This is a genomic window from Tamlana sp. I1 (genome assembly GCF_015355625.1).
Lineage (GTDB): Bacteria > Bacteroidota > Bacteroidia > Flavobacteriales > Flavobacteriaceae > Pseudotamlana.
In genome coordinates, this window is record NZ_JACLAF010000021.1 from 1 (window position 1) to 41527 (window position 41527).

Here is a 41527-nt window from a genome sequence, read left to right on the forward strand (position 1 = left end):
CTAAACTATTTTATTAATAGAAGTACAAATGCTTCTGCAGAATCCTTTAATGCCAAAATTAAAGCTTTTAGAACGCAGTTCAGAGGCGTGAGAAACGTAAAATTCTTCCTCTATAGATTAACTACTATTTTTGCTTAATTCTAAAATCCCACAACTTTTGCTCTTGATCCTTAACTTCTCCTATCTGAAAATATACCAAATTCAACAAAATAAAAAAGGAGCCTATAAACAGACTCCCTTTTCACTATATTCTTTTATGTTTTATCCACATTTTGAAGATCCGCAATCTTTACAAGTTAAACAGCCTTCTTGATAAATTAAATTTTCAGATTTACAATTATCACAGGTTTGTCCTTTAGCTTTAGTTCCGTCTTCCACATAACGCTTCAAAGCTCGAACCACCCCGTTTTTCCAAGTATTAATAGATTCGCTATCCAATTGTAAACTATTAATTAAATCTACAATTTTATCGATAGGCATCCCGTGACGTAAAGTACTAGAAATCAGCTTTGCATAGTTCCAGAATTCTGGATTAAATTTATGCGACAAACCTTCAATAGTCGTTTTATAACCTCTTGTATTGGTGTATTGAAAATCGTAACGTCTAGCCCCATCTTCATCGCGGTTTTTAATAATAAAACCTTTATTTACCCAACGCGGAATTAAAATACCATCTTCATCATCAGCAAGACCTGTAAAAACTTCATAAGGCTTATCGTCTATTAAACCTATAAAAGCAATCCATTTCTCTTTACTGTTTTGAAAACGAACCACATCAGCTTCTAAAATTTGCGGACGCTTGGTTGGAAAAACCGTAAATGCATCATCAGCTTTGTCGGTCTTTTTTTCATCATTAGAAATTAAAACTCCAGAACGGGAACCATCTCTATAAACGGTAACTCCTTTACAGCCAACTTCCCAAGCTTTTAAATATAAATCGCCAACTAAATCTTCACTAACATCGTTTGGAAGGTTAATAGTTACACTTATGGAATGATCGACCCATTTTTGAATGGCGCCTTGCATGCTCACTTTACTCAACCAATCTACATCATTAGAAGTCGCTCCATAATATGGTGATTTTTTAATGAGTTCGTTAATTTCATCCTGCGAATAATTCTTAGTCGTATCAACGCCATTAACTTCCATCCATTGTTTAAAACGGTGGTGAAAAACTACATATTCTTCCCAAGAATCTCCTACCTCATCAACAAAATCGACACGTACTTCTTTATCATTCGGGTTTACTTTTCTTCTACGTTTGTAAACCGGCATAAATACAGGCTCTATTCCAGAAGTGGTTTGCGTCATTAAACTTGTTGTTCCTGTTGGCGCTATGGTTAACAAAGCAATATTTCGTCTGCCATATTCCAACATTTCATAATACAACTGGCTGTCTGCTTCTTTTAAACGTTGAATAAACGGATTATTTTTTTCGCGTTCGGCATCAAAAATACCAAAAGCACCACGCTCTTTCGCCAAGTGAACCGATGCACGGTATGCTTCAATAGCAATGGTTTTATGTACTTCTAAAGAAAAGGCATTCCCTGCTTCGCTTCCGTATTGAATACCTAAGGCAGCCAACATATCTCCTTCAGCAGTTATACCAACACCAGTTCTACGGCCTTCTTCAGCTTTATGTTTTATATTTAGCCATAAGTTACGTTCGGTTCTTTTCACCTCATCGTTCTCTGGATCTTCATCAATTTTTAAAATAATATTATCGATTTTTTTAAGTTCTAAATCAATTATATCATCCATAATACGTTGCGCGGCAGCAACATGCTTTTTAAACAACTCGAAGTTAAATTTAGCTTTATCGGTAAACGGATTTTCTACATAAGAAAACAAGTTGATGGCTAATAAACGGCAAGAATCGTATGGACAAAGAGGGATTTCACCACATGGGTTTGTAGATACGGTTTTATACCCTAAATCGGCGTAGCAATCTGGCACAGACTCGTTAATAATAGTGTCCCAAAATAATATGCCTGGCTCTGCAGATTTCCAAGCGTTATGCACTATTTTTTTCCATAAAGCATTTGCATCAATAGCTTTTGAAAATTTCGGATTAGCACTAAAAATTGGATATTTCTGAGTATATTCTTTTCCGCTTTTAACGGCTTTCATGAATTCATCGTCAATTCTTACTGAAACATTAGCACCAGTAACTTTACCTTGCTCTAATTTAGCATTGATAAAATCTTCCGAATCTGGATGATTAATAGAAACCGACAACATAAGTGCACCACGTCTACCATCTTGCGCCACTTCTCTAGTTGAATTTGAATAACGCTCCATAAATGGCACAATTCCCGTAGAAGTTAATGCTGAGTTTTTTACTGCTGAACCTTTAGGACGTATATGCGATAAATCGTGACCAACACCTCCACGACGTTTCATAAGTTGTACTTGCTCCTGATCAATTTTCATGATGCCTCCGTAAGAATCAGAATCACCATCATTTCCAATCACAAAACAGTTTGACAAAGAAGCAATTTGAAAAGGATTACCAATTCCAGCCATAGGACTTCCTTGTGGCACGATGTATTTGAAGTTTTTAATTAAATCGAAAACATCCTCTTCCGTTAATGGATTTGGGTATTTAGATTCAACGCTTGCTATTTCTCTAGCAATACGTTTATGCATATCATTAGGAGTTAACTCGTAGATATTTCCGTCTGAATCTTTAAGAGCGTATTTATTTAACCAAACACGAGCAGCTAAATCGTCGTTGTTAAAATATTTTAAAGCAGCTTGAAATGCTTCGTCTTGAGTGTAAGTCTTTGTTGGTGTTTCTGTTAGTTTTCCGTTCATGGATAAATTGAAATTTTAGCAGGATTAAATAATATATTGTGATGCAAAACAAAGCACAAATATACAATTTAAAACATCACCAAAACTAAAAAGTTTACAAACAAAAACAGTTAACTTATTAAAAAACAGGATGTTAAAAATTTATCAACATAAAAAAGTTAACAAATTATTTAAATAAAAAAAAGAAGATTTAAAAGTCGAAAGCTACACCTACACCTAGAAACTGCTTCCATTGCACCTTGGCACCAGCCTCATCATACTCACCTTCAACGTCTGAGGGTTCTCTTGTTTTGATATCATCATCATAACGCAGATAGGTGCCAAAATTTGCGCGCACAAAACTATTTACTTTGAAGTCAAAATCCAATCGCCAATCCACATCAACATTTCCGAAATTATTAATATAATCTGTATACAGACTTATTTCATTTTTCGCATTGATGTTTTCGGCCAATTTCATTTCGTATTTATTAGTTAATAAAATCCCGAACTCTTTTCGAACATGTTGTCCTGGTACTAGTAAATTTCCTTGATCATCATAAACTGCCGGCGTAACACCAAAAGCCCCTGCATTGGCTAACATTTCATCTAAAACAAAGGTGGCTTTTAGAGTTAATGGCGAAAAGTATACGGATAGATTTTTTTTGTTTTGACCATATTCCATACCTCCACCAAAAAACAAATAACCAGGCGCCATAAATTTTGAGATCGGATCACTATCTGTATCCGAATCCTTATAACCGTTTGTTAATTGGGTTCTAAAAGTAAAACGCGCCATATAAAACCAATTAGACAATTCATCTGGCTTGTAACCTAAATTTGAATTCACCTCAAATATGTCGTCTGTTTTCCTTACTTTTTTTGATTGCTGCTTATTTATACCGTAGCGAAGATGCGCATTATTATCCCATACAAAATATTTATCGGTATAATTAGCCAAAGATTTTATATCAGTAAGACCTGAAATTGAATTGGTTCCCCCTTCACTCCAGTTTACAAAAACAGCTTCATTAAGATCAAACGATATTTTATTTTTCTGCGTCCAAACTGGCCCTACATAATCATCTTTATCTTCTTCAATATATAACCAATCTGGTTGCGCTGATAATATATTAATTCCTAATAAAGCTACTAGCAAAACAATGATTCTCATGGAACGGTAAAAAAATTAATTTAACAAACTGTCTACTTATCAACAACTATTCCATTTCGATAAAAACAACGAAATAATTAATAAGTAAACTCTCCGAACTCCGATTTTATGGTCAGCTTTTTAGTTTCTGAAGCTTCTACTCTACCAATAACTTTAGCATCCACATTAAACGATTTTGAAATAGCGATAATATCCTCGGCGATTTCAGGAGTTACATACAATTCCATTCTATGTCCGCAGTTAAAAACCTGATACATTTCTTTCCAATCGGTTTTAGATTGTTCTTGTATAAGTTTGAACAACGGTGGAATTGGGAACATATTATCTTTAACAATATGAAATTCATCAACAAAATGAAGAATTTTAGTTTGCGCACCACCAGAGCAATGCACCATACCGTGAATGGTTTCACTATTATATTCAGAAAGTATTTTTTTAATAATAGGCGCATACGTACGTGTTGGCGACAATACCAACTTACCCGCGTCTATTGGAGCATTTTCAACAGAATCGGTTAATTTAACTGCTCCAGAATACACTAAATCATCTGGTACTGAAGCATCAAAACTTTCAGGATATTTTTCGGCTAAATATTTATGAAATACATCGTGACGCGCAGAGGTTAAGCCATTACTACCCATACCGCCATTGTATTCCTTCTCGTAAGTGGCTTGGCCAAAACTTTCTAAACCAACAATAACATCGCCAGCTTTTATGTTTGCATTATCAATAACATCACTGCGTTTCATTCGTGCAGTTACAGTAGAATCGACAATAATTGTTCTCACTAAATCGCCAACATCGGCAGTTTCACCACCAGTTGAATGAATGGTTACACCAAAAGATTTTAAATCTTCAAGCAATTCTTCAGTTCCGTTAATAATTGCTGAAAGCACTTCACCAGGAATTAAATTTTTATTCCTTCCAATGGTTGAAGACAACATAATATGATCGGTCGCACCAATACACAATAAATCATCAATATTCATGATTAATGCATCTTGAGCAATGCCTTTCCAAACCGAAATATCACCAGTTTCTTTCCAATACATATAGGCTAAAGACGATTTTGTCCCTGCCCCATCGGCATGCATGACTAAACAATAATCGTCGTCATTTGTTAAGTAATCTGGAACTACTTTACAAAATGCTTTTGGAAATAATCCTTTGTCTATGTTTTTAATAGCATTGTGCACATCTTCTTTTGATGCAGAAACACCACGTTGCGCGTATCGTTTTGAAACTTCTTGACTCATAATATGAAATTGTGTTGCAAATTTACTTCTTTGAATTAAAAAATCCCGCTTTTTTGAAGCAGGATTTTAGAAGTTTTACATACTATCTTGTAAATAATAGTTCTCGATATTTAGTTAACGGCCAAATTTCATCATCAACCAAAAGTTCCAACTTGTCGCAATGGTAACGAATATCGTCGAATAGCGGCATGACTTTATAACTATAAGCTTTTGCTTTTTCTTCTAAAACTTCCAGCTTATTCGCACTTCTACGCTCGTCGATCATTTTTGTAACATTTGAGTTGATACCTTCAATATGACCTGAAATTTCTTCGATTAAGCTTATTTGCTCTTTAGAAACTGATAAAAATTTCTTTTCGAATATTTCTTTTAATCCTCTAACATTTTCAATTAGAATATTTTGATATTTAACAGCCGTAGGCACAATATGATTTCTAGCAATATCTGCCAACACACGACTTTCTATTTGAATGTGTAAAATATAAGCTTCAACTTCTATTTCGTAACGCGCTTTAGTTTCAATTTCGCTCATTACATTCATTTCTTTAAACAAGGCTATACTTTCTTTAGAAAGCAGCGCTTGCAAAGCTTCGGGTGTGGTTTTATTATTACTTAATCCACGTTTTTTAGCTTCAGCCTCCCAAGCTTCACCATAACTATTCCCTTCAAATAAAATATTTTTAGTCGATTTTATATATTCTCTTAAAACATTGAAAACTGCTTCATCCTTCTTTAAATCTTTTTTATCAATTAAGGCATCAACTTCCTTCTTAAAATCTTTTAACTGTTTTGCTACGATGGTATTTAAAACCGTCATAGGGTTTCCGCAATTCGCCATAGAACCTACGGCTCTAAACTCAAATTTATTTCCTGTAAAAGCAAAAGGCGATGTTCTGTTTCTGTCGGTATTATCTAATAAAACATCTGGAATTTTACCAACCACATTCAGTTTTAATTCTGTTTTTTCTTGGGGTGATAATTTCCCTTTGGTCACTCCTTCAAGTTCCTCTAATACTTTGGTTAATTGCTCACCTATAAATACCGAAATAATAGCAGGAGGCGCTTCATTTGCTCCTAACCTATGATCGTTACTTGCAGATGCGATTGCTGCTCGTAATAAAGCTTCGTGTTTATGAACCGCTTTAATGGTATTAATAAAAAAGGTTAAAAATTGCAGACTGCTCATTGGCGTTTTTCCTGGCGCTAATAAATTCACGCCTGTATCTGTAGAAAGTGACCAGTTGTTATGTTTTCCCGAACCATTTACGCCTGCAAACGGCTTTTCGTGAAGTAAAACTTTAAAATTGTGTCGCGATGCTACACGCCCCATAATATCCATTAACAAGGAATTATGATCGACAGCCAAATTAACTTCTTCATAAATTGGTGCGACTTCAAATTGGTTTGGCGCCACTTCATTGTGCCTTGTTTTTACAGGAATACCTAACAACATACATTCGGTTTCCAATTCTCGCATAAAGTTTAAAGCTCGGTTTGGAATCGATCCAAAATAATGATCGTCTAATTGTTGGCCTTTTGCTGATGAATGCCCTAATAACGTACGCCCTGTAAGCATGATATCTGGACGACTAGAAGCCAGCATTTTATCTACTAAAAAATACTCTTGTTCCCAACCTAAGGAAGAAGTTACTTTTTTTACATTTTTATCAAAATATTTACAAACCGCAGTTGCTGCATCATCAACAGCATTCAACGCTCTTAAAAGCGGTGTTTTATAATCTAAAGCCTCCCCTGTATAAGCCACAAATATGGTTGGAATACATAAGGTTGTTCCATAAATAAATGCAGGCGAGGTTGGATCCCATGCCGTATATCCTCTAGCTTCAAAAGTATTTCTAATACCTCCACTAGGAAAACTTGAAGCATCAGGTTCTTGTTGCACTAACTGCGAACCTCCAAACTTCTCAATAGCCAATCCTTCTTCAATCGTTTCAAAAAAGGCATCGTGTTTTTCAGCAGTTGCTCCGGTTAATGGCTGAAACCAGTGTGTGTAGTGTGTAACACCTTTAGATAACGCCCAATCTTTCATGGATGAGGCAACTTGATCGGCAATATTTCGATCTATTTTTTTTCCAAATTGTACAGCATTCAAAACCCCTACAAAAGCATCTTTTGTGAGGTATTGGCGCATGGTTTTTAAATTGAATACGTTTTTACCAAATAATTCCGACCTACGTTCTAACTCTTCAATTTTAATCGGTTTATATGCTAGAGATTCTTTTATCGCATGAAATCTTAATGTTGCCATTCTTTAAACAATTTAAATGAAATATAAAACAAAAATACTTCGCATTTATTAATTTATCGTTGCATCCTGAAAATTTATTGTTAACATTTTTTCAGTATTTACATAAATATTTCCGCTTTTTTCTAAATATCCCTTAAAAAAATAGGGGATAAATAAAAATATGTTCCCACTTTGTTAAAAGCACCCCTATAATTTTAAGTACGTATATAAAAATATATATTTGTGATATTAATATAAATATTTCAATTATTATATAACTATTATGGCAAAAATTAAATTAGAATACATTTGGTTAGATGGTTACTTCCCAACTCAAAATTTAAGAAGTAAAACCAAGGTAGAAGAGCATGAAAACTTCCAAGGTACATTAGAAGAATTAGGAAACTGGTCTTTTGATGGATCTTCAACAAAACAAGCTGAAGGTGGATCGTCTGACTGTTTATTAGTACCAGTTGCTATTTACCCTGATCCTGATAGAATCAACGGATATTTAGTAATGACTGAAGTTATGAATGCTGATGGAACTCCTCACGTATCTAACGGAAGAGCTACGATTGATGATGAAGATGACGATTTCTGGTTTGGTTTTGAGCAAGAATACTTTATCATGGATACTGCAACACAATTACCATTAGGATTCCCTGTTGGTGGTTACCCTGCACCACAAGGTATGTACTACTGCTCTGTTGGTGGTAAAAACACACACGGTAGAGATTTAGTAGAGGAGCATGCTGATTTATGTATTGATGCTGGATTAAACTTTGAAGGAATTAACCAAGAGGTTGCTTCTGGACAATGGGAATTCCAATTATTCGCTAAAGGTGCTAAGAAAGCTGGAGACGAAATTTGGATTGCTAGATATTTACTAGACCGTTTAACTGAAAAGTATGGTTACTATATTGAGTACCACCCAAAACCACTAGGTAAAGATATGGATTGGAATGGTTCTGGTATGCACGCTAACTTCTCTAACAGCGTATTAAGAACTTGTGGAGATAAAGAAACTTACGCAAAAATTTGTGAAGCTTTCCGTCCTGTAGTAAAAGAACATATTGCTGTTTACGGTGAGTTTAACGACCAACGTTTAACTGGATTACACGAAACTGCTGCTATTACAGATTTCTCTTGGGGAGTTTCAGATAGAGGTGCTTCAATCCGTATTCCATTAATCGCTGTAGAAAAAGGATACAAAGGATGGTTAGAAGATAGAAGACCAGCTTCAAACGGAGATCCATACAAAATTGCTGCAAGAATTATTAAAACAGTTAAATCTGCTAAAGTTTAATAATTAAACATATCATTTTGTTCATAATAAAAGGCTAACATTTACATGTTAGCCTTTTATTATTTATTACACTTTGGTTTTATATGCTTATTTGGTAAAGATTAAAAACATAAATACCCCATAGGCGGCTACTAATGCAAAACCCTTAAGTCGTGTTATTTTTAATCGTGATGGTAAAAACACAAGCGGCACCAATACGGCTGCAAAACCTAACATCCAAAAAATATCGGTAGAAAGGATTTCTGGAGCAGTTACAGGAATAGGTTTAATGATAGCCGTTAATCCCAAAACTGAACCGATATTAAAAATATTTGAGCCTATTAAATTTCCTAAAGAGATTGCTTTTTCTTGTTTTACAGCTGCAATTACCGATGCTGCCATTTCTGGAACACTTGTCCCAATAGCAATTAAAGACACCCCTATTACAGCTTCACTAACTCCCATTGATACGGCTATTTCTTTAGAGCCTTCAACCAACCATTCGCTACCAAAATAAAGTGCCGATGCCCCTATAAGTAACCAAATGAAAATTTTAAAATTAGAGACAACCGCTAACGAGTCATCTACTTCATCAACTTCAATTTCTTTTTTAGTACTTTTTACAAGCACAACTAAAAATAAAATAAGTCCCCCAAATAAAACAATACCTTCTAAAGCTGATAACTGATAATCATTCTTTAAAAAATAAAATAACAGCATGGAAAACAGCATCATTACAGGCCAATTGAGCTTGTAAAAAGATTTGTCAACATCAATAACCGTTACCAAAGACGTAATTCCTAGCACCAAACCAATATTAGCAATATTAGAACCTATTACATTATTAATAGCTATTGCAGGAGATCCTGAAAGCGCTGCTTGTAAGCTAACTAATAATTCTGGCGCTGACGTTGCGAAGGACACTACCGTCATACCAATAACCATTTTAGAAATATTAAATTTAAAAGATAAGGCTACAGAAGATCGTACCAAAAATTCGCCTCCAACAACTAACAAAATAAAACCAAGGGCAACCCAAAGTATACTCATAAAACTAATTTTTAATGCTAAGATATAAGAAAGTTAAAAGTTAGAAGTTAAAAGTTGGAAGTTTTCTGAAAACTACCGAATTATTAGCTATTTATTCTTCTTAAATAAGCTGTATTTAGGAAGAAGCAAATTTTTCTAAAACAATCTTCAAAAAAGACGAAATAGCTAAAAACGTCCCCTTTTATACTAAAAATCACCTTGAATTTTGAAAAACCATTCAAAAACAGCCTTGAATTGTTACAATTCATATCATTACACCTATAAATTATTTCAATTTAAAACATTTTTCAAGACACACTATTAACAATTATAACTTATTCTGTTTTTAAAGCTATAATTCCATATGCAATTTCATCAATTTATCTCTAAAAATTTGGAACACATATTCCAAAATACATATCTTAAAAAAACATTGATGTAAAAACGTATTATTAACCTTTTAAAACCAAAAAATTATGCTCACACTTGTTAAACTTGCAGTTGATTTTATTTTAAGAATTATCGCTACCATTTAAACTTTAAAAACAAAATACAAAACTTAGTCTAGAATAAGTTTTAGTATTTTTGTTAAATGAAAAAGCAAGTTTTCAAGATTTTAGCAAAGATTAATAAAGCGGTTTTGCCCAGCTACTCAAAAAAACAATTGGATTTAGCGAAAGCAAGCAAATTACAACTAGCCATTATTGGATGGCGTTGGTTTGTTACCAAAAACGCTTTAGATTAATTAAAAGGTTTCGTAAAAAACAGCCTTTATCTAACTAAACTAAAATGCCCTTTAAAAACCTTTGTAGATCCCATTCCATCTACTAATTCTGCAACAAACCAATAGTCTGAATTTGGCAATAATTGGCCATTAAAAGAACCATCCCAAAAGCCATTTTTAGCGCTTAAAAACTTTATTAATTTCCCGTATCGGTTATAAATAGTTACTTTAGAAGCACTAGCATAATCATCACTTAAGCCATTAACACCCCAAGTATCATTAATTCCATCTCCATTTGGCGTAAAATATTTTGGAAAACCAAGGATAAAAATATCTAGTTGTGCGATTCCGCATTGGTATTTATCTTTCACAAATATGGTATGTGTTCCTGCCGCAACGTGATTAAAATATGGTTGATCATGATAAGGTCCATTAATATCATCTAAAGCAAATTCGTAATCTCCAATTCCTAAATTGTTATTACTATTATTTATTTCAATACTATTATTATCGCTTAATTCTACAATAGTGACATCATCCAGACTAATATCTGCGATTTCAGATTCTAAAACTTGATATGCTATAGGAAGCGATTCATTACCTAAATTAGTTGTTGCCGTTGCTGTGTAAACCCCTCCAGAATTAACCGTTGCAGTAGGTTGTGTGCTCACAACAGTACCATTCTCATCTTCCCAAACATAAGTGTATGTCCCATTAGCATTGTAAATAAAAAGTGTAATGGGAGTATTATCCGAGCAATAGGTTGCACTTTGGTCTATTTCAAATTCTGGAAAATCGTGAACCGTTAATAATAAATGTGGTCCTAAGCCAAAACAATCTCCATTATCACCACTTTCAACACGCACATATAATTGTTGGGAATAGGCGGTTTCATTAACATATTGACTCGTGTTTAAGATTTCATTTTCTTCCAATTCGGCATCATTCAAAGTTCTATAATAATGAACAACCAAATTTTGACCGGCAGGAAATTGAGCAATAAAATCGGGCGACATCGCATTTAAATCGAATTCATGAAAACCATCGTTAACACCATCATCGTCGGAAGTAGAAGACTCCAATAAAAAGCCAGGAGGAAAAGATGTTGTAGAAACCTCTAGGTTTACAGTACATATTCTAAAACAACCATAAACACTCTCAACCCGAGCATATACCGTGTTCGCTATCAAATTATTAAAAGCCGAATTGTTAACTGGATGTATATTTTGGTTTGCATCGGAAACCGTTAAATGATAGGATACAACTACATTGTCGCTATTATTATTGGTAACAGCATCATTAGCTTCATTTAAATTAAAATCGGTATAACCATCTGAAACACCATCTTCATCACAATTTTTATATACTATATTATTTTCAATCACAGGTAATGGATTTACTCGAATATTAAATGAAGTATCTGTAAAACAAGTGGCATTTATATTATTTACAACACGAACATAAATTATTTGTTCGTTCTGAACCGTATTTACAAAAGCATTTTCAGGAGTTGAAATGGGCGTGGCATACATCGCATCTGTGTAATATTGAAAAGTAAAATCTGCTGCCGGTTTTCCGTTTAAAATAGTTGATTCATTCTGCGTTAAATTGAAAGTTGAAAAACCATTAGTATCATCACCATCTAAACTGTCATCGCAAACATCAATTAAAGGTATATCTGAAGCAATTGGAGGTACAACCGTTTCATCCACAGTAACATTTACAAGAAAACGATTGACACTTTCACAACTATTAACCGTTTGTGAAGCATAATAATCGCCTGAAATTAATTGTTCGGAAGGATCTATCGGCATGGTATCAACATCAGAAAGATACCAAAGTACATGGCTTCCAGAAACTATTAAATCTGAAACCTTCGCTTTTTCAATATCACAAAAACGCTGATTTGCATTGCCTGTAGGCGCTACTGTTTTTTGAACTGTTAAAGTTACAGGCGTTCGGTTTGAAGACACACAGCCATTAAAAACAGATTCTACATAATATGTGGTAGTAGTATTTAAAACAGGCGTGGTAAATGCCCATCCTGTATATAAAGACACACCTCCTGATGGCACATCATACCAATTTATATCCCCTTGTGATGTTGTAGCCGATAAGGTTCCAGAGCCAGATTCGCAAACCAAATCATCAGTAACCGAAAGTATTTCTGGCAATGGCTTTACCGTAGCAACAACAGGAGTTCTGGGGCCTTCAAGGCATCCGTTTATTGAAGCTAAAGCATAATATGTGGTGCTGGTATTTAATATAGGGGTTGTGAAAGTTAAACCACTATCTAATGGAGTGCCACCGGTTTGAGCATCAAACCATAAAACATCTGCACTTTGTGATGCTGTAGCTTCTAAAATAACAGAACCACTCTCACAAACTGAACCTGGGGTACTACTCGTAATTGTTGTTGTATAAATGGTTGTGCTCGTCGAAATATTTAACGTAGGATCACCTGGCATACCACCGTATTCTACAATATAACCTTTTGGGTGGTAAACTCCTGGCGGATCCCCTTCTGCTCTTAAATCATTCCAAGCCCCTCTAATACCTATCGAAGGATCTGTAATATGCGCATAATCTTCTCCTCCATTTACATTATTGGGCTCATTATAATTCCAATTGGCATAATTAGGGGTTGAGCCATTAACAACACCATTCCAAAAAACTGTTCCTGGATTTGGCCCTGTAACCCATTTCCAAACACCCTCTGTTTCTACGTCTGTACCTCCAATCCAACCTGCCCCAGAAGCTTGTTCTCCTGCGATTTGAGATTCTTCCGCCGATTCTAAAGTCGCTAAATACCCTTGCAGTCCAAAATAGTTTCTGTTTTCTGCTGCAATTTTTGCTTCATCCCAAGTAATTCCGTAATCAGCTACATATTCATAATAGTGTCCTGTTTGTGGGAGATAATTAGCATCGCCTATGGTAATTGAAAAACCTTTATCTGTTGGTTGATTGCTTGTGCTTTCAAAAACAACATCTTTTATTGCCGCAATAAAGTCAGAATAAAGTACTGCTGCCCCAGAAAAACCTTGTAAAGTTAATTTTCCTTCAATGGCACTCCAAGACGTATTTATAGCAGGATGACTCCCTGTTAGTAACAACACATCTTCACCTTGAATATAACCTGTAGATATTTGAACAAAAAGCGCGTCTATTTCAGTATCGTCAGGATCAATAATATCAAAATCTGTAACAATTTTTATTTGACTCTTTGGACAATACGCTTGGTTACCTGTAGCTGTTAATTCTGGGGCTACATTTTGAGTCTGACCAAAGACAGAAATAAATAGACATAAAATAGTAACAGGAATACAAAATTTTAATTTAAAATACATTTAGAAAAAATTACAATTCTATAAATAAACTGAAATTTTCCCGTAAAACTAAATCCCTTTACATATTTAAGACGAAATACAAATTTTCAATCGTTAAATGGTTTTAGCTTCTTCCCAAAACACGTCCATTTCGGCTAAAGTCATCTCTTTTAATGGCTTATTTAAACTTTTCGCTTTTTCTTCAAGATATTGAAAACGTTTTGTGAATTTTTTATTGGTACGTTCTAAGGCATTTTCTGGGTTAATTTTTAAAAACCGTGCATAATTAATCATTGAAAACAAGACATCTCCAAATTCACTTTCCATAGCATCTTGATTTTCTGATGCAACTTCAGCTTTGAATTCGTTGATTTCTTCTTCAACTTTTTCCCAAACCTGGTTAGGTTTTTCCCAGTCGAAACCTACGCCCGCTACCTTTTCTTGAATTCGATTAGCTTTCACTAGAGCTGGCAAACTTTTAGGAACCCCCTCTAAAACACTGTTTTTTCCTTCTTTAAGCTTTAAGTTTTCCCAGTTACGTTTAACATCTTCTTCATTCTCCACTTTTACATCAGAATAAATATGAGGGTGCCTATGAATGAGTTTTTCACAAATGTTATTACAAACATCGGCGATATCAAAATCTTTGGTTTCGCTTCCTATTTTAGAATAAAACACGATATGTAAAAGCACATCGCCCAATTCTTTTTTAACTTCTTCCAAATCGTTATCTAAAATCGCATCACCAAGCTCGTAAGTTTCTTCAATGGTTAAATAACGTAGGGTTTCCATGGTTTGCTTTTTATCCCAAGGGCATTGTTCGCGCAATTCATCCATGATGGTTAATAAGCGATCGAAAGCTTTAAGTTGATTTTCTCTAGAATTCATTTTTGAAGTTTTTGTAAAAATACAATTTTGAAGTTTTGAAGCAGAACTATTAGTTTCAAATATTATATTGATAAGTTTCCCTCTTTCGAAAAGCCGTTCTCAGGCAAAAATTCTTCAATGGAATTCACAAACTCCAAAGCCCTACTTTCATTATAAGAGATATTCTTTTTTGAAATAAAGCCCACATGACCACCATATTTTGGCATTTCTAAATACAAATACGGATTGTTTTTTGCTTCTTTCACAGGGTAACATTCATGAGACAGAAACGAATCGTTTAACGCATTTATAATAAGTGTTGGTGTTTTAATTTTAGGAAGAAATTGCAAACTACTAGCTTGCTCATAATAATCTAATCCGTTTTTAAAACCATGGGCGTTTGAGGTGTATACATCATCAAAATCGAATAGGGTTTTTATGCTTTCAATCTGCTCTAAACTTAAGTCTTCTTGGAAGCGTTTTTGTTTATTTTTTAAGGCTTTTGAAAGGTGTTTTAAAAACCTATCGTGATATAATTTATTCTTTATGGTATGCAATTCTTTAGCAGAGCCATACAAATAACATGGCGCTGAAACTGCAATAGCTGCTTTAATTTCTTGAGGAATCTGCTCACGTTCACCCAAATATTTAAGAATCATATTCGCCCCTAAACTGATGCCCTTTAAATAGATGTCGGTATACTTTTTTTCATTTAAAACATGTGTGATGACATCTTCCAAATCTTCAGTCGCTCCCGAATGATAGCTTCTAAATTTTAAATTGGTTTCACCGCTACAACCTCTAAAATTAACGCAAACGGCATCGATGCCATTTTCATTAAAAAGTTTTGCGGCCCCAGTCATATAAGGTCGTTGTCCATTACCTTCCAATCCGTGAAGTAAAATAATAAGTCGATTTGATTGTTGTTTGGAATGACTCCAATCTAAATCCAAAAAATCACCATCACTAAGCGTAATCCGTTCACGTTCTTGTTCCAATGACACACGACGCACTAACCCAGAGTATACTGTAGAAACAAATCCGTTTTTGAATAAAAAGAAGGGTTTATATGTGGAATTTAATACTGGCATTTGGTTATTGGTTATTGGTTATTGGTTGTTGGTTGTTGGTTGTTGGTTGTTGGTTGTTGGTTGTTGGTTGTTGGTTGTTGGTTTGAAAAAATATAAATAGAATTTATATTTTTTATAACCTTCATTTAGCTTTGTAGCTCTGTAACTTTGTAACTCAAATATCGGCTAATTTAAAGATTCCTCCTTACGTCGGAATGACAGCACATTTGCAATCAACTTTTAACTGTTGACTATAAAACTATCTATCTTTGAAGCTTTGAAGCTTTTTAACATTATACCCTTTTAACCTTCTACTTCTAAATCCGTAAACTTAAAATGTGTTCCATCAAAAAGGCCTTTATCGCTTAGTTTTAACGACGGAATTACCAATAAAGCCATAAACGACAGCGTCATATACGGTGCATTTAAAGTGCTTCCTAATTGTTTAGCCATTTTGTCGAGTTCGGCATAAGCTTTACCAACGGTTTCACCATCTTGATCGCTTATAATCCCAGCCACTGGGAGCGGTAGTATTTTAGAATCTGAACTTGAAACAGCGCAAACACCGCCTTTATTTTCGATAATTAAATTTACTACTTTACAAATGGCTTCATCGCTAACCCCAACTGCTACAATATTATGCGAATCATGCCCCACTGAAGCAGCAATTGCTCCTTCCTTCAAGTTGAAATTCTTAATAAACGCTAAAGCTGGTTTCTGATTTTGATAACGGTTTACCACCGTCATTTTTAAAATATCATTTTCAGTATTTGAAACTAAGTTACCGTTTTCTATGGTCGCTTTTTCTATAAGTTCGTTGGTGATTAACTGACCTTCCAAAGCTTCAATAACACGGATTTCTTTAGCTGAAGATGCTATTTTAAAATCAGATTCAACTTTAAAATCACAGTTGAAATTATTTAAATTTTCAAATGCTACGGGTTTGATCAACGACTCCTCATTATTAAAAACTAAATCGCCGTTGATGTAGGTTTGCAAGGTTTTAAAATTCTTTAAATCTTCAACCACAATGCAATCGGCAGCATCACCCACATTAAGTAAACCAACGTTTAAATTATAATGTTTGACTGGGTTTATACAAGCCATTTTCAAGACTTTAAAAACATCTACGCCTTTTTGAATGGCGCGTACACATAGCTGATTGATATGACCTAAAAGTAAATCGTCGGGATGTTTATCATCACTACAAAACATCATCTTTTCGAAATGTTCTGAAGCCAAACCAATTAAAGCTTCAAAATTTTTTGCAGCACTCCCCTCTCGAATTAGAATTTTCATGCCTTTTTGAAGCTTTTCTAAAGCCTCATCATAAGAAAAACATTCATGATCGGTAGAAATTCCAGCGTCTATATATTTGCTAAGGTTTTCTCCTCGCAAACCAGGAGCATGGCCATCAACTGGTTTATTAAAATGTTTTGCCCAGGCAATTTTTTTAAGCACTTCTTCATCATCGAAAATCACCCCAGGGTAATTCATCATTTCAGCTAAATACTTTATATCGTCACGCTCTAAAAGTTTTTTGATGTCTTCAGAATCAATTTCAGCGCCCGCCGATTCAAAACTCGTAGCAGGCACACAAGATGGTGCACCAAAATTAAATTTAAATGGTACTTTCTTACCGTTTTCAATCATGAATTCCACACCCCTAACCCCTAAAACATTAGCGATTTCATGTGGGTCTGAAACCGTAGCCACGGTACCATGTTTTACAGCAATTCTAGCAAATTCGCTAGGCACTAACATGGAGCTTTCAATGTGGATATGCGCATCGACAAAACCAGGCAAAATATAATGTTCTACATCATGATTTTTTTTAACAATAGAAACTATTTTTCCGTTATTTATCGTGATTTCACCTTTAAAAATGCGTTCTTGATGAATATCTACTATTTGTCCTTGTATTTTCAAAATAACTTAGTTTTTAATTTCTATTTTTAAAATATTTTTGGTCTGTTTACTCACTTTAAAACGATTGTCGGCACGCTTATTAAGCACCCAAACAATATCGTTTCCAGAACATAACAACCAAGTATTTTCTTTATCTAACAACGAAAACTTCTCGTCTTTAAAATATTTACTCAACTTCTTTTTCCCAGTCATGCCTAGAGGATAAAAAACATCGCCAAGCTCCTTTTTACGTAGCGTTAACGGAAATTGCAGTAAATCTTCATCTACATAAATAATATTTGAAGCAGTTTCAGAAATGGCATCAACTTCTTCAAAAACAATAATTCCTAAAGGCGCTTTTACTAATTTTTCTTCTTCTGAAATTAAAATCGATTCATCAATATTGGTATCAATTTCACTCAGTAATAAATGTTCGCGATTTTTAATTAAACGGTAAGTTTTCGACCGTACTTGTTTACCTGTTTCAGCATCTAATAAATTTAAAACGTCCTGCCATTCTGTAAATCCGAACTCCTTAAAAACCTCATACAAATAGGCTTTTGGCTGAGCTACTTTTTTAAATTCTGATATTTTAAAAGTCATTACATCATCATTTACAGCTTCAATCGAATCATTTAAAAAACCATCTATGCGATCGTTAACTATAGCAGAAGCATCTTGTAAATTCTCTAGGGTATTTCCAAAACTTTGCAACAAACTCGGATTGATTTCCTTAAGAATAGGAATCACTTCATGGCGCAGTTTATTTCGTAAATATTTTACTGAAGCATTGCTGCTATCGTCACGCCAAGAAATATTATTTTCTTTTGCAAAAGCAGCAATATCATCACTTGAAAACGGCAATAACGGACGCACAAATTTTTCGTTAACCACAGGGATTCCGGTTAAACCTTCCAATCCTGTGCCACGCGTAAAATTGATTAAAAAAGTTTCTAAATTATCATCGGCATGGTGGGCGGTTAGAATATAATCGAATTCCAGTTGTGCTGCTAATTCCTCGAACCAATTGTAACGCAGTTCGCGAGCTGCCATTTGGATGGAACATTTATGGTCTTTGGCGTATTTTTCGGTATCGAAATTCTGAACAAAAACTTCCAGTTCTAAAGCTTCCGCCAGGCTCACCACGAAATCTTCATCGGCATCACTTTCTTTGCCTCTTAAATTAAAATTACAATGCGCTAAAGCTGCATTTAGCTTTAATTTGGCGCATAAATGGGTTAAAACAACACTATCGATACCGCCAGAAATGGCGATTAGAAGTTTGGCTTCATTTAAAAAACTAAAGCGCTTTTCAATATGATTTTTTAGTGAATTTAGCATGCTTTCAAAGATACAATTTTACACGACATGCAAGTGCTTCACAACATCAACACAGATAAATTTAAGATTTTTCTTTAGGCTGATACATCACGATAATCTGAACTAGAATGGCTAAGAAAACCAATATGTAAATCTCAATTTGAGTATATAATTCAACGGTATTAAGTGCGCGTTTACTAATAGACATTTGTCTGCTCCCTTCATTTAACTGAATTTTAGACAAGGCATCAAGGTTAGCCTTCAAACTTTCAATATCACTAATAACATTTGAGTCATCATTAAAATGTGACTTTAAAAACTGATTTTCAGAAGCTTTAACCTTTCTAATATTGGACTTTAAATCATTAAACACTTTTCCTTCTTCCGTAGTTAATTTTGTTTGCTCAAACCTGCGAACTAAAGTTTCTAAATTAGTGTTGACTTTTAAATTTTCAGCCTTAAAAAAAGTAGAATCTGCTAATAACACCGCTAACTCCTTTTGTTGAACAGATTTTAGCATTTCAAAAATTAAATCATTAGCAATCAATCGATCCTCATAAATGGTTACTACAGAATCGCGAACTCTAACAAAATTATGTTTGTCGATTAAATTTGTAGCGATGATTAAAACAAAAATCATTAAAATTCCGAGAATCCATTTTAACTTATTGTAAAAAGCCATATTTACCGATTTAGGGATTAAAACTGAAAACAAAGTTATAAATTTTCTATCAGTGAATAAATTTGCTCACATTTAAACTTAACCCCTTATTAAACAAAACGTTAGGTAATATTTGCAGAAAACAACCTGAAGTCATACCTTTGACGTTAGTAACGCAAAAGGTTATTATGATAATATCGTTTGGCACGAGAGAAACAGAAAAAATTTGGAACGGTATCCGAGTCAAAAAAATACCGCTTGAAATACAAAATGTTGGACGCAGGAAGTTAAGAATGCTAAACAACTCGCAAGATATTGCAGATTTAAGAATTCCTCCTTCAAACCGATTGGAAAAACTAACAGGAAAACTAAACGATTTTTATAGCATTAGAATTAATAAACAATGGCGGATAATATTTCAATGGGATCATGGAAACGCAAGAGCAGTTGATATAATTGACTATCATTAAAAAACAAAAGAAATGGAAAAATTAGCAAATGTACACCCTGGAGAGGTATTAAATTTTGAGTTTCTAGTGCCGCTTGAAATTTCGGCGTATCGTCTTTCAAAAGATTTAAAAATACCGCAAACTAGAATTTCAGAAATACTAAAAGGTAGACGAAGAATAACAGCAGATACAGCGCTTCGTTTGAGCAAATATTTCGGAAATTCTGCTAAATTTTGGCTTGGTCTTCAAGATGATTATGACATTGAAGAGCAACGAAACGAAAAAAAAGCAGAATTGGACGAAATCAAAAAACACGAAAATAAAAATGTGGCCTAATAATAGAATTAAGTAATAACTACAAAAAAATTAATTCCTTTTTTCCAACACTGTACGCATGGCTTTTGCCTTCACTAAACATTCTTCATATTCTTGAAGCGGGTTACTTTTCGCTGTAATGGCGCCGCCTACAGAATAGGACACATAGCGTTTAGTTTGATTGTATAAAATACTACGAATAACCACATTAAAGTCGAAATCGCCTGTTGGAGAAAAATAACCAATTGCCCCAGAATATACGCCACGTTTGGTTTCTTCCAATTTTTCAATGATTTTCATGGCCGAAATTTTTGGAGCGCCCGTCATGCTTCCCATTGGAAATGTACTTTTAATAATATCTACAGGATGTGTTGTAGATTCCACTTTTGAAGTGACTGTTGAAATCATTTGATGCACCTGGTCAAACGTATAAATTTTGCACAATTCCTCAACTTGTACACTGCCTTTTATCGCGGTTTTAGATAAATCGTTACGCACCAAATCGACAATCATAATATTCTCGCTGCGTTCTTTTTTATCTTCCGATAAATCGATTTTTAACTGCGCGTCTTTTTCTTCATTTTTAGAACGCTTTGCAGTGCCTTTTATCGGTTGCGAAATAATGTGTGTGCCTTCCTTTTTTAAATAGCGTTCGGGCGATGCGCACAATACGTATTTATCGGTCATTTTTATAAATGAAGCGAAGGGTGGTTTTGAAATCGCATTCAATCTCCTATAGGTTTCTAAAGGATTGATTGCCGTGTTTTCGGCGTAAAATTCCTGACAAAAATTGGCTTCGTAAATATCACCTCGATGAATAAAATCGAGCATGGTATTTACTTTTTCAAAATAATCGTCTTTATGAATGCGAAGCTTTATTTTAACGTCTTCCGTAAGGTTTTCGATTGATTTTTCTTCGGAAGTATGTATCGCTTTTAAATCGGCTTCAAGCTCGTCATCAACACAATTTAAATATTGAATTTCAACCTGATTATCTTTAAAAAAGAAGAGTTTTTTGGGCTGAAAAAAATACAAATCTGGAAACCCTAAGCCATCATAATTTTTAGATTTTAAAGCTTCTACATCGTTTTTTAAATCGTAGGTTAAATAACCAAAAATCCAATCGTTAGCACGGGATTGGTAGTCCTTTAATTTTTCAAAGCTATCCTGAAAATCGGTTTGAATGCTTGTAAAGGCATCCACAGCCAAAACGGCATCGTAATTTGAATAATTCTGAGCATAATTGCTAGAATCCAACCAAACTACATCATCAAATTGCTGACTCCAAATCAGCGCTTTTTCCTTAAACTGCTGATTATTTTCTAGATTATGAATTTGTTTTGTTCTCAACCTTACATTTTATGCTGTAAAGTTAGTTAGAATACTTAAAAAATTGCAAGTTTTGTATCTTAGATTAAATTTTCATTTCATGTTTACATTAGAAAACGACTTACTTAAAATTGCAGTTAAGCAAACGGGCGCCGAATTATGCCAAATAACATCAACAAAACAGAAAACCGAATTTATGTGGGACGCCAACCCTGAAATCTGGGGCAGTTTTGCACCAAACTTATTTCCCATAATTGGTGCTTTAAAAAACGACACTTACCATTTTGAAAACCAAGCATACAGCTTGCCCAAACACGGTTTAGTTAGAAATAATCCTGATGTAGAACTGCACGAACAAACCACAAACAGCTTAACTTTTAAGTTAATTTATAACGAAAGATCCTTAAAAATTTATCCGTTTAAGTTTGAGTTTTATATCACTTATACACTAGAAAATTCAACGCTAACAGTGAAGCATACGGTAAAAAACAGTGATTCTAAAACCATGTATTTTTCTGTTGGTGGTCACCCAGCCTTCAAATGTCCTGTTTATTCTGATGAAAATTACGAAGATTATATTTTAGAATTCGAAAAGCCAGAAACCTCGAAAACCCATCTAATTAACATGAAAAACGGTATGATTTCATCTGAAACAGAAACCGTTTTCAACAACAATAACACTTTAGCGCTAACTCACGAGTTATTTGATAAAGACGCGTTAATTTTCAAAGATTTAAAATCTAAAAAAGTCACGCTTAAAAGCAAAAATCACGGCAATATTCTATCGGTTTCATATATCGATTTCCCATATTTAGGCATTTGGGCGAAACCAACAGGCGATTATGTTTGTATTGAGCCTTGGTTAGGCATTGCAGACCATGAAAACACCAACCAGGATTTTAAAACCAAGGAAGGTATTTTACAATTAGAGCCTAACAAGACCTTTTCGGCGTGTTATTCTATTGAAATACACCAGAGTCGTTTATAGTAAATAGAATAATAAGCGTAACTTTGCCTGCAAAATAGCAGTATTTAGACTGCTAAAATACCAAGGCAGGACCTTACTATTATTCAAGAAACTACATTTTATGGCAAATTTTCAAGATTTAAATTTAAACACACCTTTATATAATGCCTTAGATGATTTAGGTTTTACAACCCCTACACCTATTCAAGAGCAAGCTTTTAACGTGGTGAGCTCGGGAAAAGATGTGGTTGGTATTGCACAAACAGGAACAGGAAAAACCTTTGCATACATGCTACCTATTCTAAAAAACTTACCGTTTTCTAAGCAAGAAAATCCTAGAGTTTTGGTTTTAGTCCCTACGCGTGAATTGGTTGTACAGGTGGTTGATGAAATTGAAAAACTATCCAAATACATAAATAATCGTGTTCTTGGTGTTTACGGGGGCACAAATATTAACACGCAAAAACAAGCTATTGCACAGGGTCTTGATATTTTAGTGGCAACTCCAGGCCGTTTATACGATTTGGCTTTAAGCCGTGTGTTACAACTTAAATCCATTCAGAAATTAGTGATTGATGAAGTTGATGTCATGTTAGATTTAGGATTTAGACACCAATTAATTAATATTTTTGATATCCTTCCGGAACGCCGACAAAACATCATGTTTTCGGCAACGATGACTCAGGATGTGGATTTATTAATTAATGATTTCTTTAAAACTCCAGAACGTGTTTCTATTGCTGTTTCTGGTACACCGCTAGAAAACATACATCAAGTGCGTTATAATGTGCCTAACTTTTACACGAAGGTGAATTTGTTAGCTCATTTACTACAAGATACCGAACAGTATAACAAAGTGCTCATTTTTGTGGCTTTTAAACGTATGGCAGATCGTTTGTTTGAGCAATTGGACGAGTTTTTCAAAGAGGAATTATGCGTGATTCACTCTAACAAAACACAAAATTACCGTTTACGAAGCATCGAACAGTTTAGAGAAGGTCACAACCGTATTTTAATTGCTACCGATGTAATGGCACGCGGATTGGATATTGATAATGTTTCGCATGTTATTAATTTTGACACCCCAGAATATCCTGAAAACTATATGCACCGTATTGGTAGAACGGGACGTGCTGAACGTTTGGGTGAAGCCTTAGTTTTTTCAACTGAAAAAGAAAAGGATGCGATTGAAGGGATTGAAAGCTTAATGAAAATGCAAATTCCTGTATTGGAAATCCCTGAGGAAGTTCAAATTTCAACAGAACTTATTGAAGAAGAACGACCGCAAATAAAAGAGCGTAACAACCCTACAAAACGTAAAGACGAGGATGCCCCAGGACCTGCTTTCCATGAAAAATCGGAGAAAAACTCTAAAGAAAACTTAGGAGGTTCTTATAAGTTTAAAATTGCTGCAAAATATAAAAAGCCAAAAACTAGAGGCGATAAAAATTATAATAAGCGGAATAAAAAGAAGTAATAGAATATTTAGTAGGCAATACTAGTTATTGTAATTACAAAAAAAACAGATCCTTCAGGTTTTAAAAACACTATTGTTCGGAAGTTGTAGCACATTTTGACCCGTCCTGAATATGAAAAAAATAAAATTGACACGTGAAAGTGTTGCAATGGGAGATGACGTTGATGCTCCTCATTTTTTGGAAATTGAAATAGGCCCAACTTGGACAATCATAGAAATTCTAAAAAACATTATTAAAATTAATTATCTACCAAAAATAAGTGGAGGAAAAGCTACTTGGAGTGTTGCTATTAATTAACCAATAGCTGTTTTAACTCAAACGGATTTAAATAAGCCATTATTAATTTGTCTTCCTGATTATCCATATTACGGAACAAAAGGTTTTGTAAAATTTGACCATATTCACTTCAATTATCATTCTCAGAAAAAAGCTAGTGAAGTATTTGAAGTTTTATCAAAGTTTAAGTTAAAGTAAAAACATGATTAATTTAAAGTATGTAATAATAATTCTGTTCCCATTATTTTCTTTTGGACAAGATATATTGGATTCAAATTCAGATAAGAACAATTCCATTTCTGTTTACGTATATAGTAAATCAAAAATCCTCCTTAATGGAAATAAAACCAGTATTCCTAAACTTGACAAATATCTTCGGAACAATCGAGTAAATCAAGCCAAAATCGGAACTTTAAAACCGACTCCTCAGAAGGTATTTCCAATATTTGAGAAAGTTGTGAATTTGATGAAGAAATACAATATCAAAACGGAATGGTATAGTGACTCTGATTTTCAGAAACCATTTTTTGATGAAGAAAAAAAGAATTAATAACGTGCTACAACACAGTGTATAATTAATGGCTAGGCCGAGCTTACTTACGAATATTCCTACGAATTATTCTATTCGGTTTTTATTTGTTAACTTCCATTCTTAATAACGCCACTAATTATATACGAAACCGTTGAAAGCTCTTATGTTTTTAACCCTCCTAATTTCGATGAAATCGAAATTTTCCTCCCTTCAAAACGAAAGGAGGAGCAAGTTTTATTAATGTTTTCTAAAACAAACTAAATCTAATTAATCTATTTTAATTAAAATTTTGTGTTCCGAACACTTATGTTTTAAAAACCTGAAGGGTCTAGGAACACTGCCAGTATAAATAACTAAACATTTTTAATTACTGGTTTTACTGAATAAGTATTCAAAACTAAATATCATAAAACAAAAACGGCTACTTAAACACATGTTTAAATAGCCGTTTTTTATGAATTATTTTTATATTAAATATGTAAAGCACGATCTTCAGTAGCCGCTAAAGCCGCTTCTTTAATCGCTTCAGTAAACGTAGGGTGCGCATGAGACATACGAGAGATGTCTTCCGCTGAAGCGCGATATTCCATAGCAACAACAGCTTCAGCAATCATATCGGCAGCACGAGCTCCAATCATGTGTACGCCTAAAATTTCATCTGTTGTTTTATCTGCTAAGATTTTCACAAAACCGTCTAAATCCATACTCGCTCTACTTCTACCTAAAGCACGCATTGGAAAAGATCCTGTTTTGTAGGCCACTCCAGCTTCCTTTAATTGCTCTTCAGTCTTACCAACTGTAGCAACTTCTGGCCATGTGTAAACCACACCTGGAATTAAGTTATAATCGATGTGAGGTTTTTGTCCTGCTAAAGTTTCGGCAACAAAAACGCCTTCTTCTTCAGCTTTATGCGCTAGCATCGCTCCTTTAACAACATCACCAATAGCATAGATATTAGAAGCACTTGTTTGTAAGTGATCATTTACTTCAACACGACCTCTATCGTCTAATTTCACACCAGCAGCTTCAGCGTTAAGTCCGTCTGTATAAGGACGACGACCTACAGAAACTAAACAGTAATCTCCTTTAATTTCAACTTCTTCGCCTTTTTTATTATCTGCTTTAATCACAACCTCGTTTCCTACAGTTTCAACAGATTTTACTTTATGAGACAAGTTCATAGTAAACTTCGCCTTTTTAAGTACTTTATTAAGTTCTTTAGATAAACCAGCATCCATAGTTGGGATAATACGGTCCATATACTCAACCACAGTAACCTCGGCACCTAAACGCTTGTAAACTTGACCTAATTCTAAGCCAATAACACCACCACCAATTACAACTAAATGTTTAGGGATTTCCTTTAATTTTAAAGCTTCAGTAGAGGTAATAACACGTTCTTTATCTAATTTGATAAACGGTAAACTAGAAGGCTTACTTCCTGTTGCAATAATTGTGTTTTTAGCTTTAATTTCGGTCGTTTCTTCACCTGCAATAGTAATATGAGTGGCATCTTTAAAACTTCCCAAACCTTGATAAACATCGATGTTGTTTTTCTTCATTAAGAAATCGATACCCCCTGTAGTTTGGTCGACAACCGCTTGTTTACGAGCGATCATTTTTTCCAAATTCACTTTAATGTCACCTGGAATTTCAATACCATGCTCTTCAAAATGTTTAACAGCATCTTCGTAGTGGTGTGAAGAATCTAAAAGCGCTTTACTTGGGATACATCCCACGTTTAAACAGGTACCGCCTAGTGTTGAATATTTTTCTATAATGGCAGTTTTCATGCCTAATTGTGCGCAACGAATAGCTGCAACATATCCTCCAGGACCCGAGCCAATAACGGCTACATCGTATGAATTCATAATATTATTTTGAAATTTGCTTAAATTAATGTCAGAATCCAAAAATACGAATGTTTTAGGCTTCAACAATAAAAAAAACGGCTTTCTGTCTTGAATTTATAATTTCTAAATTAATGCCCTTATTTTTCCTAAAATCATAAAAATCGTTGTAAAAACAGCAATTTCATTAGAAAACTACCTCATGAAGTATGTGCTAAAATTTAACATTACTTCTGAAGTATCGTTAATGTAAACCAGAACTTCCTTTAGTTATCATCAACTTTTTCGTACCTTTTATAGATTAATGTTTAACTAATTTATTTTATCATGGACGATCATATTTATAAAATTATCGAAATTGTAGGCACATCGAACACCTCTAGTGATGATGCGGTTTCTAATGCTTTAGCTAAAGCATCAAAAAGTATTAAAAACTTAAGATGGTTTGAGGTTACCAATACACGAGGTAATATTAAAGACGGGAAAGTAGACCGTTGGCAAGTCACCATTAAACTTGGTTTTACGATGAAGGAATAATGCTTTTCAATAAATCTTAAAAATTTATTTCATGAAAATGAGCAATATTTCAAGCACAAAACAAAAATTGATTAGTTTTGTGGCTCATGCAGAAAAAGATAAACATACAGAATAAAAAAGCACGGTTTCAATATGAAATTTTAGACAAGTACACGGCTGGCATTGTGCTAACGGGTACCGAAATAAAATCGATTAGAAACAGTCGCGCCTCTATAGCCGAAAGTTTTTGTGAATTTAATGACAAAGGCGAACTTTTTGTTATTAATATGACTATTGAAGAATACATTTATGGTACCTACTACAACCATAAACCAAAGGCCGAGCGTAAACTTTTATTAAACAAGAAGGAACTAAAAAAACTGAATAAGGAAGTTCAAAACACCGGACTTACTATTATTCCGTTACGTATGTTTATTAACGATAATGGTTATGCCAAACTTGATATTGCGCTTGCAAAAGGTAAAAAACTGTATGATAAACGCGAAACGATTAAAGATCGTGACAATAAACGAAATCTAGATCGCGTTAAAAAAATCTATAAGTAAGGTTTCAATTTTAACCTTATTTTTGTTTATTGTGCATAAATCCCAATTCGAATCGATATGTTAAAAGGACTTACCGCATTACTTATTTTTGCTATTAGCTTTAGTTTACAAGCCCAAGACACACTTAAAGTTGAAGCCCCTGTAAAAAAGGTTGGTTTTACGGTAGATAGCACCGCGGTTTTAACTTTAAACAGCACAATAAAAACCTTATATACTGTCCTCTCAGCTAAAAAGGACACGCTACGTAACTGGAAACAATTTAAAGCTTTATTTAAAAAAGATGCCAAATTAATTCCAACAGGAAAAGATAAAATGGGCGTTTATCAAGTGAAATATTTATCGCCAGATGACTATATGAAAAAAACCAACGAATGGTTTAAGTCTAACGGCTATATTATAAAAGAAGTACACAGAAAAACAAATGTTTTTGGAAACATCGCACAAGTTTTTAGCACTTTTGAAGCTTATCATAAAAAAAGCGATAATAAGCCTTTTTTAAGAGGTATTAATAGTATTCAGTTATTATACGATGAAGAACGCTGGTGGATTATTAATGTGTTCTGGACTCAGGAATCGCATAACAATTTAATTCCTAAAGCTTATCTTCCTAATTAAAATTTACTAGTTTTTATCCTCTAATAAGGGCACAAATCTAAATTCGCCAAATTCTTCTTGTTCGAATTCTTTTGGTCCTTTTCTGGTAAACATCGTCATAACCTGTACATCATCACCAACTGGAATCACTAATCTAGCCCCAACTTTTAATTGTTTCAATAAAGGTTTTGGTACAAAAGGGGCGCCAGCGGTTACAATAATGCCATCAAAAGGCGCTTCTTCTTGAAGGCCTTTATAACCATCGCCAAAAATAAGTTTCTTAGCACGATACCCTAATTTTGGTAAAAATCGACTCGTAATTTTAAACAATTCATTTTGGCGCTCAATACTATAAACACGAGCGCCTAATTCGCATAAAACCGCGGTTTGGTAGCCACTACCCGTGCCTATTTCTAATATTTTATCGCCACGTTTTATTTGTAATAATTCCGACTGAAAAGCCACAGTGTAAGGTTGTGAAATGGTTTGATCGGCAGCTATAGGAAACGCCTTATCTTGATAAGCATGGTCTAAAAAACTAGAGTCCATAAACAAATGCCTAGGAATATTACCAATCGCCTTAAGTACCGATTCGTCTTTTATTCCTTTATCAATTAACACATTAACAAGTTGTTTTCGTAATCCTTTATGCTTTAAAGTATCTATCAAAATGGTGGTGGTTTAGCTCGATAAAATTAGGTAACATTTTTAAAACGGAACAAATAAAACACGATTTATTTTTCAATTTATTAAACCAAAAAATTAGCATGAAATACTCAACTTGATGTCTTAAATATCTTATTTTTGTTGAAAACCTAAAAATTATGCTAAAAGCTGGAGTACTAGGTGCGGGACACTTAGGGAAAATTCATTTAAGACTTCTAAATCAATCTGAAAAATTTACCCTTGTTGGTTTTTATGATGCCGATGAAGAAAATGGTAAAAAGGTTGAAGCAGAATTTGGCTATAAATTTTTCAGCACCATTGAATCTCTTATAGATGCGGTTGATGTTGTTGATATTGTAACACCAACACTTTCACATTACGATTGCGCCAAACAAGCCATTGCAAAAGGCAAACATATATTTATTGAAAAACCAATTACCAATACGGTTGAAGAAGCCGAGCATATTCGTGAACTATTAGCCGAAAACAATTTACGTGGCCAAGTGGGTCATGTCGAGCGCTTTAACCCTGCGTTTATTGCCATAAAAGATGATATTAAGTCGCCCATGTTTATTGAAACACACCGTTTGGCAGAATTTAATCCCAGAGGTACCGATGTGCCTGTGGTTTTAGATTTAATGATTCATGATATCGACATTATATTAAGTATTGTAAAATCGAAAGTAAAACACGTTTCTGCTAGTGGCGTTGCCGTTATTAGCGAAACCCCAGATATTGCAAACGCACGTTTAGAATTTGAAAATGGCTGTGTTGCCAACTTAACAGCGAGTCGTATTTCACTTAAAAAAATGCGTAAAGCACGTTTCTTTCAAAAGGACGCTTACATTTCAGTTGATTTTTTAACTAAAAAATGTGAGGTTGTAAAAATGAAAGATGCTCCAGAAAACCCTGGCGATTTCGATATGATACTTCAAAATGCAGAAGGCGTTAAAAAGCAAATTTATTTTGATAATCCGGAGGTGCCAGACAACAATTCTATTTTAGATGAATTGGAAACTTTTGCCGATGCTGTAAACAACAACCAAACACCTATCGTTTCTTTACACGACGGTACCGAAGCATTACGTGTAGCCACTCAAATTATAAATTGTTTCTAGATGAAAAACGTTGCAGTTATAGGCGCAGGAACTATGGGCAACGGCATCGCTCATACTTTTGCGCAAAGCGGATTTAATGTTCAGTTGATTGATGTTAGCGAGCATGCTTTAAAAAAAGGCATCCAAACCATTGCAACAAATCTAGATCGCATGGTGGCTAAAGAAAAAATTACTGAAGCTGATAAAACAACCACTTTAAACCATATTGAATCGTTTACCGATTTAAAAAAAGGCGTTGCCAAAGCCGATTTAATTGTTGAAGCGGCTACTGAAAATTTAGAACTCAAACTCAAAATTTTCAAAGAAATCGACCAATTTAGTTTGGAAAGCGCCATTTTAGCAACCAACACCTCATCCATTTCTATTACCCAAATTGCGGCGGTTACTGCAAAACCCGAACGTGTTATTGGCATGCATTTTATGAATCCCGTGCCCATCATGAAATTGGTAGAAATTATCCGTGGTTACAACACAAGTGATGACGTTACCAAAACCATCATGGCGCTTTCTAAAACCTTAGGAAAAGAACCTGTTGAAGTGAACGATTATCCGGGGTTTGTTGCCAACCGTATTTTAATGCCCATGCTAAACGAATCCATTGAAACCTTATACAACGGCGTTGCTGGCGTACATGAAATCGATACAGTAATGAAACTCGGCATGGCACACCCGATGGGACCTTTGCAATTAGCCGATTTTATAGGTTTAGACGTTTGTTTATCTATTTTAAATGTGATGTATGACGGCTTTAAAAACCCGAAATACGCTCCCTGCCCCCTATTAGTAAATATGGTTCGTGCGGGAAAATTAGGCGTTAAGTCTGGCGAAGGCTTTTACGATTACTCGGAAAACAAAAAAGCGGAGAAAATTTCAAAACAGTTTTTGAAATGATCTGAACCACATTATAAAAAATAACACATTTTAAGTTGTTTGTCATTTCGAAGAAAAGCAGAACGAAAGGCGAGAAATCTCGCCAGATAGAGATTCTTCCTCATGCTTCGTATAAATGACAGCATTACCATAAAGACTTGTCGGTTTTTTATCTTCAAGAAAAACATTAATTATTATGAGCATTTCAGAAAACCTGAAAAACATAAAATCCATCTTACCAAATCATGTTACACTTGTAGCGGTTTCTAAAACCAAACCTGTAAGCGATATAATGGAAGCTTACAACGCTGGGCAGCGCATTTTCGGTGAAAATAAAATCCAAGAAATGGCCGAAAAACACGAGCTTATGCCAAAAGAAATCCAATGGCATATGATTGGGCACGTGCAGCGCAATAAGGTGAAATATATGGCCGAATTTGTGTCCTTAATTCACGGGGTTGACAATTTTAAACTCCTTCAAGAAATTAACAAGCAAGCCAAAAAACACGATAGAATAATTGATTGTTTGCTTCAGATAAAAATAGCTTCAGAAGATTCTAAATTTGGAATGACACAAAGTGAAGCAGAAGCCATTTTACAATCGGAAGACTTTTCAGAATTAAAAAACATACGTGTAACTGGCGTTATGGGCATGGCCACTTTTACGGAAGATGAAAACCAAGTAAAAGCTGAATTCAGCACCTTAAAATCGGTGTTTGAATCTCTAAAAAACATAGAAAACGAAAATTGTAAACTGCAAACCATTTCCATGGGGATGAGTGGCGATTATCAATTGGCTATCGATTCTGGTAGCACCATGGTTCGTGTTGGAAGTAGTATATTTGGAGAAAGGAATTATAATTGATTATTTATTATTGATAATTAAGCTTACAGCCTAAAGCATGCAGCACATTCAACTTTTAACTTCCAACTTTTAACTTTTAACTTTTATTTTTTGTACGCAATATTAGACATAGAAACAACGGGAGGTAAATTTAATGAAGAAGGCATTACCGAAATAGCCATCTATAAATACGACGGTCATGAAGTGGTCGATCAATTTATAAGCTTGATTAATCCTGAACGTGAAATTCAACCCTTTGTGGTGAATCTTACGGGAATAAACAGTAACATGCTACGCAATGCACCTAAATTTTACGAAGTTGCCAAACGTATTGTAGAAATTACAGAGGATTGTATTCTAGTAGCTCACAATGCCCAATTCGATTACCGCATTTTGTGTACCGAATTTAGACGCTTAGGTTATGAGTACGAACGAAAAAGTTTATGCACGGTAGAACTTGCCAAAGATTTAATTCCAGGCCAAGCCTCTTACAGTTTAGGTAAATTAGTGCGAGCACTTGGTATTCCGGTTACCGACCGCCATCGCGCTTCGGGTGATGCTTTAGCGACTGTAAAGTTATTCCAATTATTATTAGATAAAGATAGCAGCAAAAGCATTATTAAAAAGGCTGTACGACTTAGTCCGAAACTTAAACTAAACCAAAAACACATCGATATTATTGCCGAAATGCCTTCGGTTACAGGCGTATACTACATGCATAAACAAGATGGCGAAATAATATATATTGGTAAAAGCAGTAATATAAAAAAACGCATTAATCAGCATTTTACGGGAACCAATTCAAAATCTAAAAAAATTCAAGCTAAAGTTACTTCTGTAACTTACGAGGCTACGGGCAGCGAATTGGTGGCTTTGTTAAAAGAAAGTGAAGAAGTTAAACGCCTAAAACCTATTTTTAATAGAGCTTTACGTCGTACCATATTCACACATGCCTTATACACTTCTATTGATGAAAATGGTTATATCAATTTAAAAATTGAAAAAGCCGACGGCCGTAAAAAAGCCATTACCACATTTAGCAATCTAGAAAGTGGTAAGAGTTTTATGGTTCGTGCGGTTGAAGAATTTCAGCTCTGCCAGAAACTCACCGGTATATATAAAACCAAATCAAGTTGTTTTAATTACGACTTAAAAACCTGCCACGGGGCCTGTATTCAAAAGGAATCAGCAGCATTATATAACGAACGTGTTCAAGCCTTAATCGCGAAATATAGCTACACCAATAAAAATATGGTAATTGTAGATCGTGGGCGCCAAATAGACGAGCGCAGTGCCATCCTTATTGAAAACGGCGTATTTAAAGGCATCGGATACTTCAATTTGAATTACCAAATAAACAACCTCGAGGTTTTAGAATCCATCATCACCCCCATGCAGAATAATCGTGATACGCAGCACATCATTCAAAGTTATCTGCGTAAAAACAAACGATTAAAAATTATTGTTTTTGATTAAAAGCCAACTACTAACCAAACCATGATTAAAAAACTATTCATTCTTTTTTTATTAACAAGCTTACAAACCTATTCTCAAGAACCTTACAATTCCGAATCTTTTAAAGTTACTTTAGATGATCTTAAAGCCAGTACGTTTCTTAAAGACTCTACTGCCAATGCGCTTGTTATTTACGAATACGGAAACAGCTATGTAGACAAATTAGACTATAAACTGAAAACCGAAAAAAAATTTAAGATTAAAATTTTAAATCAAGAGGGTTTTAGTAATGCTAATGTCCTCATCCATTTATATAACAAAAATAATCGTGCAGAAGAAGTAGACAACATCTTAGCAACTACCTATAACCAAGTAAATGGAAAAGTAGAGACTACTAAATTAAAAGAAGAACATATTTATAGAGAAGAATATGATAAAAACCATACACTAGTCAAATTTACACTGCCTAATATTAAAGCGGGTTCTGTAATTACTTATGGTTACACGATTACTTCGCCGTATATGTTTAAATACCACGGTTGGGACTTTCAAAGCGAGATTCCAAAATTATATAGCGAATACAACACAAGCATTCCTGCATATTGGAAATACCATATAAAACTTGTAGGTGGCAAAAATCTAGCAGTAAACGATGCCGATTTAAAAAGAAATTGCTTAGAAGTAGGTCGTGGTGGTTATGCCGACTGTGCCATAGGCAAATATGTTATGAAAGACGTTCCTGCCTTTATAGAAGAAGATTACACAACAACAAAACAAAACTACTTAGCACGTTTAGAATACGAGTTAGAAACATTTCAAGATGCAGAAGGCGTTAAAACACATTATACCAAAACTTGGGAAGATGTCGATAAAGAATTAAGAACAGATAAAGACATTGGCCGACAATTAAGAAAATCTGTAGATTTAGAGGATTTTTTATCTAACGAAACTATAACCGAAACAGATGCTTTAAAAAAAACCAAAGCCATTTATAATTATGTACAATCCAATTATACATGGAATGAAGAATATAATATTTTCAACGAAGTAGCCATAAAAGAACTTATTGAAAACAAATCAGGCAATGTATCTTCCATAAATATTCTACTTCATAACTTACTAAAGGAAGCAGGGATTGATGTTTATCCCGTATTGCTTTCAACAAGAAACAACGGATTTCCAACCTATTTGTACCCTGTCCTTTCAGAGTATAATTATTTAATCGTTCAGGCCACCATAAACGACCAAAACTATTTGCTAGATGCAACAGATCCATATCTAAATTTTGGACAATTGCCCTTTAGATGTTTAAATACTCAAGGACGCTTATTCGATTTTAAAAATGAAAGTAAATGGATAGACCTTACCCCTAATACAGCAACTAGTTCCTATTATATTTTAGAATTAAATTTCGATGAAAGTAACAACCTCAGTGGTAAAATTAATTCTAAAAAAACAGGATATCACGCCTTAAATTCTAAAAAAGACTATTTTAAAAATAAAGATGCCTACCTAAAAGCATTAGAAAACAGCATGGTAGAATGTGAAATTTCAGATTTTCAAACTCATACAGAAAACATCAACCATCCAGATTTCCAAGAATCCTATTATGTGAACCAGGAAATTGAAAACGTAGGAAACAAAATCTATTTAAACCCTCTTTTAATTCATTTTTTTAAAGAAAACCCTTTTAAGCTTCAAGAGAGAACCTACCCTATCGATTTTGGTTATAAAGACACTTACTTATACAACGTTACTCTTAAAGTAGCAGACAGCTACAGTATTACTGAAGTCCCTAAAACCGTAGCTTTACAGCTTCCAAACAGTACAGGAAACATCATTTTTTCTGCCAAAAAATATAATAACATTATAAACATGACACTTAAAATCAGCTTTAAAGAAGCGGTTTATCATCCCAATTTTTATCCCTATTTAAAAGAATTTATGGATAAAATTATCGATATTCAAAACAATTCAATCATCATACTCTCAAAAAACACCTAATCATTTCTTATTTTTGATGTTATGACGACGCCTAAAAAAAACTGGAAAAACAAGCTTTTTGTTATTATCTACGGTACAAATACGCCTGCAGGAAAACTGTTTGATGTCATTTTACTCTATACCATAATCGCTAGTATTTTGCTAGTTATGTTAGAGAGCGTAAAAAGCATCGACGAGCATTATCATACCTTTTTAAATATATCGGAGTGGATTATCACCATTCTCTTTACCGTCGAGTACATCCTTCGTGTAGCGACAGCCAAAAGGCCTTGGCAATATATTTTTAGTTTTTACGGACTCATCGATTTACTGTCTACCATTCCAAAATACATCTCGTTATTCTTGGGAGGAATTCATGCCCTAGCGGCTTTACGTGCCCTAAGATTACTTCGAATTTTCAGAATTTTAAAACTCGGCAGGTATTTAGGAGCTTCTAATAACCTATTAAATGCCTTAAAAGCCAGTCGTGCAAAAATCTCAGTCTTCTTGTTTGCCGTACTCATAATTGCCGTTATTCTAGGCACTATTATGTACATGGTTGAAGGCGAAGAAAATGGTTTTTCTAACATTCCTAAAAGTGTGTATTGGTGTATCGTAACCCTTACCACAGTAGGTTTTGGCGATATTGCACCGCAAACCCCACTAGGGCAATTTATAGCGGCCATGATTATGATTTTAGGTTATGGCATTATAGCTGTTCCAACAGGTATCGTATCTGTAGAATACAGTAACCAAGCATCGGGCTCCAAAAAAAGCGACGAAAAGACGCCAGAAATCCCTCAAAAAATTTGTCCAAACTGTTTGGCTGAAAACCATCTAGAAAGTGCAAAATTCTGCTATCAATGTAGCGAGAAACTTTAGTGTCCTTAGTGCGTTACCCCGCTCTGGCGGGGTCAGGCTTTCCGCTGCAATCTTTTTAAAAAAATATTTTAACATCATTATTTTCCACACCCAAGCCTCATTTTTTTTTGCATTTATAATTCATCTAACCAAGTTTAAAAAGGATTTCCACTTCAATCCTTAACGCGGGCCATCTGCCATGTTTAGGGCTTTCTTAAAATTAGTTTTAGTTTGTAAGATTCAGTACAATTAACTTACAAGGTTTCAATAAACCCCAGACAACATATTCTGTAATCAGCTTTAGTACTAAAATTAAATTTCTAGACATCAATTTAAATCAAAAATAGAAGTTCCCCAGTCACACTAGCCTGTCGAAGTCCTTTTTAAGTAAATTTTCATACCCTACATCACAAATTATCTCGAAACCTTTGTGCAATCCCTTTTTCAATATAACTTTACAAAATATTTAAACGCAAACGTCATCAATTCAAAAGCCAAATATTTAATTGCAGTTGTTGGACCTACGGCCATAGGAAAAACGGCGTTAAGCATTAAGCTCGCGCAACATTTTCAAACCGAAATCATTTCGGCCGATTCACGTCAGTTTTTCAAAGAAATGAGTATCGGAACCGCGGCTCCTACCCCAGACGAACTTGCCGCAGCACCGCATCATTTTATTCAACATAAATCCATTCAAGAAAACTACAATGTTGGTGCTTTCGAAAAAGAGGCTTTAGGTTGTCTAGATGATTTATTTCAAAAACACGATGTCGTGATTATGGTTGGAGGTTCAGGCTTATATGTCGATGCCGTTACTAAAGGCTTGGATTATTTTCCCGAAGTCGACCCCAGTATCCGAGAAAACCTCAATAAAACACTTGAAAAAGAAGGCTTAGAAGTTTTACAAAACAAACTCAAGGACTTAGATTTAAAAAGCTACAATACCATCGCGATTGACAATCCGCACCGTGTGATTAGAGCCTTAGAAATTTGTATTGGAACCAGTAAACCATATGCATCATTTTTAAATAAAGACAAAGAAAAAAGACACTTCAAAACCATAACTGTTGGCTTAACTGCCGATCGTGAGATTATCTACGACCGTATCAATAAACGTGTGGATATTATGATGGAACAAGGCTTACTAGAAGAAGTGAAAAGTTTGCAAGAACACCAAAACTTAAACGCTCTAAACACGGTAGGTTACAAGGAAGTATTCAATTATCTAAATGGAGAATGGACTTTAGATTTTGCAGTTTCAGAAATCAAAAAAAATTCACGCCGTTTTGCAAAACGCCAATTGACTTGGTTTAAACGAAATGAAGAAACTTTGTGGTTTGATTATTTGGATGATACCAATGTTGTTATCAACAACATAATTAAAAAGATGAATGACTTACAATAATATATTCTTCAAAAGAAATTATAATGAAATCTAACATTTATTTGATTGTTACAATAAATTATATAATCTTGTATTTCATTTCTTTCTTCTTAAAGAATAAACATGCCAACATAAAAAACTATACATTACCAAACCAATTAAATTACCATGCCAATCAAATTGAAAAAAGGATTTTCTTTTTTTTATAAAAATGAATTGTGGAAAGTAACCGACATTTATAAAATTAAATGGAATGATGGTTCTGTTAGCAATGAGTACAAAATTAAGAATAAGAAAGGCCTCATTAGATATTTAGAAATTGAGCTTTCAAAAAACAAAGCCAATTATTCTTTTTGGGAAAAAATCACAGATAAAAGCGTACTATCTTCTAGTCTAAACAACGTAGATGATGATTATATCGCTTTTGAGAAAGCAAAATTTCCAAAGCAAATAAAATATAAAGGTGTAAATTATTCTTTTAAAGAAAGAAATGATGGCATTTGTCAATATGCTTATGAAAAGGAAACCATTAATTCCATAGATTATTCTAATCAAGATGGTTCAAAATTACTTTCTATTGAAATATGGGACGATGAAGTTGAAATATCAACAGGAATCATAATTGAAGAATCCCAAATCTCTCGTATAGAAAAAGGATCTCCAAATTTTGATTCTTCTGCTATCATTGATAGTTTAGGTAAATATATTGGTGCCATTATAATTGTAGGCTTTATATTAATTAGCAGTCTATTAAGTAGATGTTCCAATGGTAACTCATGGAGTGATAACTCATCTAATTATAACGATTCTACAAAAGTTAACCGTTCAAACAATTTTTATAGAGGCAGAAGCTCGGGAGGGTTTGGTAAATAATTTTTTATGGAAGAAAACACATTAATCTGGATTGGAAACACCTTTTTTTACATTTTTTTATTTTTTATTTTATTTTTCATTTCGAAACAATTATTCTTAAATAGGTTTAAAAAAATCGATGTTAATAATGAACTAACCACAAAAGACAATGTTGCTTTTTCAATTTTAACTACAGGTTATTACGCAGGTATTCTTATTATTTTTTTGGGTGTAATTCAGGGTGATTCATACGGATACCTTATAGATACTTTTCTAGTCATTATTTATGGTATTATTGGAAATCTTTTGCTTTTGGTATCCTCTGTAATTAACGAAAAAATTGTTTTTACAAAGAAGTTTAGTTTATTTAAAGAAATTGTCCGTGATGAAAACAGAGGTGCGGGAGCTATAGAGTTTGCTAACTTTATAGGTTCTTCTTTAATAATTTATGGAGCTATAACAGGAAAGAGTACCAATTTTTTCCCTGAACTAAGCAACATTGGTTTATTCATATCTGGATTGATAAGTTTAATTGTATTTTGGAGCATTGGCCAATTTATTTTACTTGTTTTTTTTAAAATATACCCTTCCTTTTCTAAATACGAAATTTTTAAACAGATTGAAAAAGATAATAATGCAGTAGGCGTGGTATATGCCAGTATTTTTATTTCAATTGCTTTTTTATATGCCCAAGCTATCAAAGGTGATATCATCTCCTGGCTTTTAACGATTGAAAATATCGTATACTATTTAGGTCTCGGATTTATTCTTCTCCCAATTTCTAGATGGGTTGTTGATAAAATTATATTGCCAAAAAGTGATTTAACACATGAAATTGTTCATCAAGAAATCCCTAACCAAGGGGCGGCATTCATTGAAGCCTTCGCCTATATAGGAAGTGCTGTTTTAATTAGTTTTTGTATCTAATGCATTCGTCCGTCATAAAACAGAAAATTTTATTTTTAGCACTTTTTGCCACAGGTCTTTCTGGTATTGTAGCCGAATATTCGTTTGCTACTTTATCTACATATTTTGTTGGAGACTCTGTAAAGCAATGGTCTATCGTCATTTCATTGATGTTATTTAGTATGGGCCTAGGAAGTAGAATTACAAAATCTTTTGATGGGAATATTTTCAAATTATTCATCATTACTGAATTCATTTTATCCTTTATTGTATCTTTTTCAGCTGTAACTACCTACTATTTAGCGTCTCAAATTGACTATATTGGTATTTACATCTATAGCATGGCTATCGTAACAGGCACCCTTATTGGTATGGAGCTTCCTTTAGCGATGCGTCTAAATGATGAATTCCAATCACTTAAACTAAATGTAGCAAACATCCTTGAGAAAGACTATTATGGAAGTCTAATTGGAGGTTTGTTTTTTGTCTTTATAGGGCTCCCGTATTTAGGATTAACATACACCCCTTTTATTCTTGGTTTCATTAATTTGTCTGTCGCCATAGTGCTACTTATTTTCTTCAAGAATAAATTAAATTCAAGAGAACAAATATACTTTTACTTTTTCATGACCGTTTTGTCTCTTTCCTTAATTTTAGGTTGTTTGTTTTCTCAAAAAGTTATTTTACACGGAGAACAAACAAAATATAAAGACAAAATCATTTTTCAAGAACAATCCATATACCAAAAAATAATTGTTACTAAATGGAAAGATAACTACTGGCTTTACTTGAATGACAACCTTCAATTTTCAACCTTTGATGAACCATTATACCATGAAGTTCTTGTTCATCCAGTTATGCAAATATTGCAGAAACCGAGAAATATTCTAATACTTGGTGGTGGTGATGGTTGTGCTGCTAGAGAATTATTAAAATACAATAATGTTCAGAAAATCACCTTGGTTGACTTAGACAAGAAACTCACAGACTTATTTATTCAAGAAGAGGAACTAACTGAAATAAACAAACAGTCTTTAACTAATCCTAAGGTAAACATTATTAATAAGGACGGGTTTACCTTTATAAGTGATACCGATAAATTTTACGACCTAATTATTATTGATTTACCCGACCCTAGAAACATAGAACTCTCACGATTATACTCGAAAGAATTTTATGAATTATGTCGTATAAGATTAACTCAAAATGGAGGATTAATCACACAAGCAGGCAGCCCTTATTATACGCCTAATGCGTTTGAATGCATAAACAAAACACTAAAAAGTGCAGGATTCAGTTCTTTAAAACTGCATAACCAAGTACTTTCAATGGGTGAATGGGGCTGGGTTTTAGGTACTAAAAAAAATCTATCACATAGTGAAATGACCAAGCTGTTATCTAAATTTAACGAAGATAAAATTGAGACTAAATGGCTAAATAATGAAAGTATGGAGTTAATCACCAAGTTTGGCAAAGATTTTTATAACAAAAATCAGACGGACTCCATAATGATAAACCAAATTAGTAATCCAGTACTTTACCATTATTATAATGAAGGAAACTGGGATACCTATTAAACAATAATTATGGAGGTAAATTATATTGAAACCAAACCAAACATGTTTCATTTCGAGGAATGGACACCAATAACTAATCCCCTTATTTTAAAAGAGAGTTTTGAGCATAAACTTAAACTTTCAGGATTTAATATTGTTAACTTTACCGAACATCATTTTCCTAAAAAAGGTTATACCTGCATATGGCTTCTAGCAGAAAGTCATCTGGCCATTCATACATTCCCAGAATGCAATAAAAGTTATGTGCAATTAAGCAGTTGTAATCTCGAAAAAAGAAATGAGTTTGAACGTTTGCTTTCAATTTAAATAGGCGCATTCAGAATTTAGCTTAATTACATAATAATCAAATATAAAAACCAAAAATTGATTAAATATCAGTCTTGGTTTTTTGTTTTTTTATTAAAATCTTGATGCATTAGAGTTTTTAGGTGCTAATTGAACATAGGTATCCCTGTGAAGTCTTTAAAACAACTAA

37 protein-coding genes are annotated in these 41527 nt (G+C 34.0%); 23 read left to right on the forward strand and 14 right to left on the reverse strand.

Going from position 1 to position 41527, the window contains the following annotated elements; all coding sequences use genetic code 11:
• Positions 1-138: transposase (locus H6X70_RS15995; RefSeq protein WP_194765898.1), on the forward strand; the 138-nt coding region annotated here is incomplete at its 5' end.
• Between the two features lie 123 nt (positions 139-261).
• Here H6X70_RS15995 and H6X70_RS16000 read toward each other — a convergent pair.
• The 4 genes from H6X70_RS16000 to H6X70_RS16015 form a co-directional block, all read right to left on the reverse strand.
• Positions 262-2817 (reverse strand): adenosylcobalamin-dependent ribonucleoside-diphosphate reductase, encoded by a 2556-nt coding sequence (locus tag H6X70_RS16000; RefSeq protein ID WP_194768708.1) that lies wholly within the window; start codon positions 2815-2817, stop codon positions 262-264.
• A gap of 190 nt (positions 2818-3007) precedes the next feature.
• Entirely contained in the window at positions 3008-3970 is a 963-nt protein-coding gene (locus H6X70_RS16005) for a DUF3078 domain-containing protein (protein ID WP_194768709.1), read from the reverse strand.
• Between the two features lie 77 nt (positions 3971-4047).
• Positions 4048-5226, reverse strand: coding sequence for an AIR synthase related protein (locus H6X70_RS16010; protein WP_194768710.1), 1179 nt, complete (start codon positions 5224-5226; stop codon positions 4048-4050).
• An 82-nt stretch (positions 5227-5308) separates the two neighbouring features.
• Positions 5309-7495 (reverse strand): glutamine synthetase III, encoded by a 2187-nt coding sequence (locus H6X70_RS16015; RefSeq protein ID WP_194768711.1) that lies wholly within the window; start codon positions 7493-7495, stop codon positions 5309-5311.
• A 262-nt stretch (positions 7496-7757) separates the two neighbouring features.
• Here H6X70_RS16015 and H6X70_RS16020 point away from each other — a divergent pair, with 262 nt between their 5' ends.
• Entirely contained in the window at positions 7758-8780 is a 1023-nt protein-coding gene (locus H6X70_RS16020; protein WP_194768712.1) for a glutamine synthetase beta-grasp domain-containing protein, read from the forward strand.
• A gap of 87 nt (positions 8781-8867) precedes the next feature.
• On the opposite strand, the gene H6X70_RS16025 is transcribed toward H6X70_RS16020, so the two are convergent.
• On the reverse strand, positions 8868-9809 hold the full coding sequence (locus H6X70_RS16025; RefSeq protein WP_194768713.1) for a calcium/sodium antiporter: 942 nt from the start codon (positions 9807-9809) through the stop codon (positions 8868-8870).
• A gap of 571 nt (positions 9810-10380) precedes the next feature.
• On the opposite strand from H6X70_RS16025, the gene H6X70_RS16030 reads away from it, so the two are divergent.
• The gene (locus H6X70_RS16030; RefSeq protein ID WP_194768714.1) at positions 10381-10533 is read left to right on the forward strand and encodes an SsrA-binding protein; all 153 of its coding nucleotides are present in this window, start codon (positions 10381-10383) and stop codon (positions 10531-10533) included.
• 26 nt (positions 10534-10559) lie between these two features.
• Here the strand turns inward: H6X70_RS16030 and H6X70_RS16035 are convergent, their stop codons facing one another.
• The 6 genes from H6X70_RS16035 to H6X70_RS16060 form a co-directional block, all read right to left on the reverse strand.
• Positions 10560-13859 (reverse strand): T9SS type B sorting domain-containing protein, encoded by a 3300-nt coding sequence (locus H6X70_RS16035; RefSeq protein ID WP_194768715.1) that lies wholly within the window; start codon positions 13857-13859, stop codon positions 10560-10562.
• A gap of 93 nt (positions 13860-13952) precedes the next feature.
• The gene (gene mazG / locus H6X70_RS16040) at positions 13953-14726 is read right to left on the reverse strand and encodes a nucleoside triphosphate pyrophosphohydrolase (protein WP_194768716.1); all 774 of its coding nucleotides are present in this window, start codon (positions 14724-14726) and stop codon (positions 13953-13955) included.
• 62 nt (positions 14727-14788) lie between these two features.
• Positions 14789-15796 (reverse strand): YheT family hydrolase, encoded by a 1008-nt coding sequence (locus tag H6X70_RS16045; protein ID WP_194768717.1) that lies wholly within the window; start codon positions 15794-15796, stop codon positions 14789-14791.
• Between the two features lie 282 nt (positions 15797-16078).
• On the reverse strand, positions 16079-17704 hold the full coding sequence (gene ade / locus H6X70_RS16050; RefSeq protein WP_194768718.1) for an adenine deaminase: 1626 nt from the start codon (positions 17702-17704) through the stop codon (positions 16079-16081).
• A gap of 6 nt (positions 17705-17710) precedes the next feature.
• Positions 17711-19024, reverse strand: coding sequence for a tRNA lysidine(34) synthetase TilS (gene tilS, locus H6X70_RS16055; protein WP_194768719.1), 1314 nt, complete (start codon positions 19022-19024; stop codon positions 17711-17713).
• A gap of 61 nt (positions 19025-19085) precedes the next feature.
• Positions 19086-19685 carry an MCP four helix bundle domain-containing protein gene (locus H6X70_RS16060; RefSeq protein WP_194768720.1) on the reverse strand — a complete coding sequence of 200 codons (600 nt, stop codon included), beginning with the start codon at positions 19683-19685 and terminating at the stop codon, positions 19086-19088.
• Positions 19686-19852: 167 nt separating this feature from the next.
• Here H6X70_RS16060 and H6X70_RS16065 point away from each other — a divergent pair, with 167 nt between their 5' ends.
• Complete coding sequence (locus H6X70_RS16065; RefSeq protein WP_194768721.1) at positions 19853-20134, forward strand: type II toxin-antitoxin system RelE/ParE family toxin; 282 nt, start codon at positions 19853-19855, stop codon at positions 20132-20134.
• 12 nt (positions 20135-20146) lie between these two features.
• A complete protein-coding gene (locus H6X70_RS16070) occupies positions 20147-20449 on the forward strand; it encodes a HigA family addiction module antitoxin (protein WP_194768722.1) in 303 nt (100 codons plus the stop codon).
• Between the two features lie 30 nt (positions 20450-20479).
• Here H6X70_RS16070 and pabB read toward each other — a convergent pair whose 3' ends face one another.
• On the reverse strand, positions 20480-21778 hold the full coding sequence (pabB, locus tag H6X70_RS16075; RefSeq protein ID WP_194768723.1) for an aminodeoxychorismate synthase component I: 1299 nt from the start codon (positions 21776-21778) through the stop codon (positions 20480-20482).
• A gap of 79 nt (positions 21779-21857) precedes the next feature.
• Between pabB and H6X70_RS16080 the strand changes: the two genes are divergently transcribed.
• The 4 genes from H6X70_RS16080 to H6X70_RS16095 all read left to right on the forward strand — a co-directional run bounded on the left by H6X70_RS16080 (position 21858) and on the right by H6X70_RS16095 (position 25028).
• Complete coding sequence (locus tag H6X70_RS16080) at positions 21858-22745, forward strand: aldose 1-epimerase family protein (RefSeq protein ID WP_194768724.1); 888 nt, start codon at positions 21858-21860, stop codon at positions 22743-22745.
• A 100-nt stretch (positions 22746-22845) separates the two neighbouring features.
• Complete coding sequence (locus H6X70_RS16085) at positions 22846-24201, forward strand: DEAD/DEAH box helicase (RefSeq protein WP_194768725.1); 1356 nt, start codon at positions 22846-22848, stop codon at positions 24199-24201.
• Between the two features lie 112 nt (positions 24202-24313).
• Positions 24314-24499, forward strand: coding sequence for a hypothetical protein (locus H6X70_RS16090; RefSeq protein ID WP_194768726.1), 186 nt, complete (start codon positions 24314-24316; stop codon positions 24497-24499).
• Positions 24500-24680: 181 nt separating this feature from the next.
• The gene (locus tag H6X70_RS16095; RefSeq protein WP_194768727.1) at positions 24681-25028 is read left to right on the forward strand and encodes a hypothetical protein; all 348 of its coding nucleotides are present in this window, start codon (positions 24681-24683) and stop codon (positions 25026-25028) included.
• 452 nt (positions 25029-25480) lie between these two features.
• Here H6X70_RS16095 and lpdA read toward each other — a convergent pair whose 3' ends face one another.
• A complete protein-coding gene (gene lpdA / locus H6X70_RS16100) occupies positions 25481-26881 on the reverse strand; it encodes a dihydrolipoyl dehydrogenase (RefSeq protein WP_194768728.1) in 1401 nt (466 codons plus the stop codon).
• A 306-nt stretch (positions 26882-27187) separates the two neighbouring features.
• Here lpdA and H6X70_RS16105 point away from each other — a divergent pair, with 306 nt between their 5' ends.
• The 3 genes from H6X70_RS16105 to H6X70_RS16115 all read left to right on the forward strand — a co-directional run bounded on the left by H6X70_RS16105 (position 27188) and on the right by H6X70_RS16115 (position 28557).
• Positions 27188-27397, forward strand: a complete 210-nt coding sequence (locus H6X70_RS16105) for a dodecin (RefSeq protein ID WP_194768729.1) — start codon at positions 27188-27190, stop codon at positions 27395-27397.
• A gap of 86 nt (positions 27398-27483) precedes the next feature.
• The gene (smpB, locus tag H6X70_RS16110) at positions 27484-27942 is read left to right on the forward strand and encodes an SsrA-binding protein SmpB (RefSeq protein ID WP_194768730.1); all 459 of its coding nucleotides are present in this window, start codon (positions 27484-27486) and stop codon (positions 27940-27942) included.
• A 57-nt stretch (positions 27943-27999) separates the two neighbouring features.
• Positions 28000-28557, forward strand: coding sequence for a hypothetical protein (locus tag H6X70_RS16115; protein ID WP_194768731.1), 558 nt, complete (start codon positions 28000-28002; stop codon positions 28555-28557).
• A 6-nt stretch (positions 28558-28563) separates the two neighbouring features.
• Here the strand turns inward: H6X70_RS16115 and H6X70_RS16120 are convergent, their stop codons facing one another.
• Positions 28564-29205 (reverse strand): protein-L-isoaspartate(D-aspartate) O-methyltransferase, encoded by a 642-nt coding sequence (locus tag H6X70_RS16120; RefSeq protein WP_194768732.1) that lies wholly within the window; start codon positions 29203-29205, stop codon positions 28564-28566.
• Positions 29206-29360: 155 nt separating this feature from the next.
• On the opposite strand from H6X70_RS16120, the gene H6X70_RS16125 reads away from it, so the two are divergent.
• From H6X70_RS16125 to H6X70_RS16175, 11 genes are all read left to right on the forward strand, one after another.
• On the forward strand, positions 29361-30320 hold the full coding sequence (locus tag H6X70_RS16125; protein WP_194768733.1) for a Gfo/Idh/MocA family protein: 960 nt from the start codon (positions 29361-29363) through the stop codon (positions 30318-30320).
• On the forward strand, positions 30321-31211 hold the full coding sequence (locus H6X70_RS16130; protein ID WP_194768734.1) for a 3-hydroxyacyl-CoA dehydrogenase family protein: 891 nt from the start codon (positions 30321-30323) through the stop codon (positions 31209-31211).
• 175 nt (positions 31212-31386) lie between these two features.
• Positions 31387-32055 (forward strand): YggS family pyridoxal phosphate-dependent enzyme, encoded by a 669-nt coding sequence (locus H6X70_RS16135; RefSeq protein WP_194768735.1) that lies wholly within the window; start codon positions 31387-31389, stop codon positions 32053-32055.
• 90 nt (positions 32056-32145) lie between these two features.
• On the forward strand, positions 32146-33510 hold the full coding sequence (locus tag H6X70_RS16140) for an exonuclease domain-containing protein (RefSeq protein ID WP_194768736.1): 1365 nt from the start codon (positions 32146-32148) through the stop codon (positions 33508-33510).
• A gap of 21 nt (positions 33511-33531) precedes the next feature.
• Positions 33532-35493, forward strand: coding sequence for a DUF3857 domain-containing protein (locus H6X70_RS16145; protein ID WP_194768737.1), 1962 nt, complete (start codon positions 33532-33534; stop codon positions 35491-35493).
• 21 nt (positions 35494-35514) lie between these two features.
• Positions 35515-36354 carry an ion transporter gene (locus H6X70_RS16150; RefSeq protein WP_194768738.1) on the forward strand — a complete coding sequence of 280 codons (840 nt, stop codon included), beginning with the start codon at positions 35515-35517 and terminating at the stop codon, positions 36352-36354.
• A 460-nt stretch (positions 36355-36814) separates the two neighbouring features.
• Complete coding sequence (gene miaA, locus H6X70_RS16155; protein WP_194768743.1) at positions 36815-37738, forward strand: tRNA (adenosine(37)-N6)-dimethylallyltransferase MiaA; 924 nt, start codon at positions 36815-36817, stop codon at positions 37736-37738.
• A gap of 147 nt (positions 37739-37885) precedes the next feature.
• A complete protein-coding gene (locus H6X70_RS16160) occupies positions 37886-38590 on the forward strand; it encodes a DUF4178 domain-containing protein (protein ID WP_194768739.1) in 705 nt (234 codons plus the stop codon).
• Positions 38591-38596: 6 nt separating this feature from the next.
• Positions 38597-39496 carry a DUF350 domain-containing protein gene (locus H6X70_RS16165; protein ID WP_194768740.1) on the forward strand — a complete coding sequence of 300 codons (900 nt, stop codon included), beginning with the start codon at positions 38597-38599 and terminating at the stop codon, positions 39494-39496.
• Entirely contained in the window at positions 39496-41052 is a 1557-nt protein-coding gene (locus tag H6X70_RS16170) for a polyamine aminopropyltransferase (protein WP_194768741.1), read from the forward strand. The genes H6X70_RS16165 and H6X70_RS16170 overlap by 1 nt, the downstream gene beginning before the upstream one ends.
• Positions 41053-41061: 9 nt before the next feature.
• Positions 41062-41358: an S-adenosylmethionine decarboxylase family protein gene (locus H6X70_RS16175; protein WP_194768742.1), complete on the forward strand. Its 297-nt coding sequence runs from the start codon at positions 41062-41064 to the stop codon at positions 41356-41358.
• The last annotated feature ends 169 nt before the right edge of the window (positions 41359-41527 follow it).

What these genes read in the sequence shown, in the direction of transcription:
- H6X70_RS16000 (WP_194768708.1), bottom strand. Translation starts at nt 2,817, where the DNA reads ATGAACGGAAAACTAACAGAAACACCAACAAAGACTTACACTCAAGAC.
- H6X70_RS16005 (WP_194768709.1), bottom strand. Translation starts at nt 3,970, where the DNA reads ATGAGAATCATTGTTTTGCTAGTAGCTTTATTAGGAATTAATATATTA.
- H6X70_RS16010 (WP_194768710.1), bottom strand. Translation starts at nt 5,226, where the DNA reads ATGAGTCAAGAAGTTTCAAAACGATACGCGCAACGTGGTGTTTCTGCA.
- H6X70_RS16015 (WP_194768711.1), bottom strand. Translation starts at nt 7,495, where the DNA reads ATGGCAACATTAAGATTTCATGCGATAAAAGAATCTCTAGCATATAAA.
- H6X70_RS16020 (WP_194768712.1), top strand. Translation starts at nt 7,758, where the DNA reads ATGGCAAAAATTAAATTAGAATACATTTGGTTAGATGGTTACTTCCCA.
- H6X70_RS16025 (WP_194768713.1), bottom strand. Translation starts at nt 9,809, where the DNA reads ATGAGTATACTTTGGGTTGCCCTTGGTTTTATTTTGTTAGTTGTTGGA.
- H6X70_RS16030 (WP_194768714.1), top strand. Translation starts at nt 10,381, where the DNA reads ATGAAAAAGCAAGTTTTCAAGATTTTAGCAAAGATTAATAAAGCGGTT.
- H6X70_RS16035 (WP_194768715.1), bottom strand. Translation starts at nt 13,859, where the DNA reads ATGTATTTTAAATTAAAATTTTGTATTCCTGTTACTATTTTATGTCTA.
- mazG (WP_194768716.1), bottom strand. Translation starts at nt 14,726, where the DNA reads ATGAATTCTAGAGAAAATCAACTTAAAGCTTTCGATCGCTTATTAACC.
- H6X70_RS16045 (WP_194768717.1), bottom strand. Translation starts at nt 15,796, where the DNA reads ATGCCAGTATTAAATTCCACATATAAACCCTTCTTTTTATTCAAAAAC.
- tilS (WP_194768719.1), bottom strand. Translation starts at nt 19,024, where the DNA reads ATGCTAAATTCACTAAAAAATCATATTGAAAAGCGCTTTAGTTTTTTA.
- H6X70_RS16060 (WP_194768720.1), bottom strand. Translation starts at nt 19,685, where the DNA reads ATGGCTTTTTACAATAAGTTAAAATGGATTCTCGGAATTTTAATGATT.
- H6X70_RS16065 (WP_194768721.1), top strand. Translation starts at nt 19,853, where the DNA reads ATGATAATATCGTTTGGCACGAGAGAAACAGAAAAAATTTGGAACGGT.
- H6X70_RS16070 (WP_194768722.1), top strand. Translation starts at nt 20,147, where the DNA reads ATGGAAAAATTAGCAAATGTACACCCTGGAGAGGTATTAAATTTTGAG.
- H6X70_RS16080 (WP_194768724.1), top strand. Translation starts at nt 21,858, where the DNA reads ATGTTTACATTAGAAAACGACTTACTTAAAATTGCAGTTAAGCAAACG.
- H6X70_RS16085 (WP_194768725.1), top strand. Translation starts at nt 22,846, where the DNA reads ATGGCAAATTTTCAAGATTTAAATTTAAACACACCTTTATATAATGCC.
- H6X70_RS16090 (WP_194768726.1), top strand. Translation starts at nt 24,314, where the DNA reads ATGAAAAAAATAAAATTGACACGTGAAAGTGTTGCAATGGGAGATGAC.
- H6X70_RS16095 (WP_194768727.1), top strand. Translation starts at nt 24,681, where the DNA reads ATGATTAATTTAAAGTATGTAATAATAATTCTGTTCCCATTATTTTCT.
- lpdA (WP_194768728.1), bottom strand. Translation starts at nt 26,881, where the DNA reads ATGAATTCATACGATGTAGCCGTTATTGGCTCGGGTCCTGGAGGATAT.
- H6X70_RS16105 (WP_194768729.1), top strand. Translation starts at nt 27,188, where the DNA reads ATGGACGATCATATTTATAAAATTATCGAAATTGTAGGCACATCGAAC.
- smpB (WP_194768730.1), top strand. Translation starts at nt 27,484, where the DNA reads ATGCAGAAAAAGATAAACATACAGAATAAAAAAGCACGGTTTCAATAT.
- H6X70_RS16115 (WP_194768731.1), top strand. Translation starts at nt 28,000, where the DNA reads ATGTTAAAAGGACTTACCGCATTACTTATTTTTGCTATTAGCTTTAGT.
- H6X70_RS16125 (WP_194768733.1), top strand. Translation starts at nt 29,361, where the DNA reads ATGCTAAAAGCTGGAGTACTAGGTGCGGGACACTTAGGGAAAATTCAT.
- H6X70_RS16130 (WP_194768734.1), top strand. Translation starts at nt 30,321, where the DNA reads ATGAAAAACGTTGCAGTTATAGGCGCAGGAACTATGGGCAACGGCATC.
- H6X70_RS16135 (WP_194768735.1), top strand. Translation starts at nt 31,387, where the DNA reads ATGAGCATTTCAGAAAACCTGAAAAACATAAAATCCATCTTACCAAAT.
- H6X70_RS16145 (WP_194768737.1), top strand. Translation starts at nt 33,532, where the DNA reads ATGATTAAAAAACTATTCATTCTTTTTTTATTAACAAGCTTACAAACC.
- H6X70_RS16150 (WP_194768738.1), top strand. Translation starts at nt 35,515, where the DNA reads ATGACGACGCCTAAAAAAAACTGGAAAAACAAGCTTTTTGTTATTATC.
- H6X70_RS16160 (WP_194768739.1), top strand. Translation starts at nt 37,886, where the DNA reads ATGCCAATCAAATTGAAAAAAGGATTTTCTTTTTTTTATAAAAATGAA.
- H6X70_RS16165 (WP_194768740.1), top strand. Translation starts at nt 38,597, where the DNA reads ATGGAAGAAAACACATTAATCTGGATTGGAAACACCTTTTTTTACATT.
- H6X70_RS16170 (WP_194768741.1), top strand. Translation starts at nt 39,496, where the DNA reads ATGCATTCGTCCGTCATAAAACAGAAAATTTTATTTTTAGCACTTTTT.
- H6X70_RS16175 (WP_194768742.1), top strand. Translation starts at nt 41,062, where the DNA reads ATGGAGGTAAATTATATTGAAACCAAACCAAACATGTTTCATTTCGAG.